Annotated in this window: 41 protein-coding genes and 1 tRNA gene (1 of these 42 only partly in view); 32 read left to right on the forward strand and 10 right to left on the reverse strand. The window is 44.8% G+C overall.

The features are described from left to right. The 3 genes in view from HGO26_RS05685 to HGO26_RS05695 are tightly spaced (at most 2 nt apart) and all read left to right on the forward strand, a layout consistent with a single transcriptional unit that may run on beyond the window. Window positions 1–1,880, forward strand: partial view of a hypothetical protein gene (locus HGO26_RS05685; RefSeq protein WP_168823861.1) — the 3' portion only. Its footprint begins 724 nt before the window's first position; the window shows 1,880 of its 2,604 coding nt (coding positions 725–2,604); the start codon falls outside the window, past its left edge; it ends in the stop codon at window positions 1,878–1,880. Between the two features lie 2 nt (window positions 1,881–1,882). After that, complete coding sequence (locus HGO26_RS05690; RefSeq protein ID WP_168823863.1) at window positions 1,883–2,548, forward strand: DUF4376 domain-containing protein; 666 nt, start codon at window positions 1,883–1,885, stop codon at window positions 2,546–2,548. After that, window positions 2,541–3,266 (forward strand): phage minor tail protein L, encoded by a 726-nt coding sequence (locus tag HGO26_RS05695; protein WP_168824114.1) that lies wholly within the window; start codon window positions 2,541–2,543, stop codon window positions 3,264–3,266. The genes HGO26_RS05690 and HGO26_RS05695 overlap by 8 nt, the downstream gene beginning before the upstream one ends. A 29-nt stretch (window positions 3,267–3,295) precedes the next feature. Here the strand turns inward: HGO26_RS05695 and HGO26_RS05700 are convergent, their stop codons facing one another. Further along, window positions 3,296–3,604: a helix-turn-helix domain-containing protein gene (locus HGO26_RS05700; RefSeq protein ID WP_168823865.1), complete on the reverse strand. Its 309-nt coding sequence runs from the start codon at window positions 3,602–3,604 to the stop codon at window positions 3,296–3,298. 721 nt (window positions 3,605–4,325) lie between these two features. Continuing rightward, entirely contained in the window at window positions 4,326–4,553 is a 228-nt protein-coding gene (locus HGO26_RS05705) for a hypothetical protein (RefSeq protein ID WP_168823867.1), read from the reverse strand. Between the two features lie 176 nt (window positions 4,554–4,729). Here HGO26_RS05705 and HGO26_RS05710 point away from each other — a divergent pair, with 176 nt between their 5' ends. The 13 genes from HGO26_RS05710 to HGO26_RS05770 all read left to right on the forward strand — a co-directional run bounded on the left by HGO26_RS05710 (window position 4,730) and on the right by HGO26_RS05770 (window position 20,554). Continuing rightward, the gene (locus tag HGO26_RS05710) at window positions 4,730–5,443 is read left to right on the forward strand and encodes a C40 family peptidase (protein ID WP_168823868.1); all 714 of its coding nucleotides are present in this window, start codon (window positions 4,730–4,732) and stop codon (window positions 5,441–5,443) included. Window positions 5,444–5,506: 63 nt separating this feature from the next. Continuing rightward, window positions 5,507–6,979, forward strand: coding sequence for a KAP family P-loop NTPase fold protein (locus HGO26_RS05715; RefSeq protein WP_168823870.1), 1,473 nt, complete (start codon window positions 5,507–5,509; stop codon window positions 6,977–6,979). Window positions 6,980–7,155: 176 nt separating this feature from the next. Then, window positions 7,156–7,782 carry a tail assembly protein gene (locus HGO26_RS05720; protein WP_168823873.1) on the forward strand — a complete coding sequence of 209 codons (627 nt, stop codon included), beginning with the start codon at window positions 7,156–7,158 and terminating at the stop codon, window positions 7,780–7,782. A gap of 5 nt (window positions 7,783–7,787) precedes the next feature. Further along, the gene (locus HGO26_RS05725) at window positions 7,788–12,311 is read left to right on the forward strand and encodes a TipJ family phage tail tip protein (protein ID WP_168823875.1); all 4,524 of its coding nucleotides are present in this window, start codon (window positions 7,788–7,790) and stop codon (window positions 12,309–12,311) included. Next, the gene (locus tag HGO26_RS05730; protein WP_168823877.1) at window positions 12,308–13,414 is read left to right on the forward strand and encodes a hypothetical protein; all 1,107 of its coding nucleotides are present in this window, start codon (window positions 12,308–12,310) and stop codon (window positions 13,412–13,414) included. The genes HGO26_RS05725 and HGO26_RS05730 overlap by 4 nt, the downstream gene beginning before the upstream one ends. Window positions 13,415–13,734: 320 nt before the next feature. Further along, the gene (locus HGO26_RS05735) at window positions 13,735–14,694 is read left to right on the forward strand and encodes a beta-ketoacyl-ACP synthase III (protein ID WP_028760369.1); all 960 of its coding nucleotides are present in this window, start codon (window positions 13,735–13,737) and stop codon (window positions 14,692–14,694) included. Between the two features lie 62 nt (window positions 14,695–14,756). Next, entirely contained in the window at window positions 14,757–15,683 is a 927-nt protein-coding gene (gene fabD, locus HGO26_RS05740; RefSeq protein WP_168823879.1) for an ACP S-malonyltransferase, read from the forward strand. A 9-nt stretch (window positions 15,684–15,692) separates the two neighbouring features. Continuing rightward, a complete protein-coding gene (fabG, locus tag HGO26_RS05745) occupies window positions 15,693–16,439 on the forward strand; it encodes a 3-oxoacyl-ACP reductase FabG (protein WP_006081230.1) in 747 nt (248 codons plus the stop codon). Between the two features lie 164 nt (window positions 16,440–16,603). After that, complete coding sequence (gene acpP, locus HGO26_RS05750; protein WP_006081231.1) at window positions 16,604–16,837, forward strand: acyl carrier protein; 234 nt, start codon at window positions 16,604–16,606, stop codon at window positions 16,835–16,837. Between the two features lie 236 nt (window positions 16,838–17,073). Next, window positions 17,074–18,312, forward strand: a complete 1,239-nt coding sequence (gene fabF, locus HGO26_RS05755) for a beta-ketoacyl-ACP synthase II (protein WP_006087466.1) — start codon at window positions 17,074–17,076, stop codon at window positions 18,310–18,312. Window positions 18,313–18,544: 232 nt separating this feature from the next. Next, complete coding sequence (locus HGO26_RS05760) at window positions 18,545–18,913, forward strand: hypothetical protein (protein WP_168823881.1); 369 nt, start codon at window positions 18,545–18,547, stop codon at window positions 18,911–18,913. Window positions 18,914–19,030: 117 nt separating this feature from the next. Then, window positions 19,031–19,510: an acyl-CoA thioesterase gene (locus tag HGO26_RS05765; protein ID WP_105252855.1), complete on the forward strand. Its 480-nt coding sequence runs from the start codon at window positions 19,031–19,033 to the stop codon at window positions 19,508–19,510. A gap of 168 nt (window positions 19,511–19,678) precedes the next feature. Then, on the forward strand, window positions 19,679–20,554 hold the full coding sequence (locus tag HGO26_RS05770) for an NAD(P)-dependent oxidoreductase (protein WP_168823883.1): 876 nt from the start codon (window positions 19,679–19,681) through the stop codon (window positions 20,552–20,554). Window positions 20,555–20,759: 205 nt separating this feature from the next. On the opposite strand, the gene HGO26_RS05775 is transcribed toward HGO26_RS05770, so the two are convergent. Beyond that, window positions 20,760–21,608, reverse strand: coding sequence for a D-hexose-6-phosphate mutarotase (locus HGO26_RS05775; RefSeq protein WP_168823885.1), 849 nt, complete (start codon window positions 21,606–21,608; stop codon window positions 20,760–20,762). A gap of 229 nt (window positions 21,609–21,837) precedes the next feature. Between HGO26_RS05775 and HGO26_RS05780 the strand changes: the two genes are divergently transcribed. From HGO26_RS05780 to HGO26_RS05790, 3 genes are all read left to right on the forward strand, one after another. Continuing rightward, window positions 21,838–23,628: an acyl-CoA dehydrogenase C-terminal domain-containing protein gene (locus tag HGO26_RS05780; protein ID WP_168823887.1), complete on the forward strand. Its 1,791-nt coding sequence runs from the start codon at window positions 21,838–21,840 to the stop codon at window positions 23,626–23,628. Window positions 23,629–24,023: 395 nt separating this feature from the next. Beyond that, window positions 24,024–26,270, forward strand: a complete 2,247-nt coding sequence (locus tag HGO26_RS05785) for a TonB-dependent siderophore receptor (RefSeq protein ID WP_425596652.1) — start codon at window positions 24,024–24,026, stop codon at window positions 26,268–26,270. 243 nt (window positions 26,271–26,513) lie between these two features. Next, on the forward strand, window positions 26,514–27,632 hold the full coding sequence (locus tag HGO26_RS05790) for a patatin-like phospholipase family protein (protein ID WP_168823890.1): 1,119 nt from the start codon (window positions 26,514–26,516) through the stop codon (window positions 27,630–27,632). A gap of 191 nt (window positions 27,633–27,823) precedes the next feature. Here HGO26_RS05790 and asnB read toward each other — a convergent pair whose 3' ends face one another. From asnB to purM, 5 genes are all read right to left on the reverse strand, one after another. Next, window positions 27,824–29,488, reverse strand: coding sequence for an asparagine synthase B (asnB, locus tag HGO26_RS05795; RefSeq protein WP_105252850.1), 1,665 nt, complete (start codon window positions 29,486–29,488; stop codon window positions 27,824–27,826). 594 nt (window positions 29,489–30,082) lie between these two features. Next, a complete protein-coding gene (locus tag HGO26_RS05800) occupies window positions 30,083–31,759 on the reverse strand; it encodes a M28 family metallopeptidase (RefSeq protein ID WP_168823892.1) in 1,677 nt (558 codons plus the stop codon). A 232-nt stretch (window positions 31,760–31,991) separates the two neighbouring features. Next, the gene (locus HGO26_RS05805; protein ID WP_028760358.1) at window positions 31,992–32,738 is read right to left on the reverse strand and encodes an HAD-IIA family hydrolase; all 747 of its coding nucleotides are present in this window, start codon (window positions 32,736–32,738) and stop codon (window positions 31,992–31,994) included. Between the two features lie 159 nt (window positions 32,739–32,897). Beyond that, window positions 32,898–33,542: a phosphoribosylglycinamide formyltransferase gene (gene purN, locus HGO26_RS05810; protein WP_113938787.1), complete on the reverse strand. Its 645-nt coding sequence runs from the start codon at window positions 33,540–33,542 to the stop codon at window positions 32,898–32,900. Further along, the gene (purM, locus tag HGO26_RS05815; RefSeq protein WP_113938786.1) at window positions 33,542–34,579 is read right to left on the reverse strand and encodes a phosphoribosylformylglycinamidine cyclo-ligase; all 1,038 of its coding nucleotides are present in this window, start codon (window positions 34,577–34,579) and stop codon (window positions 33,542–33,544) included. Before purM ends, purN begins: the two co-directional genes overlap by 1 nt. A 330-nt stretch (window positions 34,580–34,909) precedes the next feature. Between purM and upp the strand changes: the two genes are divergently transcribed. Both upp and HGO26_RS05825 read left to right on the forward strand, forming a co-directional pair. Beyond that, window positions 34,910–35,536 carry a uracil phosphoribosyltransferase gene (gene upp / locus HGO26_RS05820; RefSeq protein WP_011789711.1) on the forward strand — a complete coding sequence of 209 codons (627 nt, stop codon included), beginning with the start codon at window positions 34,910–34,912 and terminating at the stop codon, window positions 35,534–35,536. A 254-nt stretch (window positions 35,537–35,790) separates the two neighbouring features. Further along, window positions 35,791–37,206 carry a GGDEF domain-containing protein gene (locus HGO26_RS05825; RefSeq protein WP_168823894.1) on the forward strand — a complete coding sequence of 472 codons (1,416 nt, stop codon included), beginning with the start codon at window positions 35,791–35,793 and terminating at the stop codon, window positions 37,204–37,206. A 153-nt stretch (window positions 37,207–37,359) separates the two neighbouring features. Here the strand turns inward: HGO26_RS05825 and HGO26_RS05830 are convergent, their stop codons facing one another. Beyond that, window positions 37,360–38,679, reverse strand: a complete 1,320-nt coding sequence (locus tag HGO26_RS05830) for a Na+/H+ antiporter family protein (RefSeq protein ID WP_168823896.1) — start codon at window positions 38,677–38,679, stop codon at window positions 37,360–37,362. A 385-nt stretch (window positions 38,680–39,064) separates the two neighbouring features. Here HGO26_RS05830 and HGO26_RS05835 point away from each other — a divergent pair, with 385 nt between their 5' ends. Then, window positions 39,065–39,670 carry a peroxiredoxin C gene (locus HGO26_RS05835; RefSeq protein ID WP_006081247.1) on the forward strand — a complete coding sequence of 202 codons (606 nt, stop codon included), beginning with the start codon at window positions 39,065–39,067 and terminating at the stop codon, window positions 39,668–39,670. Window positions 39,671–39,771: 101 nt separating this feature from the next. Here the strand turns inward: HGO26_RS05835 and rnt are convergent, their stop codons facing one another. Then, a complete protein-coding gene (rnt, locus tag HGO26_RS05840) occupies window positions 39,772–40,443 on the reverse strand; it encodes a ribonuclease T (protein ID WP_168823898.1) in 672 nt (223 codons plus the stop codon). 141 nt (window positions 40,444–40,584) lie between these two features. Between rnt and motY the strand changes: the two genes are divergently transcribed. The 10 genes from motY to HGO26_RS05890 all read left to right on the forward strand — a co-directional run bounded on the left by motY (window position 40,585) and on the right by HGO26_RS05890 (window position 50,033). Then, a complete protein-coding gene (gene motY, locus HGO26_RS05845) occupies window positions 40,585–41,454 on the forward strand; it encodes a flagellar protein MotY (RefSeq protein ID WP_113938782.1) in 870 nt (289 codons plus the stop codon). Between the two features lie 761 nt (window positions 41,455–42,215). Beyond that, window positions 42,216–44,399 carry a prolyl oligopeptidase family serine peptidase gene (locus tag HGO26_RS05850; protein ID WP_168823900.1) on the forward strand — a complete coding sequence of 728 codons (2,184 nt, stop codon included), beginning with the start codon at window positions 42,216–42,218 and terminating at the stop codon, window positions 44,397–44,399. A 171-nt stretch (window positions 44,400–44,570) separates the two neighbouring features. After that, window positions 44,571–44,972 (forward strand): tol-pal system-associated acyl-CoA thioesterase, encoded by a 402-nt coding sequence (gene ybgC, locus HGO26_RS05855; RefSeq protein ID WP_006081251.1) that lies wholly within the window; start codon window positions 44,571–44,573, stop codon window positions 44,970–44,972. Continuing rightward, complete coding sequence (tolQ, locus tag HGO26_RS05860) at window positions 44,962–45,648, forward strand: protein TolQ (RefSeq protein WP_028760350.1); 687 nt, start codon at window positions 44,962–44,964, stop codon at window positions 45,646–45,648. Before ybgC ends, tolQ begins: the two co-directional genes overlap by 11 nt. After that, on the forward strand, window positions 45,648–46,082 hold the full coding sequence (gene tolR, locus HGO26_RS05865) for a protein TolR (RefSeq protein ID WP_113938780.1): 435 nt from the start codon (window positions 45,648–45,650) through the stop codon (window positions 46,080–46,082). Before tolQ ends, tolR begins: the two co-directional genes overlap by 1 nt. Next, complete coding sequence (gene tolA, locus HGO26_RS05870) at window positions 46,083–47,126, forward strand: cell envelope integrity protein TolA (protein WP_168823902.1); 1,044 nt, start codon at window positions 46,083–46,085, stop codon at window positions 47,124–47,126. Between the two features lie 9 nt (window positions 47,127–47,135). Then, a complete protein-coding gene (tolB, locus tag HGO26_RS05875) occupies window positions 47,136–48,464 on the forward strand; it encodes a Tol-Pal system beta propeller repeat protein TolB (protein ID WP_028760347.1) in 1,329 nt (442 codons plus the stop codon). A gap of 46 nt (window positions 48,465–48,510) precedes the next feature. Next, a complete protein-coding gene (gene pal, locus HGO26_RS05880) occupies window positions 48,511–49,044 on the forward strand; it encodes a peptidoglycan-associated lipoprotein Pal (RefSeq protein WP_113938779.1) in 534 nt (177 codons plus the stop codon). Window positions 49,045–49,068: 24 nt separating this feature from the next. Continuing rightward, window positions 49,069–49,815, forward strand: a complete 747-nt coding sequence (ybgF, locus tag HGO26_RS05885; protein WP_028760345.1) for a tol-pal system protein YbgF — start codon at window positions 49,069–49,071, stop codon at window positions 49,813–49,815. Between the two features lie 142 nt (window positions 49,816–49,957). Then, window positions 49,958–50,033 (forward strand) — tRNA-Lys (locus HGO26_RS05890). The last annotated feature ends 1 nt before the right edge of the window (window position 50,034 follow it).

Genomic DNA, 50,034 nt, shown 5'->3' on the forward strand with positions numbered 1-50,034 from the left:
TTGTTTTGAGTGATGCTAATAAAAAGAAAGTATTATCTAATTCTAATAATAACTTATATTACTTAGATGATGGGAGATTAGTTCAATGGCGGTTGCGTCAAAGAACATTTGTAGGGCCTTTGAATGGTGACTGGAGTTATTATGATGTCAGTACTACTATGGGTAACCCACTTGGATTTTCTTCCACAACAGCAGGAGTAAGACCACAAGGAATATCCAATACTAAGGTTGATACTGTAAGAAATCAGTATTTTAGTAGTGTGCCTACTAATGCTGCAGTTTTACGTAATGATAGTTTAAATCTTACTGGGCTATATAGTGTAAGAAACCATTCAGACGCTAATGCTACAAACATAGAAGGTAAGTGTTACTTCCTTGTCTGTGGAACAGTCAATAGGCTGAACCAAGGAGCTTATCATCCTAGTTTTAACCCTAGTGGCACTGCTTCTTGGACCTCTGCCCAGCAACCATATTGGGCATGTACTTGGGATAATAAGGACACTAGAACAAAATTAAGTGGTGAGCCAACTAACACCGCCGGCTGCTTTACAGGTGCCCTTGGAACGTCAAATGGAGGTTTTGGTAATATAGGAACAAAATCTTATGATGGGTATAATCACCCGGATAAGCGTTTCTACGATGCTATTTATGCTGATGGCCAAGGCGGTGTGTGTCGAGATATGCGCTACTCTGCAAATGGGGTTGATTTAGTTGATTACGCTGAGGCTGACCAAAGAGTTAAGAATGGTACTTGTCGTGGGTTTGAAAATATAGGTACTATTAAAGCTTTTGTTAATAATAAATTAGTAAAAGGCCCTTCCAGTGGTACTGTTTTTAAAATAGCTAAAGCAGATATTACTGGTGACATGTCTTGGGTGACTTCTACATCTTATAATAATTTACAACCATGTAACGGAGCTCTAGTTGTTGATGGGGTTAGTCATATAGTTGAAAGTATTTCTAACGATATAGGTAATAGTTGGTGGTGGCTGTACTGTAGGTCTAATGGTGTTGCTACTACTGGAATGTCAGTTTATGGGTGTATAGGTCCGTATATAACATTATCAGTAGGTGGCTCGTTTCTCCAAACAGACGTAATTGGTGATCCTGCAAATATTCTAGCAACTCCACAATTAGTTAATGGGTGGTACGGAAGTTGGATTCCTGAAATTCCAGATGGAATTAAGGATAATTTCCCTCTCTCCAGAAAATATGTTGGTTCAGGGGCTGATATATTAAGGACTTTAACAATAAATAATGGAGTTAGTTTTAGCAGTGGGCTTATTACTCTAAGCTCGCCAGCACTTAGTCAAACTCAGTTTGATAATATGCCTGCTAATCAAATTACACTATACCAATATAAGGCATTTGCTAAGCAAACTGAGAATGCTGCTAATGCTGTGGTCTATGGGGGTAATTTAGGCGTTGGACAGGTATTTGCCACGAGTGACTCTTTCCTTCCTGCTCAGAATCGTGGAACTCTTCTAAAAGAGTCACTTACTGGTGGCACGAAAGGCATCGGTGCTGCATATACAAATGGGGCCGTGCAAGTTCTTAGTGTCAAACAGCTAACGATGAGTTCAGATAAACTGTTGAGTGGTCGTGCTGCCTATGACGTTAAACATGATGAAATAGTTATTGATGGTAATACTACAATTAATGGAGTAAAGGCCCTTAGCTATAACGTCAATCTAAATCAGCAAGCGTTTATACAGTATGCTTACACTGAGCTTAAGCACAATGGAACGAACTGGGGTGATGATGGCAAGGTGACAATTGTCGATAACCAATCCACTAAAACGGACTTAAACGGTAATACTGTTTTAGTGGGTACAGCTAAATTAAAAGAGCCCATCGGCTGGATTAAAAACAAGGTGTGACCATGAATTTAACGATGTTTTACGAACTCGATGATGCGGGTTCGCCTGTGCTCGATGAGCACAAACAGCCAATAATTCGCCATCGGCCAGAGTCAAAAACTCTGGCCGATGTGCTTTTGGTCACCCGCTTACATGCCGCCAACCTAGCAATGCACCATGTGATAGATACGTTTATCGAACTGTACGGTGTCACGCTGCAATGGGATTGGTTTACTCAGTATCAGTCATGGCTTGCACGTAAGGCAGATGCCGAGCTTAATGCGCCAGCGCTACCGATAGAAACCCAAGATCAACAAGCGATTGAACGTCCATTATTTGCTGAGCCTGAGCCTGTTCGTCCTGAACTTAAAACGATTGATCAATATCGCGCCGAAGTATTGATTGATGGTATCAGCATTGGTGAATACCTATTCCGCACCCAACGGTCCGCAGCGGTTAATTCAATTACTGTTGAAGTCGATGGACTGGTGTTTGATGGTGACGAACAATCACAGCGCAGAATGCTGGCTGCAATTCACGCTTCTGAAGATGCAGGAATTGAAAGCACTATTTGGCGCTTAGCAGATAACACCGAAGCAGCCGTCACTGTAGAGCAAATTCGCAAGGCGCATTCATTGGCGATTATCGAGCAAGGTAAACTCTGGACTAAAGGTGCCGCCGATGCTTAGTGCCGATATTCAAACCCTCGAACCGGGCAATGAGGTTATTCTCTATGAAATCGATGGTACCGCCTTTGGCGCCGATATCCTGCGCTTTCATGCCCAAAATATTCCTTACTCAGATGCGGACCTTAATCAACCAAATTTACCCGCGCGGATCATTCATTGGCAAGGCGAACAGTACAGCGCATGGCCAGCACAGTTAGAAGGGGTGGAAGTTAACTCCGATGGTTCACCCAGCACGCCAACACTAACTGTTGCCAACATCGATGGCAGTATCAGTGCCCTGTGCTTGTATTTTCAGAACATGGAACAAGCCAAGGTTACGATCCGCCGAACACTGGCTAAATACCTTGATGCGGCCAACTTTCCCAGTGGCAATAGCGAAGCGGATCCAACGCAAGAAGCGGTAGAGATTTGGTATGTTGATAAAAAGGTGAATGAGGATAATGTCGCCGTCACTTTTGAGCTCTCAAACCCTGCTGACTTGTCAGGCCAAAAAATCGGCCGACAAATGACTGCTTATTGCTCATGGTGTCAACGCGGTGAATATCGCGGCGCCGATTGTGGCTACACAGGTGAAGCCATGTTTACCGAAGATGACGAGCCGACTGATAACCCCGCACTAGATCAATGCTCGGGCACGATAGCAGGTTGCACTTTACGATTCGGCGAAAACGAAGAATTACCCCACGGTGGATTCCCAAGTGTAAGGCTGATAAGGTGATAAGTAACATCAGTAATAGTATTTACTGGTTAATTCGAATTGTTTTTAAGAATTATCTCGAAAGCATGTATTATTTCATCTAACTCAGCGTTGCTTGTTATCCTCTTAAGTTCTTCAATTAAATCTGAATTAATGTGAAAGTAATCAATCGGAACATTAAAGAAAATTGATGCTTTTGTTAGTACCTTTTTCGATGGCTCTTTTTTTCCATTTTCGATTAATGAAAGATACGATGTTGTTATATCAAGATTTGTTGCAGTTTCGGCTAAGGTGTATTGATTTTTTATTCTTAAACCTTTTAATTTGTAGCCTGGGTATGTATTGCTATCTGATTTCATATAATTTCCTAAAAATTTTAAAGGTTGAATTATAAAGCTTTAACCCTGCCTTGAAGTGTGGTGAACTAATGTTGACCACATAAGAGCGCAACATTTAAAGATACATGACTGTTCTCTAAAGTAGGTTAATGATTTGTTGAATTCAGACGCAAGTTTTTCTTTGGCTACGCTCTTTTTTGCCACCACAAGCTTAAACTTGGGCTTTGAATTTTGGACCGAATTATCACAATCTAGTAGCATTGTGTGCAGGCTTTCAGTTATAGCTATATTTACGCTATAAGCGTTATAGATAATTGCCATTTCACGATTTACTGTTGTCATAAATTCGTTCCGTTTTCAAAATTGATAACTTGTTGATTGTTTAACTTCAAAGAACAAATTTCCATCTCTTTCTTTGAACAAAAAAGTGACTGCTTCACTTTTTCGCAATACGGTCAATATTTAGATGATTGAGTTTTTCTCATTCATAATAAATACCCCATTAGAAAATACCTTTTGCATTATTATCATAGACAGTAGTTTATGTAGCTGTCACACCTACATTTTCTGAGTTAATTTAAAAAGTTAGTTAATAATACCAAATTGGCTGTTTCAGTTTTATCAGTGACTGTACCACTGCATTTTTGTTTTACACCTCCCAAATGACATCAATATCTTTAATGTCGGTTGAGGAGAGAGTGATCTGTATGCTTGCAAGGCATACACAGAAGGTTGTGCTGTACTAAGAATAAAATGTCATTAAAAGTTTAAATAACTTAAAAACTTCAATACAAAGTTGAAATACTTTGAGGTTGATATTTTTGACTTTCAGATATGATTCTAAAATCATTTTTACTTCAATCAATTTAGCTGTCATTTCTGAATCGTTATTCTTTTCGGATACTTCAATCAATCTCTCTAAAATTATTACAGCACGTTTGACTGCTTCAAAATCATCGTTAAATTTCATATTTACCTCTAAAATTTAGCGTGAAGCAGCCACATTGACTGTATGGTGTAAACAATCATGTCTAATCAACTTGGCTATACTAATTCGTTTAAAATATTAAATCAATGAAAATGTATAAAGTTTAACTATTTTGTTTTTGTTACTTTTAATCTATTGATAACTAGGGTTTTAATTTTATGAACTTAGCCATTGTCAAAGATTTTACTCAGCATGCGGCCAACTGCTACCCCAATGAATGCTGTGGACTGATCATCCTGCAAGGTAACAAGCCTTGTTATGTGCCATGCGATAACAAGGCAACCAACAAAGCCGATGAGTTTGTGATTGATCCACTGCAATATGCTGATATTGAGGAACAAGGGCAGATCATAGGTATCTGTCACAGCCACCCAGATGCGAGTAGCAAGCCTAGCCAGCGTGATATTGCCATGTGTGAAGCCAGTGGACTACCTTGGCATATTCTCAGTTGGCCTGATGGGGATTTACGCTCTATTGTGCCAACGGGTGAACGTCAACCTTTGTTAGGTCGTCCGTTTGTGCATGGGGTATGGGATTGCTATAGCTGTGTTCGCGACTGGTACCACGATGTTCAAAGCATTTTATTGCCAGACTTTGAGCGCCAAGACGGTTGGTGGGAAGGTGAGCAAGAGCTTTACCTCGATAACTTTGCTAAAGCGGGATTTGTGGCACAAACCAAGATCAATCTTGCCGATCTGCAAATTGGTGACGGCATTTTAATGCAAATTCAAAGTCAGCGAGTTAATCATGCCGCTGTTTATGTCGGCGAGGGTAAAATCCTGCACCACCTCTATGGTCGCCTTAGCCGCTACGATATTTACGGCGGGTACTGGCAGCGCAATACAAGGATGATTGTGCGTTATAAAGGTTAATTTCCTTGCCTGAAGTATCTATCGATGATTACAGTATGGGTAGATACGTCACAAGGACTCGAGATGGAAAACCTTATTGCAAATAACGCTAAATTTAATGAATGGCCTGCAAATTTTAACTTTGAAAACTGTTTGCTTAACCGCGGAGAATATGGCCAGTTTTTAGCGGACTATATTAGAGGTGAGCGCCGTGGTTTTGTGCTTAACCTTAATGGCAGTTGGGGTAGCGGTAAGACGGAGTTTCTAAAACGATTTTATTCACTCCTACTTAGCCAAAAGCATCCTGTGATTTATATCGATGCATGGGAAAGTGATTTCTCTAAAGATCCACTTACCGTTGCCGCAAGTGAGCTATTGACTCAGTTAGAATGCTTTAACAAAAAGCTGGGCTCTGTTGATAAGGTAGAAAAAGTCAAAGAAGTATTAGGTAACTTTATCAGAGGGACGTTGGTTGGTGCAGCGGCAATCGTGGCGAAGCACGCAATTGATGATGCAGGCACTGGTGTTGCCATCATGCAGCAGCTATTTACGCAAAGACCAGAAGATTTTCTTAATAAATTATCTGCAGAACACCAAGCCCAAGTTAGCGCTATCAATGAAATTAGAATAGCACTCGGGGAGTTAGCTCAAGTATTAGAGGATTGTTATGGTGCGGTATTACCTGTGGTCGTACTGGTTGATGAATTAGACCGCTGCCGCCCAAACTATGCCATTGAAATGTTGGAAGTAATTAAGCATTTCTTTAAAACGGATAATTTTGTGTTTGTAGTGGCGACTGATACAGATCAGTTGGTGCATTCGGTATCAGCTGTTTATGGTGCTAATTTTGATGCGGGACAGTATTTAAAGCGTTTTTTTGATCGCAAAGTAATCTTACCTAGCCCAGATCTTGCTAGTTACATCGCTGTGAAAGAAAAAAGAGATGTTGATGTTTACTCTAGGCTAACTATCTTCCCAATAAGACCTTATCAGGAACTTATTGACATGAAGATAAATATAATAGCCGTTTTAGCAGGCTATTATGATTTAAAAATAAGGGATATTGATCAATTACTTTATAAACTAGATTCGTGCTTACGTACTATGCAAGCAACTGGCGAGAGACAAGGCAAAGATCAGTTGATTTGCTTCCCAGCATTGGTTATCGGTTTAATTGAGTTTGATAAAGGCTTGGATAGCTTTAAATTGCGCTCTCAAACAAAACCTGATGATATTTCTCTTTACCGCAAGACAGAAGACGAAATTTTCGGTGGGATGACAATGACTGACTTCGTACATCATTGCATGATGAGCACGCAAGTTAAATCGACAACTAAAACTGGAAGCTTTGATCGTCGATATACTACCGTAGAGATCCAAGGTTTTTCAGACTTAAGCGATATGATAAATGATAGGGAATACACAAAACGTTCTAACTGGGCAAATGAAATGAGCGCAAATTTAAGTTTATTTGATCATGCTGCTGATGCAACGCAAAAATATTGGCTCTGGGATAACTACAAAAAAGTGATCGAGTTAGCGGGTAATATTGAGTAAAAATTTGCTCAAATGTCTGTATTAAAAAGCTAACTTAAATTTGATTGCCGCAGCAAAGCAAAGTCATTATCCTGTTATAACAATGCGGGTAAAGCCGTAGACATTACACGTTCATTAAAGCCACCTCTTCAGGTGGCTTTTTTATTGCCTAAAATTCATGCTTTCGCGGAAACACCATGAGCACACAGACCACTATCAAGCTATCAGGATCCTTGGCGGCTAAGTTCGGACGCATTCACCAGCGTCTACTCGAAACGGGGACCACAAATGAAGCCTTTAGCGCCTTAAAAAATACCCTGCATGGATTTGATCTGTTTATTAAAGAACAAGCAAAGCTTGGGCTGCGCTATGCCATTTTTAGAAATGGACATAATACGGGTACCGATGAGTTTGATTTAGCAGGTACGACTGAAATTCGTATTGTCCCTGTCATTGGTGGCAGCAAGCGTGGCGGAATTCTGCAAACTATTCTCGGTGCCGTGATGATCGTCGTTGGTGCTTATTTTGGACAAGGCTGGCTAGTGCAAGCGGGTATTGGAATGGTCGCTGGTGGCGTGGTGCAAATGCTCTCACCGCAAGCGAAAGGACTGAAGGGTAGGGAAGCCGCAGAGAACGCTCCCAGTTATGCCTTTGGTGGCGCAGTTAACACCACTGCGGCTGGAAACCCCGTCGGCATTGGTTACGGTAAGCGCCGCATTGGTGGCGCAATTATTAGTGCAGGCATTTATGCCGAAGATATTGCAACCAGTAAACGCCCAATTCAATCGGGTGGCACTAATGGTGGCAGTCAACAGGAGCAATAATCAGCATGAGTATTCCTGCATTAAATCAACAACTGACTATTCATGGTGCTAAAGCGGGTGAAGGTGAGCAGCGTACGCCTGTCGAATCACCTGATGATCTGCGCTCAATTGCAAAAGCTAAAATCTTACTGGCGATCGGTGAAGGGGAGTTTGACGGCCAATTATCGGGCCAGAATGTCTTTTTAGATGGCACGCCACTACTTGATCCCAATGGCGCCGAAAACTTCCCCGGGGTGATTTGGGACTTTCGCCCAGGTACTGCGCATCAAACTTACATCCCCGGACTGCCATCTGTTGAAAACGAGGTGGCCTTAGGTATTGAGTTAAAGTCTGATCAGCCTTATACCCGTGCCATCACTAACTCATTACTCTCTGCTGTACGTGTGCGCTTTCGCTGGCCAGCACTGCAACAACAGCTCGATAACGGTGATGTAAACGGCTATCGAATTGCATACGCCATTGATCTGTCTACTGACGGCGGCAGCTATCAAACCGTGTTAAGCACAGCGGTGGATGGTAAAACCACCCAACCCTACGAGCGCAGCCACCGCATTGATTTACCAACAGGCAATAACTGGCAAATCCGTATTCGCCGACTTACCCCAAATCAAAACAACAATCGTGTCGCTGATTTAATGCAAATCGCGGCGATCACCGATGTTATTGACCGCAAGCTAAAGTACCCCAATACGGCACTGCTCTATGTCGAGTTTGACGCCAGCCAATTCCAAAACATCCCAGTGATATCTTGCGAGCCCTTTATGCGCAAAGTAAAGGTGCCCACTAACTACAATCCACTGACTCGTGATTATGCTGGCGTGTGGGATGGCAGCTTTAAAATTGCATGGACCGATAATCCAGCATGGGTGAGTTACGACATCATCCTCGATGATCGCTTTGGCACTGGTCGCAGGATTAATGCTGCGCTGGTGGACAAATGGGAGCTTTACCAGATTGCACAGTATTGCGATCAGCTGGTTCCTGATGGCAAAGGCGGTATGGAGCCGCGCTATATTTGCAATATCTACATTCAGCAAGCTACTGAAGCGTGGCAGGTATTGCGCGATTTAGCGTCTATCTATCGCGGCATGACTTATTGGTCAAACGGCCAAATGTACTCAGTGGCCGACATGCCACGCGATATGGATTACATTTATAACAATAGCAATGTGATAGACGGCAAGTTTAGCTATTCATCCAGCAGCGAAAAAGTTAAATACACTCGAGCATTAATCAGCTGGGATAACCCTGATAATGCTTATGAATCCGATGTTACCTCTGTATCAGATCAACCATTACAGCGCCGCTATGGCGACAACGTAATCGAATTATCGGCCTTAGGTTGCACCCGCGAATCAGAAGCGCAGCGCCGCGGTAAGTGGGCAATTTATACCAATAATAATGACCGTGCGGTCAATTTTAAAGTGGGAATGGATGGCAGCATTCCATTACCTGGTTTCGTTATCGGCATAGCAGATCAATTGATTGCAGGCAGTCGGATTGGTGGGCGAATCTCGGCGGTTAATGGCAAACAGATCACTTTAGACCGTGCGGCCACCATTGCGGTTAATGATCGGCTCATCATGAACTTACCCAGCGGTAAAGCACAGGCGCGTACCATCGAGGCTATAAATGGCCGCGTGGTGACGGTAACAACGGAATACAGTGAAACTCCATTACCGCAGCTGTTATGGTCGGTTGAGTCAGACGAGCTAAAGCTGCAACAATTTAGAGTGCTGCGCGTAGCCAAAGCAAATAGCGACAGCATTGAGTACGAGATCACCGCAGTTGAGCATAACCCAAGCAAATATCCGTATATCGATACAGGCGCACGGTTAGAAGAACGCCCTATAAGCAAGCTGCCGATCGGTGCACAAGAAGCGCCAGCTACTGTCACCATTTCACAGTCCGTATTCACCGAGCAAACACTCTCGGTTACCACTATGACTATTCAGTGGGCGACAGCGAAAAATGCGGTTGCTTATGAAGTGGAATGGCGCAAAGACTCTGGCGAGTGGATAAAACTGCCAAAAACCAGTAGCACATCAGTTGATATCCGTGGCGTTTACACCGGGCAATATATTGCGCGGGTTAGGGCGATCAACTCTGTCGATGTTTCGTCGGTACCAAAGGCATCAGCGCTGACCAATATCACAGGTAAAACTGGCTTGCCGCCAGCAGTCGCGTCATTTACTGCTACGCCGCTAGTGTTTGGCATTGGCTTAAATTGGTTGTTCCCTGCAGGTGCAGAAGACACGCTTCGGACCGAGCTTGAGTACGGGCCCAATAACAGCGAAAGCGGCATGATTAAATTGGGTGATTTTGCTTATCCAATTGCAACTCACACCATGACGGGATTAAGTGCAGGCGCTAATTTTTGGTTTAGGGCTCGGTTAGTCGATCGCACTGGCAACGTGGGGCCGTGGTCAGGATTTATCAGCGGACAATCATCGACAGACCAATCTCAATATGATGCGTATTTCAGCGAGCGCATTACATCTTCAGCACTAGGGCAAGAACTACTCAGTGAAATAGAACTGATCCCGCTGATAAAAATTGAAACTGACAAAATTCCTGATATTGAAATCAGTATTACTGATACTCAAACTCAAATTCAGCAAATGCAGGCTGAAATTGCTGATATAGCGGGTGCACCAGACTGGGACAATACTGCTAGTTATTTAACTGGACAACTAGTTAAATATCAAGGAAAGCTGTACTCAGCCAAGCAAACAGTACCAGCAGGAACGCTGCCTACAAATACAACATACTGGACTAAAATAGGTGAATTTTCATCTTTAGGTGAAGCGGTATCTGCGTTAACTGTACGAGTTGATAGCGTTGAAAACTCAATAGAGACTATTGATGGTCAGCTAGTATCGCAAGCATCGCGGCTGGATGGGATATTCGCTTTAGTAAATCCACCACTAGCAGGTGACATCAGTTGGAACGCCGGATCTACAGTTGTCTTTGCTGGCGTTTGGTCTGAGCAATATGCAAGGGCAACAGCTGATGAAGCATTAGCTAAGCGCATCGATACAGTTTCCGCATCAGTAGGTGATACACAATCGGCAATCTCAATTGAACAATTGGCCAGAACTACTGCAGATGAAGCATTAGCCTCGCAAATCACCACTGTTTTTGCAGTATCAAATAATAATTCAGCAATAATTAAAGAAGAGCAAATAGCGCGAGCCGATGCCGATAGCGCATTAGCAACACAGATAACCACTGTTCAGGCCTCGGCGACTGCCGCTAACTCTGCGGCATCAACTGCGCAAAGTGCCGCAAACTCAGCCGCTCAAGCTGCTGCCGATGCTGCAGGTTTAGCGGGTACCAAAGGCAAGGTGCTGATCCAGTCTACGGCCCCTGTAGCAGCTGATCGCTTAGCGCAAAACTTGTGGATTGATACGACTGGCAATGCCAACACACCTAAGCGTTGGAGTGGTTCAGCATGGGTTGCCGTCACTGACAAAGCCGCGACCGATGCCGCCAGCGCCGCAGCTGCTGCCCAAGCCGCCGCGAACGCAGCCCAACAAGGTGTTACGCAAAACGCTGCAGCGATTCAAACCGAGCAAACAGCGCGCGCCAATGCCGATAGCGCATTAGCAACACAGATCACCACTGTTCAGGCCTCGGCGACAGCCGCTAATACTGCCGCATCAACCGCACAAAGTGCTGCAAACTCAGCCGCACAAGCTGCTGCCGACGCTGCAGGTTTAGCGGGTACCAAAGGCAAGGTGCTGATCCAGTCTACGGCCCCTGTAGCAGCTGATCGCTTAGCGCAAAACTTGTGGATTGATACGACTGGCAATGCCAACACACCTAAGCGTTGGAGTGGTTCAGCATGGGTTGCCGTCACTGACAAAGCCGCGACCGATGCCGCCAGTGCTGCCGCTGCTGCCCAAGCCGCCGCGAACGCAGCTCAACAAGGCGTTACGCAAAACGCTGCAGCGATTCAGACTGAGCAAACAGCGCGCGCCAATGCCGATAGCGCATTAGCAACACAGATCACCACAGTTCAGGCGACAGCCAATAACGCATCAGCTGCAGTTCAGCAAACGTCAACGGCTCTTGTAGCATTAGATGGCAAACTGCAAGCCATGTACTCGGTAAAAGTAGGCGTAACTGCCGACGGTAAATACTATGGTGCTGGTATGGCGATAGGTGTTGAAAACACGCCTGCAGGCATGCAATCGCAGGTACTCTTTACTGCTGATAGATTTGCCATTGTTAATCAAATCACTGGCACATCCACCATCACAACACCTTTTACGGTTCAGGGCGGTCAGGTATTTATTAATAACGCGGTAATCGGTGATGGAACTATCACAAATGCCAAGATCGGCAGTTATATCCAATCAACAAACTATGTTGCAAACTCGATTGGCTGGAAGCTTGATAAAAATGGGCTTTTTGAGATAAATGGTTATCAAGCTGGACAAGGGAGAATGAGAATTACCAATGAAAGAATCGATGTCTATGACGCAGCTGGCACACTTAAAATCAGACTTGGCAAACTTATATGAGTTATGGATTAGCGCTTTACGCTCAAGATAGAACCATAGATATCACCAGCGGATGGTATCCAATGGCATTTAAAGGAACAATTGAGTTTACAGTAAAATATCTATCTGCCGCAGATGTTGTACAAGACTTTGTCATACCCAATGGCTGCAGGCTGTTTATTCAGCCTGCTGGCGCCGCTGTCAGGCACACCTCTTATGTTAGCTTTGGTAGCACTGTTTACACGGGTTACATTGTTAGCAGTAAGTGCGACGGTGGAAGGGTAACGCTATCACAAAGCCTTTGGTATGGCGGCGCAGACTCCACGCTAAATAACTCGGTAGTAAAATTTAATGTTTATGCGTATTACCCTGTTGCCAATGTTCCAGATAACTACGGGATCTTATTTGCTGACGGAGGTGTCGCGGTGGCCTTATCAAATGCTAACCGCTTAAACGTAGAAAGATTTAAATACACAATTACCAATGCAGATAGAGAAATAGATGTTTCAACCGCGATTGCATCAACAGAACCGCCTCCAAGTGTTTATGTCAGCGATACTGGTTACAACGCCATGGCATCTTACGTTTATTCAAGTGGCGGATATTGGCGCGTTAAGTGTTTAAGAGCAGGAGGTTTGTATAATGTTGGCTCGACGTATAATGACGAACCGCCAAGATCTGGCACAGTTAAAATTATCGCCTTTGGTTCACCCTTGCAAACTCTTCCAAGCTGGGGTTTAGCGTTTTATGGTGACGATGGCGGCGTGGCATTCAGTTCAGCAAACCCACCAGAAATGCCAAGAGGCTATCTCATCTCACCTACGCCATTAGCAAATCCACCAGGCTCAGCTGGTTGGCATGCGATCGGCGATTCAAATCCGCAGCAATTCCCAAACTTCGCCACAAAAAAACCGATGTATCAGGCCAGATTGATTGGAGCAGCAAAGCTAAGTTTTACTCCTTTCCCTGTCGGAATTTGGCTTAAGTCAGATGGGACTTTTACTTGCGGAGTGTTGACCAAAGGAGCTGGCAGCATGCCTGTTGGGGGTAGTGCATTTGGTTACTGGGGCGAATCTTCAGTTAACTCACCAATCCCTTACATACATGAAGATGATTATTTCTGACTTAAGTCACAATTACTCTTTGCTCATGAAAATATCACTTCAATTAATGTGATGTTGTCTGATTCTTAATGTAACTTTGCGACAAGACTGCATAGCAAAGCAGACCAGTTTTGCGGTATAAATTCTATTGTCAGCAGTTTTTTTATGTTACTTTGCGGCGATAAACATTAGTGCGTACAAATCTGGCTAACTTTTAGATGTGTACAAAACAGCGTACAAAATCAAGATTTATCGACATGGCTTAAGTTGAAATTAATAGCAAGTTCAACAGCATGTAAAGTAAATCAATTATTATAGATATAAATAACTGATCCCTCCTTATGCATACAAAAATTCTCGGAACTGGTAGTTATCTACCGGTGCAGGTGCGTAGCAATCAAGATTTGGAAAAAATGGTGGAAACCACTGACCAATGGATTGTTGAACGTACAGGTATATCAGAACGTCGCATTGCGGCTTTCGATGAAACCGTTTCAACTATGGGCTACCAAGCGGCATTAAAAGCGCTAGAAATGGCTGGCATAGAAGCATCAGATTTAGACATGATCGTTTGCGGCACCACCAGTGCTCCCAATGCTTTTCCTGCTGCGGCCTGTGAAATTCAAGCCATGCTTGGCGTGCATACCATTCCAGCTTTTGATATCGCAGCGGCGTGTTCAGGCTTTGTTTATGCTTTATCTGTTGCCGATCAATTTGTAAAAACGGGCGCGGCTAAAAAAGTATTAGTGATTGGTGCCGATGTACTGTCTCGCTTATGTGAGCCAGAAGATCGTTCAACGATTATTTTATTTGGTGATGGTGCGGGCGCGGTTGTGATAGGCGCATCCGAAACGCCAGGGATCATTTCGACCCACATTTATGCCGACGGTCGCCAAGGTGACTTATTGAAATGCGCTTTCCCACCACGTAAAGGCGAAACCTCTGAAGCGGTCGGTTTTATGACCATGAAAGGCAACGATGTCTTTAAAGTGGCTGTGACTCAATTGTCCCATGTGGTGACTGAGACGTTACGCATTAACAATATCGATAAGTCAGAAATTGACTGGTTAGTGCCACATCAAGCCAACTTCCGAATTATCAATGCTACCGCTAAAAAGCTCGATATGAGTCTTGATAAAGTCGTATTGACCTTAGCTAAACACGGTAATACTTCTGCCGCGTCAGTGCCCATTGCATTGGATGAAGCCGTACGTGATGGCCGTATTCAGCGCGGACAACTACTGCTGCTTGAGGCCTTTGGTGCTGGGTTTGCGTGGGGCAGTGCGCTCATTCGTTTCTAAGTTCTACATGTGTGTTCCACATGATTTTTCAATAAATTAAGTTAGCCATAGGTAATTTGAATATGGAAAATGTTGCTTTTGTATTTCCGGGTCAAGGTTCACAAGCCCTAGGCATGTTAGCCGAGCTTGCCGAATCTCATGCTGTTGTTGGACAAACCTTTGCTGAGGCGAGTGACGTCTTAGGTTATGATCTGTGGGCATTGGTTCAGCAAGGTCCTGTTGAAAGCTTAAATGAAACCGATAAAACTCAACCAGCCCTATTAGCGGCGAGCGTGGCGATTTGGCGTACCTACGTGGCTTCAGGCAAACCTATGCCAGCTATACTCGCGGGTCACAGCTTAGGTGAGTATTCTGCTTTAGTTTGCGCCGGTGTGATAGATTTTAAAGACGCGATTAAGTTGGTGGAATTACGTGGTCAACTGATGCAGCAAGCGGTTCCAGCTGGCACGGGTGCTATGTATGCGATTATCGGTTTGGACAACGAGAGTATCGCTAATGCCTGCGCCGAAGTGGCTCAAGGTGACGTGGTGAGTCCAGTTAACTTTAACAGTCCTGGTCAAGTGGTCATTGCAGGTCAAAAAGACGCAGTTGAGCGCGCTGCAGCAGCTTGTAAAGCAGCGGGCGCAAAAATGGCGGTGGCTTTACCTGTCAGCGTGCCATCACACTGTGCATTAATGAAACCTGCGGCGGATAAACTGGCCGTGGCATTAAACGATGTACAGTTTAATACCCCAACAATTACAGTGATTAATAACGTTGATGTGGCATCACCGACCTCTGCTGATGACATTAAAGATGCGTTAGTGCGTCAGTTATATTGTCCTGTCCGCTGGAGCGAAACGGTTGAGTTAATGGCCCAAAAAGGCATTACCCAACTGGTGGAATGTGGTCCTGGTAAAGTATTGACAGGATTGGCAAAACGAATTAACAAATCACTATCAGCCCAAGCGGTTAATGATGTTGCTTCATTAGCAGCATTAACTGAGTAAGGAGTTTATATGAGTTTCAACCTGAATTTAACAGGCAAAGTGGCTTTGGTGACAGGTGCGAGCCGCGGTATTGGCCGTGCGATCGCTGAGACACTGGTCGAAGCGGGTGCAGTAGTTATTGGAACCGCAACCAGTGAGAAGGGCGCTGCGGCGATCCAAGAATATCTGGGTGACAAAGGTTTTGGTTTAGTGCTTAATGTCACAGATAGTGAATCTGTTACACATTTATTCGCCTCGATCAAAGAAAAAGCGGGTGATGTTGATATTCTAGTCAACAACGCGGGTATAACCCGTGATAATCTGCTGATGCGGATGAAAGATGATGAATGGCAGGATATTATCGACACCAACCTGACATCGTTATTTAGACTATCAAAACCTGTGATGCGTACCATGATGAAAAAGCGCTTTGGCCGAATCATCAATATCGGTTCAGTGGTAGGCACCATGGGCAATGCAGGTCAAGTTAACTACTCGGCAGCAAAGGCGGGTTTGATTGGATTTACAAAATCTCTTGCAAGAGAGGTTGCATCTCGTCAAATTACAGTTAATGCTATCGCTCCTGGATTTATCCAGACCGATATGACAGATGAGCTGACCGAAGAGCAGCAAAAAGCTATCATGTCACAGGTTCCGATGGAACGATTAGGGCAAGCGCAAGAAATTGCCAACGCAGTGCTCTTTTTGGCCTCGGACTCAGCCGCTTACATCACAGGCGAAACTTTGCATGTGAATGGCGGCATGTACATGGTTTAAGGGCGAATGGCAGGGATTTCTGTCGCAACTGAGTAGTGATCTGTATCAATTGATAGTGAAATTTCGTGGTTAGACCACGAAAACTAAGCTTGCATTGTCAGCCAAATCTAATAAACTACTCGCAATCTTACGCAAGTGCGTAATTTGAATAGGAAAGAAAACTAATGAGCAACATCGAAGAACGTGTAAAGAAAATCATTGTAGAGCAACTGGGCGTTAAAGAAGAAGACGTTAAGCCAGCGGCATCTTTCGTTGACGATCTGGGTGCAGATTCTCTGGACACTGTTGAGTTGGTTATGGCTCTGGAAGAAGAGTTTGATACCGAGATCCCTGATGAAGAAGCTGAAAAGATCACTACTGTTCAAGCAGCGATCGACTACGTTTCTAAGAATCAGTAATTCTGAATTCTTGAAGACAGGCGGCATTTTTGCCGCCTGTTTTTGTTTTACCCCCGTCAAATTCTGCCTCCGTGCCATTCAATCGTTTCTGGATCGTGTTTTAATTGTTATCCACGAGATGCTCGCCGCAGATTGGCGAATTTTTCTAAATAAACGTTATTTAAGAAATTGTCTAATGATAGAAAACCCTGCGTCCTCTATCTGAATTAACAAATTAGCATTTAAAGGTGACTGCCGTGTCTAAACGTCGTGTAGTGGTAACCGGTTTGGGGTTAGTAACTCCAGTGGGCAATACTGTCGATACTACTTGGAAGGCTTTGCTTTCGGGTAAGAGTGGTATTGCACCGATAACCAAATTTGATGCCAGTGAATTTACCACTCGTTTCAGTGGTTCAGTAAAAGATTTCGATGTTGAGCAATACGTAACGAAAAAAGATGCCCGTAAAATGGACCTCTTTATTCAATACGGTATGGCGGCTGGCATCCAAGCTATCCAAGACTCAGGTCTGGACATGAGTAAAGAAAACCCTGGTCGTGTCGGTACTGCTATTGGTGCGGGTATGGGCGGTATGTGGTTGATTGAACAAGGTCACAGCGCATTGATGAATGGTGGCCCGCGTAAGGTTTCTCCTTTCTTCGTACCTAGTACCATTATCAATATGATTTCAGGCCACTTGTCGATCATGTTTGGCATGAAAGGCCCAAATTTTGCCGTGACGACCGCTTGTACTACGGGTGTGCATAATATCGGTTTCGCGGCGCGTACCATTGCCTATGGCGATGCAGATGTGATGGTTGCGGGCGGTGCTGAGGATGTCACTTCTCCTTTAGGCGTTGCAGGTTTTGGTGCAGCGAAAGCGTTATCGACACGCAATGACGATCCGACTGCGGCGAGCCGTCCATGGGATAAAGACCGTGATGGTTTTGTGATCGGTGATGGCGCTGGTGTGATGGTGATGGAAGAGTACGAACACGCAAAAGCACGCGGTGCGACCATTTACGGCGAGTTAGTCGGTTTTGGTATGAGCGGTGATGCGTTCCATATGACATCGCCTCCAAGTGACGGAGCAGGCGCTGCGGCGGCTATGGTCAATGCCATTAATGACGCTAAGTTATCACTGGAGCAAATTGGTTATATCAATGCCCACGGTACGTCGACGCCAGCAGGTGATAAAGCGGAAGCGGCAGCGGTTAAGTCAGTATTTGGAGACCACGCTTATAAAGTACTGGTTAGTTCGACTAAATCGATGACGGGTCACCTATTAGGTGCTGCGGGCGCGGTTGAAGCGATTTTCACTTTGCTAGCACTGCGCGACCAAGCCGTGCCGCCAACGATTAACTTGGATAATCCAGATGAAGGTTGTGACTTAGATTTTGTTGCCCATACAGCCCGTGACGTGAAGATGGATTACGCTCTGTGTAACTCCTTCGGTTTTGGTGGGACTAACGGTTCATTACTGTTCAAGAAAGTGTAAAATACGCATTTATGGTGTAAAAAACAGTGAAAAAATGCGCCTGAGGGCGCATTTTTTATGGGTCAAATTCATTACTCATGTGAGTTGAACTCCGTTATCTCATGACTTTATTGTGATGGATGTCACTTTCTAACTGTATGATATCCATAGTGTTAACATTTGTTCATCAAGCTTGTTTAATTCTAGTGACCACAGATAATGACAAACATATTCAATCTTAATGGAGTGTGTCATGTTAAATCCCGCGGTGATCCCGCTTGTTCCCCTTATTGGCGCATTAACTGCCAATCTGACCGAATTGATCCGCGGTGAGTTTAAAGTGTGGCATCCAAACATGGACATTGGGATCAAGACTTTTACCTTAGCAATCGCTGCTTACGTGGTGGTTTGGTTTGCCTTATTGGTGACGGCGATTAATGTCGGTGGCGATAGCAATATGTCCTCTGGCCTCGAAGTGCTTGGTTTCTTTATGTTTGGCTTAGGTGTTTACACTTTTGCTAAGGGTACGCGTTTCGTCAGTAGTGAACTTCAACTATGGATTTATCGTTTAGCGTTGCCGAGTTTATTGCTTTGCTGCGTGCTTATTAGCCACTTTGGTTAAATCGAATTTTTTGACGAGGTCAATCGTAATTATTTTTACGCTAATGGGGCTTTCTATCGTAAACTCAGCCTATTGCACGAAACATTGAGCCACAGTGGCTGAATAAGTTGAGGTTATATGGCTGGTATAGATAGACAAAGTACCCTGAGATTTTTGTCAGAGCCTGCGGATGTGAATTTTGGTGGTAAAGTTCACGGCGGCGCTGTGATGAAGTGGATCGATCTCGCGGCCTATGCCTGTGCAGCGGGCTGGAGCGGTAAATATTGTATTACTGCTTATGCGGGCGGTATTCGTTTTGTGCAACCCATTTTGGTGGGCAATATCGTTGAAGTCAGCGCAAAAGTGATTTATACGGGTAAAACTTCTATGCATATCGGTATCGATGTGCGAGCGGGCGACCCTAAAGTTTCTGAGCGTCATCTCACCACCCATTGTATTGTGATCATGGTAGCAGTTGATGAAGATGGCCTACCTACGCCAGTGCCTGAGTGGATACCACAGACGGAACATGATATTCATTTGCGGGATTCTGCACTGCGCTTGATGGAAATGCGTAAAAAGATTGGCGCCGAAATGGAAGCCCATGTAGTGAAATAGCTCCATAAATTAAATCAGCAAAGGCGCTTAAGGCGCCTTTGTTGTTTCTAGCGAAAAGTGCGTTTATCACTCGCTCCGATTTCACTCTGACGTTACCGTTGATGAATGTTAAACTGCGGCCACTATTTTGAATCGATTCACTTTGTTTATCTATTTAAGGATCAGCTCATGGCAAAAGTCGCATTTATTGGTTTAGGCGTAATGGGATATCCCATGGCGAGGCATTTACTGAACAAAGGCCATGAGGTCACTGTTTATAATCGTACTTTTACCAAGGCGCAAACTTGGGTCGACACCTATGGCGGTCGCTGCTGTCCAACACCAAAGGAAGCGGCAGAGGGTCAAGATATTGTGTTTACTTGCGTGGGCAATGACAACGACCTGCGTGAAGTGGTATTAGGCAGTGATGGTGTTATTCATGGGATGGAAAAGGGCACTGTGCTGGTTGATCATACTACGGCTTCGGCCGATGTCGCTCGTGAGCTTCATCAAGTGTTAGCGGAAAAGGGCATTGATTTCCTCGATGCGCCTGTGTCTGGCGGTCAAGCGGGCGCTGAAAATGGCGCCTTGACTGTGATGGTCGGCGGCGATGAAGCGGTATTTGAGCGTGTTAAACCCGTGATTGAAGCCTTTGCCCGCTGCGCCGAGCGTTTAGGTGAGGTTGGTGCAGGTCAGTTAACTAAGATGGTGAACCAAATTTGTATCGCGGGTGTGGTGCAAGGTTTGGCGGAAGCGCTGCAATTTGCCCGTAAAGCGGGACTCGATGGCGAGAAAGTCATTGAAGTGATTAGCAAAGGCGCGGCGCAAAGCTGGCAGATGGAAAATCGCTACAAGACGATGTGGGGCCAGAGCTATGATTTTGGTTTTGCCGTCGATTGGATGCGTAAAGACTTAGGCATCGCCTTAGAAGAAGCCCGCCGCAATGGTTCACACTTGCCATTGACCGCTTTGGTGGATCAATTCTATTCAGAAGTTCAGGGCATGGGCGGTAACCGTTGGGATACGTCTAGCTTGCTGGCACGCTTAGAAAAAACGGCGAAATAAGTTTTACCTTAAGTTTCATCGTTATAAAAACTTAGGTTTTGTAGTGATAAAACTTTGGTTTCGGAGTGATAAACACTCTGGTTTCGCAGTGATAGGTTTTGCAATGATAAAAATGCCCAGTCCCGATTGCGTTGGCAAATAGGACAGGGCATTTTTGTGTGTATCGTTTTTTGACTAGGACATTAAGAGCTAGGATATTTAATCGTTAGTCTTTCCAGCGAATATGGGTCACTAAACTGTGGGTTTCACCTGGCGCGAGCACGACTTTATCTTCTAATACATTGGCCGCTTCTAGGCAGACCATGGTCAGATAATCTTCTGGATTAAATCGGCCAAGGCGTTGTGACTTTTCAATCCATGGATTCCATAATACCGCTGATTGGCTGTTTTCACGGCTGACTTCGATTGTCCCCTGCGGCGTATGCAGTAACTGCACTGGGCCGAGATCGGTATAGACACGATCTGTCTCGCGATCAAACAGCACTTCATCCGTGTTTTGCGGATAAGGCCCCTCGGCAAATTCGATGTATTTTGACCCACTAAAACCGCTGGCTTTGAGTTGGTGGATATCCTCAATCGGGAAATAGCTGTGCAGCGCTTGGGTAAGCGTGACGGTTTCATCGCTTGAATTGGTATTCACAAGGCTAATGCTTAGGGTGTCGCCTAGGGTGAATAACACGCTGACCTCAGTGTTATGCGGCCAATAGATTTTATCTTGCTCACTGATTTTTAAGCTAAAACGTAAATCCACTAACTGATTACGCATTTCTACCGATTCCAGCGCCCAAATGCGGGTACGGGCGAAACCGTGTTGGGGAAAGTTCGCTTCACTACTCATGCCAAACCAGGGCCAGCATACGGGCACACCGCCACGGATCCCATTACCGGGTTGATAATCGTCAGCCGATGAAACCCACAGCAAAGGTGGTTTGCCTACGGGTTGAAAATAGTCTATTTGCGCGCCCTGCAAAAAAATTCTTGCCTGACATAACGCCGTATTCACTTCGACATAATCGAGCCCGTTGGCGTGCTTTTTAGTAGTGACAGAACCCATAGTAACAATATCCTTAACTCTGCTGACATATCAGAAAAACAGGCAGTTAGCTTACAAAGTTTTCCGCGATAACATAAGGCTTTGTTGCGATCAATTTACGGTTTCGCTGTTCGTTTGTGTAAACAAAAGTCTGTGGCGGATACTGAGGTGCTTTCTTTTTCGGCAGATTTAGCTAAAGTGGTCAGATCACTTAGTTGAGTTGCAGTCTAACAAGAAAAGGGAAGCGATTATGCCAGTCTATCAAGCGCCGCTGCGCGACTATCAATTTATCCTCGATGAAATGTTACATATTTATCAGCAAGATGCACTTAAGGGGTTCGATGAAATCGATCCAGATCTTGTCGATGCGATCCTGCAAGGTATGGCCGACTTTAGTACTGAAGTTATGTTACCGCTCAATAGTGTCGGCGATCTGCAAGGCTGTAAGTTGGTCGATGGTAAGGTGATTACCCCGGAAGGATTTGATAATGCCTATCGGCAGTTTGTCGATAATGGCTGGCCAACGCTGACCTGCGATCCTGAATATGGCGGCCAAGGCTTACCCGAAGTGGTGGGGATTTTTGCCACTGAGATACAAACGGCAACTAACATGGCTTTTGCCATGTATCCTGGTTTGACCCATGGCGCCTATGCCGCCATCCATGCCCACGGCAGTGATGCGCTCAAGCAAAAATATTTGAGTAAACTGGTTAGCGGTGAATGGACTGGGACCATGAATTTGACCGAGTCCCACGCCGGTACGGACTTAGCCTTATTACGCACCAAAGCCGTGCCAGTATCCGAAGGCATTTTCGCCATTACTGGTGAGAAGATTTTTATCTCCTCAGGCGATCACCAACTCACCGACAACATAGTGCACCTCGTATTAGCCCGTTTGCCCGATGCACCTGAAGGCGTGAAGGGCATATCTTTGTTCGCCGTGCCTAAAGTATTAGTGAATAACGATGGTAGTTTAGGCGCGCCGAACACTTTATATGCCAGTGGCCTTGAACATAAGATGGGCATTCACGGTAACTCAACTTGTGTGATGGTGTTTGAAGGTGCGCTGGGCGAGCTTGTTGGCGAGCCGCACCAAGGACTGCGCGCCATGTTTACTATGATGAACCAAGCGCGTTTAGGCGTGGGCGTGCAAGGGCTGGGTGTCTCTGAGATTGCCTATCAAAATGCGCTAGCCTATGCCAAAGATAGATTACAGAGCCGCGCCTTAAGCGGTGCCAAAGCACCCGAAAAAGCCGCCGATCCGATTTTGGTTCATGGCGATGTGCGCCGTATGTTGCTGTCGCAAAAAGCCTTTAATGAAGGCGCAAGAGCCTTAGTTGGACAACAAGCTTTGTGGCTCGATGAAGCTGAGCGTCATACCGATCCCGCCAAAGCCAAAGTTGCCTCCCAATTAGCGGCACTGTTCACGCCAGTGGTGAAAGGTTTTATCACTAACCGTGGTTTTAATGCCTGTGTCGATGCACAGCAAGTGTTTGGTGGACATGGTTATATTCATGAGTGGGGTATGGAACAATTTGTGCGTGATAGCCGTATTGCACTGATTTATGAAGGCACTAACGGTATTCAGGCGCTGGATTTAGTGGGGCGTAAATTGCTTAGCGACCGCGGCGCGGCCATGCAGCAATGGTCGGCGTTAGTGACTGAGTTTATTAAGTCACATAGCACCAATGCGGCGATGCAACCCTACGTGAGTGGTTTAATGGATTGTGCGGGTGATTTGCAAAAGGCTAGCGGTTATTTAGCTGCACAAGCAGCGACCAATCCTGACATTATCGGCGCAGCCTCTATGGCTTATCTGGAGTTATTTGGGGTGACTGCACTGGCATGGATGTGGGCCAGAAGTGCTGCGGTGGCATTAGCGGCGTTGGAGCAGGGCACCGAAGAAACCGCATTTTATCAGGCCAAATTGAAAACTGCTGATTTCTACATGGCTTACTGGGCGGTGCAAGGTCGCAGTCTGCGTAAGCAAATCGAGCAGGCTAGTGAAATGCTCACTCAATTGGATGAAGCTATCTTTTAAGCATTCACCTTATAGGCTGAGTTAAGCCCTTGCTTAAGCACAGCTCAACAATAGCCAAAAACCAGCGCACTGTCGCTGGTTTTTATTTTTATATCGTTTAAATTTTTAACTTATTGTTTTTATTAAGCTGCACGCAAATACTCAGCTTGATGCTGTGAGTCTTTGTCTCATTCCACATAAAAACTTCCATCGAAGGTTTGTGTTATTGGCGCTCCTTTGTTTGAGTCATAACCACACATAACAAGGACTATGTGGGTTGATGTCGATGATTTATTAAACGCGTTTCACAATTGTGTAAATTCAAATGATAATTATTGTTATTCGTAAATCATTCTTTATAATGACGGCCAATTCGTTTGAATACATTTGTAAACCCTTTGGTTTATGCCATTTTTATACGCTCGCGCTGGGGACATTCTGTGAAGACTCGTTTCGCTTACTCATTAATCGCACTTGCACTTGCTCAACATCAGTCGGCATTTGCCGCTGAAACCGTACTCGATAAAGAGGCCCCACAGCAGACCTTGTCTACGAGCTCACCAGTCCCCAGTCCTGCATCGACTCAATCCGCAGCCGATGGGGAGATAACACTCGCAGCACCTGAGCGTATTGCTGTCCATGGCCGTGCAATGCAAATGTACGTCGATAAAGAAACGACAGTTGGCACTAAGACGGCGATTAATGTGATGGAATTGCCGCAGTCGGTGCAAGTGCTGACCGAGCAATTAATCGTCGACCAAGCCGCGCGCAATATTACAGATTTATACCGCTCTATTGCGGGCGTGAGTGAGTTCAGTTATTCGGGCGTGACCTTTCGCGGTTTCCGCGACGATGCCAACGTTTTTTATGATGGAGTAAGGGGCGATCCCTATTCGGGATTTTCTGTGCCGCAACTCTTCAATGTGCAGCGGGTTGAAGTGTTAAAAGGCCCTGCATCCGCACTTTATGGCGGCGGTGAACCCGGCGGCATGATCAACTATGTCACTAAAAAACCAACCTTTGTCGAGAGTAAAGAGCAGACCTTAAGCACAGGCAGCGAGGATATGATGGGGGGCTCGCTGGATTTCACCGGTGGCTTAACCAACAATCTCGCCTATCGCTTTGGCGCCTATTATCAGCAGGAAGATAGCTTTCGAAATAATGCTGATAGTCAAAATGCCGAAGTGGCGGGTGGGTTACTCTACGAAATCAGTGATGATACCAAGCTCACTACCACTTTCGATATTATTAAGCAGGATTTAGGTGGCAATCGACTGCGCGGCGTTCCTGTCGATAATGACGGTAACTTCCTTGTTGCGCCATCCTATAATGCCAATGAGAAGAGTGACTTCCAGAAGATGGATGCACTGGTGCTGCAATCGATTCTCGATCATCAATTTACCGATAATTTCTCGGTCAAGACTCAGATCCGTTATCTGAATAATGATTCCACGCAGCAATATCATGAATCGAGAGGTTGGGCGACCTTAGATGCCAATAAAAAGCCCATTATGGGTGATGGCACCATTAAGCGTGAATACCGAGTTCAAGCACGGGCTAATGATGAAATCAGTTTAACCAATGATTTTGTTTATGCATTCGATGCTTTAGGTTTTGAACATGAATTCCTGTTCGGCGGCGACTATCACTATGTCGAAACCGAATATCAGTACAAATTGGCGACTGATAAGGATGGTGTTGGTAACCTGAATATTTTTGACCTTAACTATGGTGAAACCGATCCTAATAGTTACAACTTGAAGGATAAAAATACCGATGGTACCCGCGCTAACCGTTACGGCATTTATGTACAGGAACATCTGCACTTTAATGAACAGTGGTCATTGATTGCTGGTCTGCGTTTTAGCCAGTTTGATGATTATGATAAAAATACCGGTTTCTCCTTCAGCGATAACGCGATAACGCCAAGAGCAGGGCTTAATTATCGTCCAATCGATTCAATGTCCTTTTATTTGAATTACTCAGAGAGCTTCAATCCAGCATCTTTAACCAATCAAGCAGAAGATATTGGTGACGGTTTCCTCGATCCAGAAACGGGCAATCAAATTGAACTTGGGATGAAAAATGAATGGCTTGATGGCCAGTTTATGACCACGCTTGCTGTGTATCGCATTGAAAAACAAAATGTCGCCCAAGCTAACCCTTTAGATACTGGTGATGACGATGGTATTCCCGCTTTACTTAATTTGGGTGAAGTACACAGTCAAGGCATTGAATGGACGCTGGTGGGGGATTTAACCGATAACCTGACCGTCACGGCAAACTATGCCTATAACGAGACCGAAGTGGTTAAAGGGGTAACGAACGATAGTTTAACCAATACTTTTGATAGTAAGCACTTTGCCAATGCGCCGCGTCATCAAGCAGGGATATGGACCCGTTACGATATCAATGCACTCGATTCGGCGATTGCTTTTGGTATGGACTATGTAGGCGAGCAGTTCAGCCTCGATGGCCAAACGGTGAAGCCCCATACGATTTTTGACATGAGCTGGACGACCCAGTGGGATCAAACTCAAGTTCGCTTAAATCTTAAAAATATCTTCGACAAAGAATATGCCGTCAGTGGTTTTAGCGAGCGTAATGGCCATTTCCCCGGTGAGCCACGTAATATCACCCTTGAACTGAGTCATAAGTTTTAATGCATTGATGTGAAAATAGCTTGTTCGTTAAGGACGATGAGCAAGCTGGAGTGAATGGGTTAATCTTGCGCGAATAATCGCCGTAGCTCTCTGTCAGTATTCGTGCCTTGAGCATGGATTAACCTTGTGTGGCTTATCATCTTAATAGTATTTACCTATTAAGATGATAGTTTCTATCCGTTATCTTTTCTCATTCAGCTTGTTTAGACTCGCCTTATATGAATTATTCGATAAGGTTTTCCTATGCACGCCGTCAGCCACTTAGCCTCCAAAGATGCTCAATCTAACGCTAGCCCACAGGTGGCCCTGATTGCAGAAGGGGGGGGCCAGCGTGGCATATTCACCGCAGGCGTGCTCGATGCTTGGCTTGATGGCGGATTCGATCCCTTTGATTTATTTATTGGTACTTCTGCAGGCTCACAGAACCTCAGCAGTTTTTTAGCCCGTCAAAAGGGTTATGCCAAACGTTTGATCCGCGGTTTATCGCGCCATAAACGTTTCTATCGACTCGGTCGCGGGTTAGTCGGCGGTAACGTGGTCGATTTAGATTGGTATTTTGAGCAGACTAGACAAGGGATGTTTAAATTAGATCTTAACGCGGCAACAGCCTCACTCGGTCATCGGCAGTTACTGATCACAACTACGAATGCCAGTGATCGCAAGGGTTATTTTTTAAGTCCAAGCAGTAAAAGCCAGTGGCGCGAATTGCTAAAAGCTTCTAGCGCATTACCATTTTTGTATAAACAAGGGGTGAAACTCACGCCTTGGCTAAATGATAATGCCTGTAATAGTGACAAGGCTTCTAATAACGGCGCGGCTAATCATAGCGCCTCTGGTCACGGCACAGCATTAAACGAAGGTATTGATAGTGATTTTTATCTCGACGGCGGTTTAGCTGCGCCTTTACCTGTGCGTGAGGCCTATCGTCGTGGTGCCCGCAAAATTGTGGTGATCCGTACTGTGAGCGAGGATTTTCAGGCGCAATCGGCTTGGGTTCACAAATTAAAATCTTGGATTTGTGTTTCTGGCTTTTGTCCGAAAACCATAGATTACTTAGTGCAGCACGAACAAGCCTATCAGGATGAATTGGATTTCATCGCTAATCCGCCAGAGGATGTGGAGATAGTGCAGATTTTTGCTGCTGAAAATTTGCAAAGTAAATTGCTGGGCAGTACCGATGCGGATTTACGCCATGATTATCATGTGGGGCTGAGTGCTGGAAAGCAGTTTTTAAGCTTAGATCCGATGGCGTTGACGCAGAGTAATGCTTATTTTCAAACTCAAGTGCAAACCAACGCTCACACTCAAACCCACATTCAAGCTCACTCTCAAATTAAGCCATTCAGTGCGCTGTCGGCCTAGTTTGGTATTTTAGCTAAGTCATCATTTTGTACGTGAGTAAGCAATAAAAGTAAACAGCATTAAAATACAAGCGCCACCCTAGGGTGGCGCTTGTGGTTTGCAGTTTTAACCAGTTTATCAATCTAATTAATTTATATGATTAATCTAGCTCATCAGCTCAGTTTACTAACCTAGTCTTCAACGTTAGGCTATTAATAACTTGAGGTGTGTACAGAGCGCACTGCTCGGCCCGATGGGTCGATAATACCGCGTAAGCTTTCGTCCCAAGCCAATGCTTCTGGCGTTGAACAGGCGACGGATTTACCACCTGGAACTGTTTCTGCAGCGCCGCTCAGTGGATAATGTTCCTCAAAGAAGCAGCGATAGAAATAGGCTTCTTTGGTTTCTGGCGTGTTGTATGGGAAACGGAATTTCGCGTTCGCCAATTGTAAATCATCCACACGCGCTGCCGCTTGTTCTTTCAAACCGTCAATCCAAGAGTAGCCCACGCCGTCACTGAATTGTTCCTTTTGACGCCACGCCACTTCTTTTGGCAACTTGTGCTCAAAGGCTTTACGCAGAATATGTTTCTCAATACGGCCATCCTTAGACATTTTCGCTTCAGGGTTGATGCGCATTGCCACATCCATAAACTCTTTATCGAGGAAGGGCACGCGAGCTTCTAATCCCCAAGCGGCCATGGCTTTGTTGGCTCGCAGACAATCGAACAGATGCAGCTTATCGAGTTTGCGGACTAATTCCTCGTGGAATGCCTGTGCGTTTGGCGCTTTATGGAAGTATAAATAGCCGCCAAATAGCTCGTCAGCACCTTCACCCGATAACACCATCTTAATGCCCATCGCTTTGATTTTACGCGCCATTAAATACATTGGCGTGGCAGCACGTATGGTGGTGACATCGTAGGTTTCTAAGTGATAGATCACTTCTTTAATCGCATCTAAGCCTTCTTGGAAGGTGAAATGGATCTCATGGTGAATCGTACCAATCGCTTCGGCTACCTTTTTGGCGGCGATTAAATCCGGCGCACCTTCAAGGCCGACGGCAAAAGAATGTAACTGTGGCCACCAAGCGTTGGTTTCGCCATCGTCTTCAATCCGGCGTTTAGCAAAGGTTTGCGTCACGGCGGAAATGATCGATGAATCTAAGCCGCCCGACAGCAACACACCATAGGGCACGTCTGACATTAATTGACGTTTGACCGCCGCTTCTAATGCGTCACGCAATTCTTCTTGGCTGGCTGGGTTATCTTTAACCGCATCATAGCTTTGCCAATCGCGAGTGTAGTATTTCACCGCGGCGGCATCGCTTGAGTACAAATATTGGCCCGGTAAGAATTCCTCTACCGTTTTACACACTGGCATCAAGGCTTTCATTTCGGAGGCAACATAGAAGTTACCCGCAGCGTCACGGCCTGTGTATAGCGGGATAATACCCATGTGATCGCGGCCGATAAGATATCTGTCTTGGGCTTTGTCATATAACACAAAGGCGAAGATACCGTTTAATTTATCAAGAAATTCAGTGCCATATTCTTGATACAGCGCCAAGATCACTTCGCAGTCAGAGTTGGTTTGATAGCTGTACTTATCGCCTAACTGGGCTTTCAATTCTTTGTGGTTATAGATTTCGCCGTTGACCGCGAGGATCAAACTGCCATCTTCGGTCAGCAGTGGCTGAGCACCGTGTTCAATGTCAACAATCGCTAAACGTTCGTGGGCAAGAATCGCCTTATCACTGGCATAAATACCTGACCAGTCAGGGCCACGGTGGCGCATGAGCTTAGACATTTCTAGCGCGACTTGGCGCAGTTCTTTGGCATCAGATTGGATATCTAAAATCGAAAAGATTGAACACATAGTACAACTCCCACACTGTCTGTCATTTGAGGATGTCTCAATTGAGGTTTAATGTGCCAGCTATTTAGCGTTTTGCCAAACACTATTTTTGATGTTTTATCTGCTTATTGGTGATTTTGTTGATTTAGATGTTTGTGTTTAATGATTTTATTTGAGAATAATTCATTTAATTCGCGTTATTTTTGATGATTTGTTTTTATCGTCTGATTTGGCGCGGGGAGTTTTGGGGAATTCACAATGAGTTTTAAAAAAGTGTCGATGACAGAAAAACCGTTAAAAAAGACCATAAATAATGAGTTGGCTCGTTTAAGTGTTTTATTTTTAATCAATTAATGCGCCGAGTTTGACATTAACCAATGGCATAAGCCTATTCATAATGACGTGGTGGGTATTTAGCGATAACGGCATTTTTTGTGAACTGAAAACAAAAAAGCACGTGAATGGTTCACGTGCTTGTAGGTCTTGTTTGGCGCTTTGGCTGGCGGAGGAGGCGCTTTATTCAGCTGGCGCTTTATTTCGCAGGTTCTACTAGTAGGCGTCAATAAGAGACGACTAACCCAACGGTCTCTCGCAAGAAGCCACAGACTTAGCCTGTTACTTTGCGTCCGTTTCCAGCGTTGTTTTGGCTGGGCGCAGGCTATTGAATTCTGTGCCTTGATAATATCCCGGCCAATCTTGGCTGTTGCCCAATGTGCGTGTGACTTGGTAGTAGATTTGCAAGTCTTGCAGCGCGCCGCTTAAATCCCAATCTTCACGGTATTCATCGCAGACATTGTGATAACAGCCCTTCATTGTGGCTTGCATCTGGGTTTTATAAGCAGCCGTGGCTTCGTCAACGGGGTTGCTACCGCCGCCAGCAAATACCGCTGGCACGCCAAGTTTGGCAAAGCTGAAATGATCTGAACGGAAGAAACCGCCCGAAGCGGGATTTTTCTCACCCATGGCGATGCGGTTTTGTTGTTTCGCCGCATCGATAAGATAAGTTTCTAACTCGGATTTACCTTTGCCGACAATGGTAAAGTCATTGGTTTTGCCATAGATATTCGTGCTGTCGAGGTTTAACACTGCCACGGTTTTGTCGATAGGATAAAGTGGATTGGCGGCGTAATAGCGCGAACCGAGTAAGCCCTGTTCTTCACCTGTGGTAGCGATAAAGGTAACCGAGCGCGCTAAACCATGGCCTTGTTTGGCATTGTCGGCTAATTGTCTGGCGATTTCGAGAATGCCAGCAGTGCCTGAGGCATTGTCCATGGCGCCGTTATAAATTTGATCGCCTGCTTTCGTCTCGTCTTTACCTATGTGATCCCAATGGGCGGTGTAGAGGATTTGCTCGTCGGCTTGTGTGCTGCCGGGGAGTGTGGCGACCACATTGTAGCTATTCGCGTATTCGGCTTTATTTTTAAAGGCGATGTTGGCCGTTTGTTCAAGGGGTAAATTGATTGAGCTGTCGGCGGCGCGCGCCATTAAATTAGGCAGTGATAAACCGGCTTTATCGAACAGTTGTGTAGCCGCGTCCAATGTAAGCCAGCCTTCGACTTGGATACGGCTATCTTGTTCAGCTTTACTGAGGACCAGATCTTGCTGTGGTCCAGTCCAACTATTTTCTATCACGGACCAAGGGTAAGAGGCGGGCTCGGTATCATGGATAATCAGTGCGCCGAGTGCGCCTTGACGACTGGCCTCTTCAAATTTGTAGCTCCAACGGCCGTAATAGGTCATGGCTTTGCCGTTGAATTTCCCCGAGTCAGGGCGAGCAAAGCCGGGATCGTTCACTAAGATCACCGCGATTTTGCCTTTCATGTCGAGATCTTGGTAATCATTCCAACCATATTCGGGTGCGTTCACTCCATAGCCGACGAAGACTAATGGTGCGTTCTCAATACTAATACCACCGTTATCGTGGCGACTGCTGAGCACTAGATCTTTTCGGTATTTAAAGGGTAATCCTGCCAGCGTAACTTGCTGCGCTTCATCTGCTGTATAGCTCACCATAGGCACTGGTTGTAAAAAGCTGCCTTGGTACGCGCCCTTGAGTCCCATCTCTGTAAAGGCTTTGGTCAAATAATCCAAGGTGAGTTTTTCACCGTGAGTGGTGGGCGCGCGGCCTTCAAATTCATCGGATGACAGGGCTTTAATATCATTTCTAAAGCGCGCTTCATTAAACTGCACTGGTTTGAGTTCAGCCAAAGTGCTGTTGCCATCAGGCTCTGGTGCATTAGGACTACAGGCACTGAGCATGGCCAGCGTACAGAGTGGATACAGACGTCGCATAGGTTAATCCTACTGTTGTTTTAATTAAGGTATTTTGGATTTATGTTAATCAATCAGAAGCGAGACTTATCATGAAGCAAGCCGCTGTGAGCCACAAGGCTGAGAAGAAGGCGAATATGTTACTTAATGTTGCTTTACCCTATGCAATACGCCTTTGGGCTAGGCGTGTTGCATAGGTAATGTTTAAGCGACTGGCAAGGATGAATTGCTAGACGTAGGATTAGACATCTGTTTAAACAACGTCTATATCGCCAGCGCAGGCAAACACATGGTTCGGGCGGAAGGGTTCTTTGTCGATATCTTCGAGCTTACTCACACCACTGGTGACCAGAATGGTTTCAAGCCCAGCTTGGAAGCCCGCCAAAATATCGGTACGCATATTGTCGCCAATGATGACAGTGTCTTCCGAGTGTCCATCGATGTGATTAAGCGCAGAGCGAATAATCCAAGCACTCGGTTTTCCCACGTAGAAAGGTTTTTTACCGGTAATACGCTCGATGGGCGAACACAGGGCGCCACAAGCAGGGCTGTAGGCTGGACCATGAGTATCGGGATTGGTGGCAATAAAGCGCGCGCCGCGTGCGATGAAGCCTGCGGCTTTATGGATCATCTCCCAGTTGTATGAGCGGGTTTCACCGACAATCACAAAATCGGGATTAATATCGGTAATGGTAAAGCCTGCTTTGTAGAGTTCGTGGGTGAGGGCGCCTTCGCCAATGACATATGCCTTGCTGCCTTCTTGGTGTTTTAAAAAGTCGGCGGTGGCCATGGCAGAGGTGTAAAAGCATTCTTCAGGAATATCAATACCGGCGGCACTTAAACGGTTTTGCAGATCCTTACCCGTTTGTACGGGATAGTTAGTCAATATCACTAACGGATTGCCTTGCTCTAAAATGCGCTGGATAAATTTGTCGCTGCCGGGGATCAGTTTATTGTCGTGCAGTAGTACACCATCGATATCGCAGATAATATTTTTCATCTAATAGTCTCTTGTCATGCCGATCAAAAATCACTTTTTCGTTAAGTTATCTAATGCCACATTGCCTAAGAAAACAATGCTTTTGTTGAAAATAGTTAAAAAAATAGAGACCCGAAGGTCTCTATTTTTTTGATTGGTACAACTTACTGTCAAGTGGAACTAATCGGGCGCGTAACCGCTTGGGCCGATAAGGTTGCCATCGAGATAGGCTTGGCCATTTTGCATGTTAAGACGTTGCTGACTAAACCATTTCACCACGAGTGGATAAATAGCATGTTCTTGCTCATGCACGCGGGCGGCGAGCATATCCGCGGTATCTTCTTCATAAACTGGCACTTTGGCCTGTAATATCACCGGGCCAGCATCCAGCTCAGGCGTGACAAAATGCACGCTGGCACCATGTTCGCTGTCGTTCGCGTCTATGGCACGTTGATGGGTGTTTAAGCCAGTGTATTTCGGTAGCAGCGAAGGATGAATATTGATCATGCGACCTAGGTAATGATTCACGAAATCATCGGTTAAGATCCGCATAAATCCCGCCAACACGATTAAATCGGGCTGGTACTTTTCAATCACTGTCATTAAACGTGCATCGTATTCAGAGCGAGATTCACCTTGGTGAGCTATCACGCAGCTGGTATCAATTTCGCCATGATGGGCGCGCACTAGGCCATAGGCATCGGGTTTATTACTGATGACTCCGACAACTTCGGCCTGCAGATTATCGTCGCAACCGTCGATAACCGCTTGCAGGTTACTGCCATTTCCGGAAATTAATACAACTACACGACAGCTCTGGGGCATTACAGGATCTCCACTTGCTCTTCATTGCCTTCACGATGTGCGATAGCACCGATAAGCCATGCTTGTTCGCCTTCTGCAGCCAGTAATGCAAGTGCTGCATCCACTTTATCGGCTGGCAGCGCGACTAACATGCCGACGCCACAGTTGAAGGTGCGATACATTTCGTATTCTGCAATGTTGCCATTTTCCATTAACCAACTGAAAACAGCGGGCCATTGCCATGAATCGCCTTGTATAACCGCTTTTAAATTATCTGGCAGTACGCGCGGGATGTTTTCCCAGAAGCCGCCGCCAGTAATGTGCGCCATCGCATGGACATCAGATGCTTCAATCAGTTTTAGCAATGATTTTACATAAATTTTGGTTGGCTCAAGTAGATGTTCAATCAGCGGTTTGCCGTTGAGATCTTGTTGAGGGTCTGCTTGGCTCACTTCTAATACTTTACGTACTAAAGAGTAACCATTTGAATGAGGGCCGCTTGAGGCTAATGCAATAAGTGCATCACCCGCTGCCACTTTGCTACCGTCAATAATGTCGGCTTTTTCAACTACACCCACGCAGAAACCCGCTAGGTCGTAATCTTCACCTTCATACATGCCTGGCATTTCAGCGGTTTCACCGCCAATTAACGCACAACCAGATTGGAAACAACCTTCGCCGATGCCGTTGACGACGGACGTTGCCGTTTCTACATCGAGCTTGCCTGTTGCGTAGTAATCGAGGAAAAACAGTGGCTCAGCGCCTTGAACGATCAGATCGTTCACACACATGGCGACTAAGTCGATGCCGACAGTGTCATGTTTTTTATAGTCGATAGCTAAACGCAATTTAGTCCCAACACCATCGGTGCCAGACACTAAAACCGGTTGCTTGTATTTAGTGGGGATTTCACATAGGGCGCCAAAACCACCTAAGTTGCCCATAACTTCTGGACGACGGGTACGTTTAACGGCTGCTTTAATGTTACTTACCAGTGCATTACCTGCATCAATATCAACGCCGGCATCTTTATAGCTCAGTGGGGTAGGTGTGCTCACGGAGGGATCCTCTCGGGTACATCGTTATTGGATTTTATGCGGCGGTATTCTACCAGCTTGTGCTAGGGGTCGAAAGTCATGATTTGGATTTATGCCCCTCGGCGGAGTTTTTTTGGTCTGAATGCGAGATATTCTATTTTTAGAGGTCTTGAGTTTGGTCACAAAATAGTAAATCACAGTAGGTATCTTAGACGATTGGGGATTATTCTTGGGAGATAGCTCACGATTAGACCGAATGGCAAAACTTTCTGTTTTACCTAGTAAACAAATCAACTAGAATCTGAAAAATTTGCCTAAAATAATACGCCGAAAAATAAGCAGGAGAGAAAAATGAAAGTTGTCGAGGTTAAACATCCTTTAGTGCGTCACAAAATCGGTTTAATGCGCGAAGGTGACATTAGCACTAAACGTTTCCGTGAACTAGCCGCCGAAGTGGGTAGTTTATTAACCTATGAAGCTACCGCAGATTTCGAAACTGAAACGGTGACGATTGAAGGCTGGAATGGTCCGGTTGAAGTCGATCAAATCAAAGGTAAGAAAGTCACTGTTGTGCCAATTTTACGTGCGGGTTTGGGCATGATGGACGGCGTACTCGAGCACATTCCAAGTGCGCGTATCTCAGTTGTCGGTATTTACCGTGATGAAGAGACCCTTGAGCCAGTGCCTTATTTTGAGAAGCTGGCCAGCGACATGAACGAGCGTATCGCCTTAGTTGTCGACCCTATGTTGGCGACAGGTGGTTCTATGATTGCGACCGTTGATTTATTGAAAAAGCGCGGTTGTACTTCAATTAAGGCCTTAGTGCTAGTGGCTGCGCCTGAAGGCATTAAAGCCTTAGAAGCGGCGCATCCGGATATTGAATTATATACTGCCGCTATCGATAGATGCTTAAACGAGAAAGGTTATATCCTGCCAGGTCTGGGTGATGCGGGCGATAAAATCTTTGGTACTAAATAGCCAAAGTTGCTAAATAATCAGAGTTGATGATGCTCAATTGAGCGGATGTGGTCAGTAAGGGAGCCTAGGCTCCCTTTTTGTTTTTGTTCAATACAGTAATAACAACTTTATCTTAAGCTGCTAAAGTTTAGGATTAAGGCAAATAATAATTCGTTATTGAAGTTGTTTTTATTGGCTTATTTTGCAATTTTATTGATCGCACTTTACGTTTTGTGCAAGGTACATTGTCGGTAGAACAGGGATTAAGAGGAATTATGGGAAATTCGGCACTCCACTGGTTATTATTGCGTCGATCATTTGAATTTGCGACCCTCTTGTTTGTCGTACTCCTACTTATTCTATTACCGTTTAAAATCGATAGAGAGCATAAATCCTTTGTGTCTTTTGTAAAAAACGAGCAACTTACACCGAGTTATATTGAACTGCTTGGTAAAAGCTTATCTCTGCACGATATTATTGATTTCAATAAATCCTCTTTAGCGCTTTTTCAGCTTGACCCTTCTAGATTAATGCTGCCGCAAGGGGGAGTGCTTTCCGCAGAAGAAGAGCAAGTATTACGCTATTTTGATTATCTCTATTCCAGTAAAACCAGTAAAAAGACCAATGTCGAAGATATATTCCTGTATGTGGGACTTTATCACAGTGATGCCATGTATTTTGCCTCCCCAATTCCTGAGGACGTAAAAGCGCGGCTGATTAAAGACCGTACTTCAACGAATGAGTTTTGTCAGAGTCTGCACTATTGTGCGAAAGACGCGACCCCAGAGTCCTTAGCCGATGGAATCGTATTATCCATTCCTTATCAAGATGAAGTCAGTGGGAAAGTCATTTTATCGATGGCATCACCGATTTCATCATCTAATGATCCTAATCATTTCATCGGTGATGTTATTGCCGACACGGCCCTAATGACGTCGGTTTTTATGCGTAATAAACATGTTGAATTGCAGAAAACGGATTATGGTACTGAGTTGGTGATCACGACAGATAGCCTTTGGGCTGAACTGACGCCGGAGTTCTTGTTTTATTCGATGACAAATCATTTAGATAACATGACTTCACTGACATATAAAATCAGTATATTTCGTTTCATTGTGTGGAATTTGCCCCTGTGGTTTTTGTTATCTATCGTGATCTTCTTCGTTCAAATTAATATCAATCGTTTTAGGAAACTTCGTACTGAGCGTCAACGGTTTAGTGAAGCGATGTTATTGGATGCTTTTACTCGAACCTATAATAAGAAAGTCTATGAGACCACACTGTTTGATGTCGCAACTAAGGGGCATTACGCGGTGATTTGCGTGGATGGCGACAAAATCAAAACCATTAATGATACCTATGGGCATAAACTCGGGGATATGGCGATCATGCAAATTGTTGATGCGATGCGCAGTGTATTTCGAGAAAATGATTTGTTAATCAGAACCGGCGGTGATGAGTTTGTCGTCATCTTAGCCAATTGTTCTTTTGAACGGGCCTTATTGTTGGCTGAACATTTACGTCAGGCGGTCGCAGAGCGGCAGTTTTTAAATGTGCTGACAGTCTCCTGCGGTGTGGCTGATTCGCAAGATTATGCTTCCTTTGAGGCAGTGCTACAAGCGGCGGATAAAGCGTTATATGAGGATAAAAAGAATAAGCAAGGAAGTCGCAAGCTTGACCCGACACCTTAATTATCACGTTCATTATTACGTGAGTTATCGAGTGAATCACTGAGTTAACCTGCTGCCCGCAATAAAAGTGAATACCCGCGATAAAAAACAGCGCGGAGAATGCCGCGCTGTTGTTACTTTCTAATCCGGTAATGTAAACATCTGCGATAACACTTACAACACCATTGCTGCAATCCACCCAAACACTAATAGTGGAATATTGTAGTGGATAAATGTTGGGATCACGCTGTCACGAATGTGATCGTGTTGACCATCGGCATTCAAACCTGCAGTGGGACCTAAGGTGGAATCTGATGCTGGCGAGCCCGCATCACCCAGCGCGGCTGCAGTGCCAACTAACGCGATTGTGGCCGCTACTGAAAAACCAAAACTCAATGCCAATGGTACATATATCGTCGCGATAATTGGAATGGTGGAGAAAGACGACCCAATTCCCATAGTGATCAGTAGCCCAACCAGTAGCATCAAAAAGGCTGCGAGGGCTTTATTATCCCCAATGATGTCGCTAAGCGAGGCCACAAGCGTACCCACTTCACCGGTTTCTTTCACGACAGCGGCAAAGCCTGCGGCTGAAATCATGATAAAGCCGATATTGGCCATCATTCGCACACCTTGGTTGAAGATATCTTGGTCGGCGACATGCTTCAAGGCACCCGAAAAACTGAAAATCATGAAGCCGACTAAGGCGCCAAAAATCATAGAGTCAGTTTCAAGTTGTACGATGAGAGTGGCTAATATCGCCAGTGCAGCAATGATGATATTGCGTTTGTTGAGATTTTCTTCAGGTTCAGCGACCAACACTTTTGCCTCGTCGTAAGTCCGAGGTTTACGGTAACTGATGAATACTGCAGTGAGTAACCCTACGACCATACCCGCGGCAGGGATTAACATGGCTGGCGGAATTTGCTCGCGAGCAGCGGCTAAGCCATTGCTGGTTAAGTTGGAAAGCAGAATATCATTTAAGAAAATGCCACCAAAACCAATCGGTAAAATCATATAGGTGGTGACTAGGCCGAAGGTGAGAACACAAGCCACAAGGCGACGGTCGATGTTCAGTTTGGTCATCACATGTAAGAGTGGTGGCACTAAAATCGGAATGAAGGCGATATGGATCGGTAAAATATTCTGTGAAGCCATCGACATGACGAGTAGCGATAACAGCAGTAACCAGCGTACCCAGTTAGTGTTAGTGGGATTAGGATCTTGTCCAAGGCTACTAATGATGCTTCTGGAAATCAGCGTCGTTAAACCTGAATGCGATAGTGCGACAGCGAAGGCGCCTAATAATGCATAGCTGAGCGCAATTTGTGCGCCGCCACCTAAGCCTGTATTAAAGGCATCTATAGTTTGGTGCAGATCCATTCCGCCTACCAATCCCGCCACGAGGGCGCTCACGGTCAGGGCAATAACCACATTCACCCTAGCTAAACTGAGTGCTAACATTAAGCACACTGCAATTACGACTGCATTCATTATCAATTTTCTTAATTCTTTAAGCCAAAGGAGCTATTTTCGACTGCAAAGGCAGTGGATGTCCAGTTTGCCGAGGGCTTATCTGAAAAATATCTGAAAATGTGATCATGCTGGGTTTTGTCTGTTAGCCGAATGTGGATTGCTCCGCACACAGGATACGCAGATTGCTCTATCCTTAGTCAGGCAAAACGGAAATACCCTTGAAAAATGTGATATTGGTCTTAAATAGGTTGTAAGGCACAGCACACGACTTATAATGCCTAAGGATTTGATTGGTAAGAACACCTTTTAATCAGTAAGGATTTAATTTGACCTAGGTTGAGAACATACTGGCTAGAAGGCATCTTGCCTTACACTTAGTTCAACTCATAGATGGAGATATAAAATGAGCGTATTAGTAGGCCGTCAGGCTCCTGATTTTACTGCTGCAGCTGTATTAGGTTCTGGCGAAATCGTTGATAGCTTTAACTTGACTGCAGCCATCAAAGGCAAACCAGCCGTCGTATTCTTCTATCCACTTGACTTCACTTTCGTTTGCCCATCAGAGTTGATCGCTTTTGATCACCGTATGGAAGAGTTCACTAAGCGTGGCGTAGAAGTGATTGGTGTGTCTATCGATTCTCAGTTTACCCACAATGCATGGCGTAACACCCCAGTTGAAAAAGGCGGTATTGGCCAAGTTAAATATACGCTAGTGGCTGATGTTAAACATGAAATCTGTAAAGCATACGATGTTGAGCATCCAGAAGCGGGTGTGGCTTTCCGTGGTTCATTCTTGATCGACAAAGAAGGCATGGTTCGTCACCAAGTCGTTAACGATCTACCATTAGGCCGTAACGTTGATGAAATGCTACGTATGATCGATGCACTGCAATTCCATGAAGAGCACGGTGATGTTTGTCCTGCTGGCTGGGAAAAAGGCGATAAAGGTATGAATGCAAGCACTGAAGGTGTTGCTGCTTACCTGTCTGAAAATGCAAGCTCACTGTAATTAGTACTTTTCTAATCACAGTCGCCTGTTAAATGAAAAAAGCTGCCAATGGCAGCTTTTTTGTTTTTTCATTGCTGAAGATCTCGTGTTAACTGTTCAATTTATTCCACAGTACCGCTTTCTGCATCCTGCGTATCCACAGCCAGTAATGGCCAACCACCTAATGATTTCCAACGATTCACGATATGACAAAAAAGCTCCGCGGTACGTTCGGTATCATATAGCGCCGAATGGGCTTCTTTATTATCGAAGGGAATACCCGCCATAATGCATGCCTTGGCAAGTACGGTATGACCAATGGCGAGTCCGGCGAGCGTTGCTGTGTCAAAGGTGGCAAAAGGATGAAACGGCGAGCGTTTTAAGTCGCAACGTTCTATCGCCTTACTCACAAAACCATGATCGAAGGCCGCATTGTGCGCCACTATGATACTACGATGGCAGTCGGAGGCTTTTTGGGCTTTCTTCACGGCTTTAAAGATTTCTAAAAAGGCTTCTTTTTCGCTCACCGCTCCCCGTAACGGATTAGTGGGATCAATACCGTTGAACGCTAACGCTTCGGGTTCTAAATTTGCGCCTTCAAAGGGCTCAATGTGGAAGTGTAGGGTTTTATCGATTCCTATCACACCTTCATTGTCCATTTTTAGTAGGGTGACGGCAATTTCTAGCAACGCATCGGTTTGAGAGTTGAAGCCCGCAGTTTCGACATCAATGACTACGGGAAAGTAGCCTCGAAATCGGTATTTCAATTTGTTCGCGTCGCAAATGTCACTCATAAAGTACTCAAGAAAATTCACAGGGCGCTATTATGCTAAATGTGTTGGGGTGTGTCATGCTTGATTGGTGGTTTTATGAGCTAAAGGAACTAAATAGTTTGCCGATAAAGCCATGTAACCGATTAAACATGAGTAAAGGCTATGTGGCGAAAACTGATATTAGTATCAATTTTATGCGTTCCAGCAACTGCAATGGCAGAGTTGCGCCATTATGTCGCCTCTTTAAGCGATTCCCAGTGGCGAGTGAGTGAAAATACTCCCATCGTCTGTCGCCTTGAGCATGATATTCCTTCTTACGGTAAAGCAATTTTTACCAGTGAAGCGGGTAAACAGCAGAATATGACTTTTACTTTAGATATGTGGGTAAAACCTGATCAAGTGACGCAGGCGAAATTAATTAGCCGCGCGCCACAGTGGCGTCCTGGTGTGGTATCAAAAGAGATCACTTCATTACATTATCAAAAGTACTTTAACGGGGAAGTGCCTAAGCGCGCAGCTTGGTCTATGTTGGCAGAGTTGAGTCGCGGTATGGAACCAACTTTTTACTATGCTGATTGGTATAATGAGTCGAATAAGATAGCTGTGGGTTTGTCTTCAGCTAATTTTGGCCGTAAATATACTGAGTTTAAAGCTTGTCTAGCGCATTTATTGCCCTATAGCTTTGAAGATATTGCTTTTACTGTATTAAATTACGATGAAGGCGGTACCGATTTAACTCGTTTCTCCCAGCAACAACTGTCTCGGGTGCAAGAATATTTAGCCTATGATCCCTTGGTAGAGTTAGTGCTGGTGGATGCGTATACCGACAGTTATGGTGGCCGTTCAGTAAACCAGAAAGTGTCGGATACACGAGCTGCGTCGGTAAAAGAGTTCTTTGTTGCCAGTGGTATTCCTCAAGATCGTATTGTCACATTCGGGCATGGTGAGCGTCGTCACGTGGCTTCCAATGATGATATGGATGAAAGGGCGCGTAACCGTCGTGTTGTTATACGGATCAGTAAACCTTTGTAGTGTTTGTTTTACCTAGGTTTTAAGTATTTTTCAATGCCAAGTTTATGACTTGGCATTGTCGTTTTTAAAAGAAGGAGAGTTCAGGCAGTATGCCACTTTAATCGAATGATTCGCTCAATTTGCGCGTATGGGTAAAAATAATGAGATTTTTTAATTTGTAGATATGACATATCCACCTCAACAAGTACTGCAGAAAGCGAGAGTGGGATAAGTACGAGTAATATAGATGAAGTATAAAACTTGGCCGTTGCAATAATCAGGATAGTGTTTGAAATGCTAAAAAAAAAGCCCGCTTAAACTAAGCGGGCCGCAAAAATAATGCATTTGCAATCAACAAATTGAAGGAAGGAAGTCAAGCATAAGAACCAGAAAAGAAACTGAAGTGTTGGGAACACACCAGTTTAAAAGTTCTTTGTTTTCGATATCTGCAAGCAGTTATCTCCTGAAAACAAGCACATTCTATTGGGAAACCCGTTGTAAAACAAACGAGAAAAATTGCCCGTAAACATTAGTAATTCTAATGACTGTAAAGGTGATTTATATCACTTAAGTCACTATTTACCTTGATTAATAACTTATAACTCACTATTAATGCATAATAATACACTTCAATAAGCTTATCCTTGCTGCTATTTTGTTAAATTCACGATACAGCTTAAAAAACTTCATATTAAGTTACGCCATTGCCATGATTTTTTTTGCTTGTATAGTACTTGCTGAAAAGGCCTTAAGCCCGAAACCATAAGAAGGACGACAACACGATGGCATTAAGATTTCGCCTTGCAAAGCAAGGTTTGTTAGTGGCCACATTGGGGATGGCACTCGGTGCCTGCCAAAGTGGTAATGCACCTGAGCAAAATTCGACTGAGCAGGCAAGTGCAACTAAACTCGTTTACCCTGTTACTGAAAAAGATGACCTCGTCGAAACCATTCATGGTGTCGCAGTGGCCGACCCTTATCGTCATCTGGAGGCCAATACGCCTGAAACTGAAGAGTGGGTAAAAGAACAACAAGACTTTGGTCAAGCCTACCTCGCTAAGATCCCCAATAAACAAGCTGTGGTCGAACGTATTACAGAACTTTGGAATTACGAAAAAGTCTCTGCCCCGTTTGAAAACGGCGACAACCAATTTTACTACCGCAATGATGGCCTACAGGCACAATCGGTTTTGTATGTTAAAGGTTTAGATGGTGTTGAAAAGCCTGTTCTTGACCCAAATAAACTGTCTGCGGATGGCACTGTTGCCTTATCCGGCGTGGCAGTGAGTAATGACGGTAAAATTTTAGCTTATGGTGTTTCAAATTCTGGCTCAGATTGGCAGCAATGGCAGTTCGTTGATATCGCAACCGGTAAGAAACTGGCCGATGAACTGAAATGGATTAAATTTTCTAGCGCAGTGTGGGATAAAGAAAATCAAGGTGTGTTCTACGCCCGTTATGATGCCCCAGCAGGGGGGGATGTCTTAGCTGACGTTAATTTTAACCAAAAAGTGTATTACCACAAATTAGGCACAGACCAACATCAAGATCTATTGATTTATGAGCGTCCACAGAATAAAGATTGGGGCTTTGGCATTGATGTCTCTGAGAAAGGTGAATACTTATTACTGTCGATTTCTCAAGGTACGGATAAGCGTAATCGTTTCTTCTATAAATCGTTATTTGAGCCTAAATCCCAAGTGGTGGAATTGATCCTCAAGTTAGAAGCTGAATATGAGTTTCTCGGTAATGATGGTTCAGTGTTTTATTTCAAAACCGACTTAGAGGCGCCTAATGGTAAAGTGATTGCGATTGACACCCGCAATAGTGATAAATCGCAATGGCAAACGATTATTCCTGAGTCTAAAGATCCGATTAATAATGTCGCCATTATTAATGACCATTTAGTGGTGAGTTATTTACATGATGTGTTAGGTCAATTATCGATTTACAGTATGGGTGGTCAGAAGCGTCAAGATGTGGCATTGCCTGGTCTTGGCAATGTGGCAGGGCCTTTTGGTAAAGCCAGCAAAGATTATTTCTATTATGTGTTTAATAGTTATATTCAGCCTGAAACCACCTATAAGTTTGATTTTAAAACTGGTGGTTCAACTGTCATTGCTAAACCCAAAGTCTCGTTTAATCCCGATGACTATGTTTCTGAGCAAGTTTTCTATAGCAGCAAAGACGGTACGCGTGTGCCTATGATGCTCTCCTATAAAAAGGGCTTAGTGAAAAACGGTCAAAATCCGACATTACTTTATGCCTATGGTGGTTTTGCCATTTCGATGACACCACGTTTTAGCCCTGCCAATATCGCTTGGTTAGACATGGGCGGCATTTATGCTGTGCCGAGTTTACGTGGCGGCGCTGAGTATGGCGAAAGCTGGCATCAAGCGGGGATGTTCGACAAAAAGCAAAATGTGTTTGATGACTATTTTGCTGCTGCGGAATATCTGGTAAGCGAAAAATACACCAACAGCTCTAAACTCGGTGCCTATGGCCGCAGTAATGGTGGTCTGTTGATGGGCGCTGCTGTGACTCAACGTCCTGAACTTTTTGCTGCCGTATTACCTGCCGTGGGCGTCTTGGATATGCTGCGTTTTCACAAGTTCACTATTGGTTGGGCTTGGACGAGTGAATACGGTAGTGCCGATAAAGCAGAGCAATTCCCTGCGCTATTGGCTTATTCGCCCTATCACAATGTAAAAGCGCAAGCTTATCCTGCGACTATGGTAATGACTGCGGATCATGATGATCGTGTTGTGCCATTACACAGTTTCAAGTTTGCGGCCATGCTGCAGGAGAAACAGCAGGGCAATAAACCCGTCATTATGCGTATCGAGTCAAATGCTGGTCATGGAGCGGGTAAGCCCACGGCGATGAAGATCGACGAATTTGCCGACATCTACAGTTTCTTGTGGCAGAGTTTTGGCTTAACCTTGCCACAAGCTATCGCAAAATAACTAACTATGTTAATAAAATGGGGTCGTTTGACCCCATTCTCTTTTACAATTGCCCCTATTCATCTGAAACCCGCGCTATTCCTATCTATATCTTCATCGGGTCATTCACAAGTCTTGTTTCCCTAGGTATAGTAAGCGTCAATTTTTCAACCAAAATTTGCTTATTTTCAAATGATGTTTCATTGGCCAATTTCAGTCTATTACGAAGACACCGACGCTGGTGGCGTTGTCTATCATTCGAACTACCTCAACTTTTTTGAGCGCGCGCGAACCGAGTGGCTAAAAGCCCTTGGCGTGAGTCAGACTGCGTTATTAGCCGACGACACCGCTTTTGTCGTAAAGCGTGCGGAACTCGATTTTCGCAAAGCAGCACGTTTTGAACAGAACCTTATTGTTGAAACTAAGGTCATAGAGTTGAAAAAGGCCTCGTTGATCTTTCATCAACGCTTGGTCGATAAACAGGGAGACTGTTATTGTGAAGGCACAGTGCTGGTTGTTTGTGTTGCGCTATCACGTATGCGTCCCCGAGCTATTCCCTTAAATATTGTGCAGGAGTTTGACAGTGCAAGCTGATATGTCGATTGTTGGGTTATTTTTACAAGCCAGTTTATTAGTGAAATTTGTTATGTTCACTTTACTTTGCTTGTCGGTGATGTCTTGGACGGTGATTTTACAACGCCGTAGCTTACTGACATCCGCAAAAAGTAAATCGGCGAAGTTTGAAGACAAATTTTGGTCAGGTGTTGATTTAAACCGTTTGTATAAAGAATTATCATCTCGTCCAGATAATAGCGGTTTAGAGTCATTATTTGTGACTGGCTTTAAGGAATATTCACGCCTGAATAAATTAAATAGCAAAGTGCCCGATGCCGTCATGGATGGTACATCGCGAGCTATGCGTGTGACCTTGTCTCGCGAAATGGAAAAGTTAGAAGCTAACTTACCGTTATTAGCAACGATTGGTTCGACTAGCCCTTATATCGGTTTATTTGGTACGGTATGGGGGATCATGAATTCTTTTATCGCTATTGGTTCGATGGAAAACGCCACCTTAGCTATGGTTGCCCCCGGTATTGCTGAAGCCTTGATTGCAACGGCTATGGGTTTATTTGCTGCAATTCCAGCGGTAATTGCGTACAACCGTTTCTCGACTCAAGTCGATAAATTAGAAATGGCTTACGCAAACTTTATGGAAGAGTTCTCCAGCATTTTGCATCGCCAAGCATACAGTGAGAAGGAAGGGGCATAATGCAACCAGCTTATCAGCGCAAACGTCGTCGCCCCGTGGCTGAAATCAACGTGGTGCCTTATATCGACGTCATGCTCGTGCTGTTAATTATTTTTATGGTAACAGCACCCATAGTGACCCAAGGGGTCAAAGTTGAGCTGCCTCAAGGGGCGGCAGAAGTGTTACCCAATGACAGTAAGCCGCCCATTGTTGCTTCAATCGATGGTGATGGTGATTACTTCCTCAATAAAGGCGGTTCAACGAATGTGCCTATGGATTTGGAAGAATTGGCAACGGAAGTGGCTGCACTTATCGTGACTGAACCTGAGCGTCCTGTTGTGGTTAAAGCCGATAGAAATATTCCTTACGATAAAGTGATTCAGTTGATGGTGACACTGCAGCAAGCTGGCGTGCCATCAGTCGGTTTGATGACGGATTCACCCAAGGAGAAATAGGTGGCAGATAAGTCAGATGTAACATTACCTCTGTCAATTTCAGCGGGTATTCATATTGGCGTGATAATTATTCTGGCGTTAGGAATAGATTTTTCTCACAAACCTGAGCCTATGCAACAAGTTAGCGCACCAGCAATCAAAGCGGTTATGGTTGATCAGCAAAAAGTGGCTAATCAAGTTGAGAAACTTAAGCAAGAAAAGCGTGATGCCGAACGCCGTGAGCAAGAACGTCAAGCCGAGCTTGAACGCAAAGCTCAAGAAGCGAAACAGGCACGCGAGCGCGAACAAGCTCAGATTAAACAGCTAGAGCAAGAACGTAAGCAGCAGGAAATTGAGATTCAAAAAGCCAATGAAGCGACCAAATTAGCCCAGGTGAAACAGCAGCAGGAAAAGGAAAAGGCGGTCAAAGCCGAAGCCGACCGTAAGCTGAAAGAGCTGGAGCGTAAGGTTGCTGAAGACGCCGCACAAAAAGCCGCTGAAAAACGCAAGGTTGAAGAAGCTGCTGCAGTGAAAGCTGAAACTGACCGTAAGCAAAAAGCAGATGCGGAAGCTAAAGCGGAGGCAGATGCTAAAGCTAAAGCGGATGCCAAAGCTAAAGCGGATGCCAAAGCTAAAGCGGATGCCAAAGCTAAAGCGGATGCCAAAGCTAAAGCGGATGCTAAAGCTAAAGCAGATGCTAAAGCCCTTGCCGATCAAGAGCAGGAAATGGCTGATGCATTAGCGGCTGAGCAAGCGGCGCTGTCGCAAACCATGAATAAGCAGATGCAGAGTGAAGTCGGTAAGTATCAGGCAATGATAAAATCAACTATTCAACGTAATTTGGTAGTGGATGAATCTATGCGTGGAAAGACTTGTACTGTCTCTGTGCGTTTAGCGAATGATGGGTTTGTGATCAGCAGCCAAACAAAAGGTGGTGATCCCAACGTTTGTCGTGCAGCAAAAGCGGCGATTTTGAAAGCGGGCAAACTGCCTGTCTCTCCGGATCCTGCGGTTTATAACTTGATGAAAGAAATTAACTTAATCGTTGAACCAACGTTTAATTAAAGGAGCACCATGAAAATATTGGCAAAATGGTTAGCACTGGCAGTTCTGCTGTGCACCACCCCCGCGAAAGCGGCATTGGATATTGTGATTACAGAAGGTGTTGACGCAGCGCGTCCCATCGCTGTGATGCCTTTTGTATGGCAAGGTCCTGGCGCACCGCCACAAGCGATTGCTGATGTGGTGATGTCTGACTTAGCTCGTAGCGGTACCTTTAAACCTTTAGACGAGCTCGGACTACCTCAGCGTAATATTGGTGCTTTGGCTCAGTTTCAACCTAGTTCATGGTCTAGCGTTGGCGCAGAAGCTGTGGTGTTAGGTACTGTGAAACCTTACGGAACCGATCAGTATTTGGTGAGCTTTGATTTAATCGATTTAGTTAAAGCACAAAACCAAGCATTGAAAGGCTCAGTGAGCGCTACAGAATTTTTGATGGACAGTCGCCAAACTGTGATTTCAGCAGCGCAATTTCGTCAATATGGTCATAGAATTAGCGATATCGTCTATGAAAAGTTAACCGGTATTCGCGGTGCATTCTTAACGCGGATCTCCTACGTCGTGGTTAATCATACTCAAAAAGCCCCTTATCAGTTGATGGTTGCTGACTATGATGGTTTTAACGAGCAAATGTTACTGCGCTCACCTGAGCCATTAATGTCACCCACTTGGTCGCCTGATGGGCGTCGTTTGGCGTATGTTAGCTTTGAAAATAAAAAAGCAGAGATTTTCGTACAAGACCTTTATACCCAAGTGCGCACTAAAGTGAGCTCTTTCCCTGGTATTAACGGTGCGCCGGCTTTCTCTCCTGATGGCAAATCTTTGGCTGTGACGCTGTCTAAGGATGGTCAGCCTGAGATCTATGTTATCGATATTGCGACAAAAGCGATTAAGCGTATTACCAATCACTATGCTATCGATACTGAACCATCATGGTATCCTGATGGGAAGTCGTTGATTTTCACCTCTGAACGTGGTGGTAGACCGCAAATTTATCGCGTAGAGTTAAGTTCAGGTAAAGTGAGTCGTGAAACATTTGAAGGTGAATGGAACCTTGGTGGTTCAATTACGCCAGATGGACGTAGTATGATTTTTGTTAACCGTACTAACGGTAAGTTTAATATTGCGCGTATGGATTTAAATACGCGTTTTATGCAGGTGCTAACCTCTACACGCTTGGATGAATCCCCAAGTGTGGCGCCTAATGGTACTATGGTCATATATGGCACTACACACCAAGGTAAGCAAGTATTAGCAGCTGTTTCTACGGATGGACGCTTTAAAGCGAGATTACCCGTGGGTCAAGGCGAGGTGAAATCACCTTCTTGGTCTCCGTTTCTCTAATGTTATACCTTGATTTAATCACATTTAATTTTATAAGGAATACGTAATGGATCTGAATAAGTTGTTAAAAGCTATGTTGGTAGCACTTCCAATTATGGCTATTAGTGCATGTAGCTCAACTTCAGAATCAGAAACTGATGCAATGGGCTCAACAAACGGTTCAGGTAGCGAACTGAATGGTGGCATTCAAACTGGTGGTGTGGGTGGTATGTTGTCATCTGAAGAGCAGCAACGTCAGCAGTTAGAAGAGTTGAGAAAAGAGCACATCATTTACTTCGATTTCGACCGCAGTGAAGTTCAAACTGAATTCGCCGCTGTATTAGAAGCTCATGGTACTTACTTAGTTGAGCACCCAAGTGTGCGCGTACTGATTGAAGGTCATGCGGACGAGCGTGGCACTCCTGAGTACAACATTGCTCTGGGCGAACGTCGTGCTAAAGCCGTTGCTAAATACCTACAAGGTATGGGCGTACAGCCAAGCCAAATGAGCGTAGTCAGCTATGGCGAAGAAAAACCACTTGATTTTTCTCGCACTGATGAAGGTTTTGGCAAAAACCGTCGTGCAGTTTTAGTTTACTAAGATTGAATCTCGGAGAGTAACACAATGAAACGTGCCGTCTTAATTACGGCAATGTTCCTTGGTGCGGGCGCTGCAGTTGCAGCGCCTGCTCCTGTGGAAGATATTGCTGGTGGTTCGGGTGATGACAGACTTGCTCGTATCGAACGTATTGTAAAATCGAGACAACAAAGTGAGCTCGAGATGCAACGTCGTCTTGATACACTGCAGCAGGAAGTTCTCGATTTACGCGGTTTAACCGAACAACAGAATTATCAGATTGAGCAGATGCAAGAGCGTCAGCGTCAGTTATATGATGAGCTTGCTAATTTATCCTCAAAGGCATCTGCCGCACCTGCAGCTGCAGCGACATCAATCCCCTCTGTGGTATCGACCAATGCTGCCGCAAGTAGTTTAAGTGAAACTGCAAGTTATGAAAATGCCGTTAACTTAGTCTTAAAAGAGCGTAAGTATGACGATGCCATTCCTGCCTTCCGTGCTTTTATCAAACAATATCCAGACTCTGTGTATGCTGCGAATGCGAACTATTGGTTAGGACAGCTATTATTTAATAAGAGCGAATTTGCAGAAGCCAAACAAGCCTTCAAAACTGTGGTTGATCGTTTTAGTGATTCTAATAAACGTGGCGATAGTTTAGTGAAGCTTGGCATGATCGCCGAGAAAACCGGTGATAAAGCTGGTGCGATGCAATACTACCAACAAGTTGTCAAAGATTACGCAAATAGCGCCGCAGCACGCATTGCACAGCAGCAATTGGCTGCAATTAAAGCGTAATTAACTAAAAAACATACTCTTAGTCTGTTTTTCATGCAAACGACAAAAAATTGGGAATTTGCGCTTGCATGAGAAGATGAAAAAGGTATTATAGGCGCCCTCAGAGCGGCGAGGTCGTTCGGGGCGTGAAATACCAGTAAATGGGTCGTTAGCTCAGTCGGTAGAGCAGTTGGCTTTTAACCAATTGGTCGAAGGTTCGAATCCTTCACGACCCACCAC

Source organism: Shewanella oncorhynchi (genome assembly GCF_012584455.1).
GTDB classification, from domain to species: domain Bacteria; phylum Pseudomonadota; class Gammaproteobacteria; order Enterobacterales; family Shewanellaceae; genus Shewanella; species Shewanella oncorhynchi.

What these genes read in the sequence shown, in the direction of transcription:
- purN (WP_113938787.1), bottom strand. Translation starts at nt 33,542, where the DNA reads ATGCCCCAGAGCTGTCGTGTAGTTGTATTAATTTCCGGAAATGGCAGT.
- ybgC (WP_006081251.1), top strand. Translation starts at nt 44,571, where the DNA reads ATGATGTTTCATTGGCCAATTTCAGTCTATTACGAAGACACCGACGCT.
- HGO26_RS05825 (WP_168823894.1), top strand. Translation starts at nt 35,791, where the DNA reads ATGGGAAATTCGGCACTCCACTGGTTATTATTGCGTCGATCATTTGAA.
- HGO26_RS05780 (WP_168823887.1), top strand. Translation starts at nt 21,838, where the DNA reads ATGCCAGTCTATCAAGCGCCGCTGCGCGACTATCAATTTATCCTCGAT.
- tolR (WP_113938780.1), top strand. Translation starts at nt 45,648, where the DNA reads ATGCAACCAGCTTATCAGCGCAAACGTCGTCGCCCCGTGGCTGAAATC.
- pal (WP_113938779.1), top strand. Translation starts at nt 48,511, where the DNA reads ATGGATCTGAATAAGTTGTTAAAAGCTATGTTGGTAGCACTTCCAATT.
- HGO26_RS05735 (WP_028760369.1), top strand. Translation starts at nt 13,735, where the DNA reads ATGCATACAAAAATTCTCGGAACTGGTAGTTATCTACCGGTGCAGGTG.
- HGO26_RS05835 (WP_006081247.1), top strand. Translation starts at nt 39,065, where the DNA reads ATGAGCGTATTAGTAGGCCGTCAGGCTCCTGATTTTACTGCTGCAGCT.
- motY (WP_113938782.1), top strand. Translation starts at nt 40,585, where the DNA reads ATGTGGCGAAAACTGATATTAGTATCAATTTTATGCGTTCCAGCAACT.
- HGO26_RS05700 (WP_168823865.1), bottom strand. Translation starts at nt 3,604, where the DNA reads ATGAAATCAGATAGCAATACATACCCAGGCTACAAATTAAAAGGTTTA.
- HGO26_RS05710 (WP_168823868.1), top strand. Translation starts at nt 4,730, where the DNA reads ATGAACTTAGCCATTGTCAAAGATTTTACTCAGCATGCGGCCAACTGC.
- ybgF (WP_028760345.1), top strand. Translation starts at nt 49,069, where the DNA reads ATGAAACGTGCCGTCTTAATTACGGCAATGTTCCTTGGTGCGGGCGCT.
- fabG (WP_006081230.1), top strand. Translation starts at nt 15,693, where the DNA reads ATGAGTTTCAACCTGAATTTAACAGGCAAAGTGGCTTTGGTGACAGGT.
- upp (WP_011789711.1), top strand. Translation starts at nt 34,910, where the DNA reads ATGAAAGTTGTCGAGGTTAAACATCCTTTAGTGCGTCACAAAATCGGT.
- acpP (WP_006081231.1), top strand. Translation starts at nt 16,604, where the DNA reads ATGAGCAACATCGAAGAACGTGTAAAGAAAATCATTGTAGAGCAACTG.
- HGO26_RS05725 (WP_168823875.1), top strand. Translation starts at nt 7,788, where the DNA reads ATGAGTATTCCTGCATTAAATCAACAACTGACTATTCATGGTGCTAAA.
- HGO26_RS05830 (WP_168823896.1), bottom strand. Translation starts at nt 38,679, where the DNA reads ATGAATGCAGTCGTAATTGCAGTGTGCTTAATGTTAGCACTCAGTTTA.
- HGO26_RS05690 (WP_168823863.1), top strand. Translation starts at nt 1,883, where the DNA reads ATGAATTTAACGATGTTTTACGAACTCGATGATGCGGGTTCGCCTGTG.
- fabD (WP_168823879.1), top strand. Translation starts at nt 14,757, where the DNA reads ATGGAAAATGTTGCTTTTGTATTTCCGGGTCAAGGTTCACAAGCCCTA.
- HGO26_RS05800 (WP_168823892.1), bottom strand. Translation starts at nt 31,759, where the DNA reads ATGCGACGTCTGTATCCACTCTGTACGCTGGCCATGCTCAGTGCCTGT.
- HGO26_RS05805 (WP_028760358.1), bottom strand. Translation starts at nt 32,738, where the DNA reads ATGAAAAATATTATCTGCGATATCGATGGTGTACTACTGCACGACAAT.
- tolB (WP_028760347.1), top strand. Translation starts at nt 47,136, where the DNA reads ATGAAAATATTGGCAAAATGGTTAGCACTGGCAGTTCTGCTGTGCACC.
- HGO26_RS05705 (WP_168823867.1), bottom strand. Translation starts at nt 4,553, where the DNA reads ATGAAATTTAACGATGATTTTGAAGCAGTCAAACGTGCTGTAATAATT.
- asnB (WP_105252850.1), bottom strand. Translation starts at nt 29,488, where the DNA reads ATGTGTTCAATCTTTTCGATTTTAGATATCCAATCTGATGCCAAAGAA.
- HGO26_RS05850 (WP_168823900.1), top strand. Translation starts at nt 42,216, where the DNA reads ATGGCATTAAGATTTCGCCTTGCAAAGCAAGGTTTGTTAGTGGCCACA.
- HGO26_RS05720 (WP_168823873.1), top strand. Translation starts at nt 7,156, where the DNA reads ATGAGCACACAGACCACTATCAAGCTATCAGGATCCTTGGCGGCTAAG.
- HGO26_RS05695 (WP_168824114.1), top strand. Translation starts at nt 2,541, where the DNA reads ATGCTTAGTGCCGATATTCAAACCCTCGAACCGGGCAATGAGGTTATT.
- HGO26_RS05770 (WP_168823883.1), top strand. Translation starts at nt 19,679, where the DNA reads ATGGCAAAAGTCGCATTTATTGGTTTAGGCGTAATGGGATATCCCATG.
- HGO26_RS05715 (WP_168823870.1), top strand. Translation starts at nt 5,507, where the DNA reads ATGGAAAACCTTATTGCAAATAACGCTAAATTTAATGAATGGCCTGCA.
- HGO26_RS05765 (WP_105252855.1), top strand. Translation starts at nt 19,031, where the DNA reads ATGGCTGGTATAGATAGACAAAGTACCCTGAGATTTTTGTCAGAGCCT.
- HGO26_RS05730 (WP_168823877.1), top strand. Translation starts at nt 12,308, where the DNA reads ATGAGTTATGGATTAGCGCTTTACGCTCAAGATAGAACCATAGATATC.
- HGO26_RS05775 (WP_168823885.1), bottom strand. Translation starts at nt 21,608, where the DNA reads ATGGGTTCTGTCACTACTAAAAAGCACGCCAACGGGCTCGATTATGTC.
- rnt (WP_168823898.1), bottom strand. Translation starts at nt 40,443, where the DNA reads ATGAGTGACATTTGCGACGCGAACAAATTGAAATACCGATTTCGAGGC.
- HGO26_RS05790 (WP_168823890.1), top strand. Translation starts at nt 26,514, where the DNA reads ATGCACGCCGTCAGCCACTTAGCCTCCAAAGATGCTCAATCTAACGCT.
- HGO26_RS05760 (WP_168823881.1), top strand. Translation starts at nt 18,545, where the DNA reads ATGTTAAATCCCGCGGTGATCCCGCTTGTTCCCCTTATTGGCGCATTA.